The sequence below is a fragment of the Rahnella sp. Larv3_ips genome, assembly GCF_003697865.1.
Taxonomy (GTDB): domain Bacteria; phylum Pseudomonadota; class Gammaproteobacteria; order Enterobacterales; family Enterobacteriaceae; genus Rahnella; species Rahnella rivi.
In genome coordinates this window covers 1,085,028-1,142,698 of the sequence record NZ_MJIB01000004.1, presented here as the reverse complement: position 1 = coordinate 1,142,698, position 57,671 = coordinate 1,085,028, and the positions used below count along the sequence as shown (strand labels likewise).

Below are 57,671 nucleotides of genomic sequence, written 5' to 3'. Positions count from 1 at the left end.
CGACCGCCGGTGGCCCGCCAAACCAGTGCAGTTCGGCTTGTGCGCCCAGGGCAGCGGCGACGCCGGAAATCAGCTGGCGGATCCGCCCCGGAATTTGCTCCCTGATATCGTCGTTATGCGTGCGCACCGTGCCTTCCAGTTCGACATGCTGGGGCAGAACGTTCCAGGTGTTGCCGCCTTCGATGCGGGTCACGCTGACCACCGCCGATTCCTGCGCCGCCACATTGCGGCTGACCAGTGTTTGCAGCGCGGTGACGATATGGCTGGCGGTGACAATGCTGTCCACACCTTCTTCCGGATGCGCCGCGTGCGCGCCTTTGCCGGTAACCGTTATCTGGAAGCGATCGACGTTGGCGTAGAACGCGCCGCCCTTGGTGGAGAAGGTGCCCACCGGCAATTCAGGCGCATTGTGCAGGCCAAAAATCGCATCAACGTTTTCCAGCGCACCGGCCTTGATCAGCTGTGAGGCACCGCCAAACCGCTCTTCCGCAGGCTGGAAAAACAACCTCACGCGGCCAGGCAATTGGTCTTCCCGCGCTTTGAGCAAGTAGGCCGCACCGAGGATCACCGACGTGTGAAAATCATGGCCGCAGGCGTGCATGACGCCCGGTTGCTGCGAGCTGAACGGCACGCCGGAGGTTTCTTCAATCGGCAGGGCGTCGATATCCCCGCGCAGCGCCACCACCGGCCCGTGCTCAGGGCCAATTTCAGCGACAACGCCGGTTTTCAGACCGAGGGATAAAATACGGATCCCCGCCGCGTTCAGCCAGTCGGTAATTTTCCGGGTGGTGACAAATTCCTGATTGGATAATTCGGGATGTTGATGTAATTCGCGACGGTGGGCGATGAGCTGCTTTTCTAATTCAGTATTTTTTGTACCTGCATCGGTACGGATTTCATCGGCAAGTGAAAGGGTCATTATAAATAGCCTTATATGGGTAGAGATTGCAGTCATTTCATCCTAGCCACTCAGGGCGAAGGGACTAAATACCCTGTGGCTATAATTTATAAACGAAATCGCAAACCCGCCGCATAGCAAAATATTCACTATAGAAACGCGATTTAATTATTTCGTTTCAGGCTGACTTCGTGGAACTCTTTTTATCATTAATGATGTGGCTACCGGACACCGGCAGATAAAAAGGAATGCCCGACGTGAATTACCGACTGAGCTTATTAGATCAAAGCCCGATACCTGACGGGCAGAGCGCTGCGCAGGCACTGGAGGCGACGCTGACCTTTGCGCAGGCGGCGGAAAAACTGGGGTATCACCGCTTATGGGTTTCCGAGCACCATGACACCGATAAACTGGCCGGCAGTTCGCCGGAAGTGCTGATCGCCTGGCTGCTGGCGCGCACCTCGCGGCTGCGTATCGGCTCCGGCGGTGTGATGCTGCAACATTACAGCCCGTACAAAGTGGCCGAGAATTTCCATCTTTTGTCCTCGCTGGCGCCGGATCGCGTTGATATCGGCATCGGCAAGGCGCCCGGCGGTTTGCCGCTTTCGACCAAAGCCTTGCGTGCGCACAATCACGCTGATAATGCGCCGGGCTTTCCCGCGCAGTTGCAGCAACTCACGCATTATCTGACCCATCTTGATGACCATCTGGCCGGGACCGAAGCACGCGCCTTGCCGCGTCCGCCGGTGGCTCCGCAGCGCTTTCTGCTGGGTGCCAGTAAAGAGAGCGCGCGGCTGGCGGCATCCCTTGGCTGGAACTTTGTTTTCGCCGGTTTCATCAATACGTCAGCAGAAGTGATGACCGAATCGGTGCTGGCATTCCATGAATATTCTGCGGGTCAGGGCCAGGCACTGGTGAGCCTGGCGGTGCTGGCGGCGCAGACGCGTGAAGAGGCCGCCGCTCTGGTGGCGGAACAACACAATTTTCGCGTCACGATTGGCGACCGGCACGTCACCGTCGGCACGCGCGAGCAGGCGGAAGCCTTTGTCCGTCAGGCCGGTGAGAAACATTTCACCATCGAAAAGCAACAGATAAGCGTGCTGCACGGCACACCCGGCGATATCCATGAGCAGTTGCGTGATATTCAGCGCCGTCTGTGCGTCAACGAATTCGTCCTGCACACCCCACTGACAGATGCCGCCGTGCGTCTGAAGTCCATTGAATTGCTGGCTGGCCAGCTGTAAGGAGATTTCATGAGCCATTCAAAAAGTATCAAGCTCGGTCTGATGTTGCACGGTGCAGGCGGCCATATGAATTCGTGGCGTCATCAACAGGCGCCTGCCGATGCGAGCGTTAATTTCCCCTATTTTCGTGATCTGGCCCTGCGCGCCGAAGCCGCCGGGTTTGATTTCCTGTTTGTCGCCGACGGCCTGCACATCAACGAAAAATCGCTGCCGCATTTCCTCAACCGTTTTGAACCGATCGCGCTGCTGTCTGCGCTGGCCTCAGCCACGCACAGCATCGGGCTGGCGGGCACCATTTCAACCTCTTACAGCGATCCCTTTACCGTCGCACGTCAGCTGGCGACGGTAGACAACATCAGCCAGGGGCGCGCGGGCTGGAACGTGGTGACGTCGCCGCTGGCCGGTTCAGCTAAAAACTTTGGCAAGGATCACCCTGAACACGCGCTGCGTTACCAGATTGCCGAGGAGTACATCAGCGTGGTGCAGGGGTTGTGGGATTCGTGGGAAGACGATGCCTTTGTCCGTGACCGTGAAAGTGGCGTGTTTTTCGATGCCGCCAAACTGCACAAACTGAACCATCAGGGGCAGTTCTTCTCGGTGGAAGGGCCGCTGAACATTCAGCGTTCGCCACAGGGGCAGCCGGTGATTTTCCAGGCCGGTGCGTCGGATGCCGGGATCGCCCTGGCGGGAAAATCAGCCGATGCCGTTTTCACTAACGCCCGCACGCTGGAAGAAGCGCAGGAGTATTCGGCCAAATTACAGGCGCAGGTGGCGAAAAATGGCCGTCATCCGGTGGGTATTTTCCCCGGCATCAGCCCGATTGTCGGCCATACCGAAGAAGAGGCCGAAGCCAAATATCAGTATTTGCTGTCGCTGTTATCCCTCGACGATGCGCTGGCGTACCTCGGGCGCTTCTTCGATCACCACGATTTCAGCCAGTATCCGCCAGACGGCCCGTTCCCGGAGCTGGGCGATCTGGGGCAAAACACCTTTCGTTCGACCACAGACAGCATCAAAAAACAGGCGAAAGAGCAGCATCTGACGCTGCGTGAAGTGGCCTATCAGACCACGCTGCCGCGCGGTGAGTTTTTCGGCACGCCGGAGCAGGTCGCCGATACGCTGATCCGCTGGGTGGAAGAGGGCGGTGCGAGCGGATTTATCATCAGCGGACCGGTACTGGTGGAAGCGCTCGCCGACATTACGCGGCTGGTGTTGCCGGTGCTGGAAGCGCGCGGTTACTGGCATCCTTCGCAGGCGACCACGCTGCGCGAACGGCTGGATATTCCGTTCAAATCCAACCGGTACAGCGTGCAGGAAACCCGCCGCGAAACGGTGAACGAGAAATAGTTACAACATACTAGCCATTGACTCCCCGCCCGCTTCGGTAGCCCCGAGCGGGCTTTTTGCTTTGCAGGGCGGTACAGGGTGCCGGGGGGTATCCTGACAAAAAGCCTTCCGGGCTTGCCTCGTCAAAAGATTGGGCGTAGGTTTCGCAAAACCCTTCGAAATCCCGGAACGCTTAAGGAAAACATATGAAAGCATTGGTTCTCGAACAACAAGACAAGGCAACGCTTGCGCACGTGAAAGAGATTGCGCTGCCGGAAATGACCGAAGGCGATGTGCTGGTTGATGTCAGCTGGTCAGGGCTTAATTACAAAGACGCGCTGGCCATTACCGGCCAGGGCAAAATTATCCGTCAGTTTCCGATGGTGCCGGGCATCGATTTTTCCGGCCACGTCAGCCGCAGCAAAGATCCGCGTTTTTCCGTCGGGCAGTCAGTGATCCTCACCGGCTGGGGCGTCGGTGAAACCCACTGGGGCGGGCTGGCGGAACAGGCCTGCGTGAAAGGCGACTGGCTGGTGCACTTGCCGGAAGGCATGGCGGCGCGTAACGCCATGATCATCGGTACCGCCGGATTCACCGCCATGCTGTGCGTGATGGCGCTGGAAGACGCCGGTGTGACGCCGGAAAGTGGCACCGTGGTGGTGACCGGTGCCAGTGGCGGTGTCGGCAGCACAGCGGTGGCGTTACTGCATACCCTCGGTTACACCGTGGCGGCGGTCACGGGCCGGGAATCGACCCACGAATACCTGCGTAAACTGGGCGCCAGCGAGATCCTCTCCCGCGATGATTTCGCCGAAACCCGTCCGCTGGAAAAACAGATCTGGGCCGGTGCGGTGGATACGGTCGGTGACAAAGTGCTGGCAAAACTGCTGGCGCAGACCAATTACGGCGGCTGCGTGGCAGCCTGCGGCCTGGCCGGAGGGTTTAATCTGCCTACTACCGTGATGCCGTTTATCCTGCGCAATGTGCGCCTGCAGGGCGTCGATTCGGTGTCGGTGCCTGCCGAACGTCGTGCGGCGGTCTGGGAACGCCTGATGAATACCTTGCCGGAAAGCTTCTACCAGCAGGCTGCCACGGAGATCACGCTGGAAATGACGCCGGCGGTGGCGGCAGATTTCCTGAACAATAACATTCAGGGCAGAACCCTGGTGAAGATCGGCGGCTAAGCTGCCTGACCCGGTATCCTCTGCGATACCGGGTAACTTTCCGCTCAATTTTCTCTTCGCTCTAAAGAATTGCCCCTGACCAGCCGATAAAAAGAATGTCCCTCTGAGAAAAAAGAGAATGAAATTCCTTATTTTCCGAATGACGCACAGCGTAATCACAGACAAAAACAAATCACGACAGGCCTGGGGAAAGTATGGACAATTTTCAGAAAGACATCGATGAGAGAACGAACCTCACTTCATCTAACCGCTTTGAATTATTGCTGTTCCGTCTGGGCTCTGCGCCAGATGAAGAAAAGTCTGAACTCTTTGGTATCAACGTGTTTAAACTCCGTGAAATCGTACCGATGCCTGCGCTGACGAAAGCGGCGGGTATGGCCTCGCCGATGATGGGGATGGCTAATATTCGCGGTGAAATTATTCCTGTGATCGACCTGCCTGCCGTGGTGGGCTGTGTACCTAAAACCGGCCTGAACATTCTGCTGGTCACCGAATATGCGCGCAGTACACAGGCGTTTGCGGTGGAATCGGTGGACGATATCGTCCGTCTTGAATGGAGCCAGGTGCTGGCTGCGGAATCCGGTGTGAAGAGCCGCAACATCACCAGCATTGCGCGTCTGGATAACGATACCTCCAGCAACCGCCTGGCGCTGGTGCTCGACGTCGAACAAATCCTCTATGACATCGTGCCGTCCAGTGGCAACGTGTCCATCGATAAGCAAAAAACCAAAGCGTTTTCTCTCAAACCCGGCGCGGTGGCGATCGTGGCGGAAGATTCCAAAGTGGCGCGTTCGATGCTTGAGAAGGGCCTGAACATGATGGAAATTCCGGCGCAGATGCATATCACCGGTCTGGAAGCCTGGAATAAAATCCGCAAAATGGCCGAAGAGTGCAAAGCCGAAGGGCGCCCGATTTCCGATAAAATTTCCTTCGTATTAACCGATCTGGAAATGCCGGAAATGGATGGCTTTACGCTGACGCTCAATATCAAGCGCGATGAGTTCCTGAAAAATATTCCGGTGATCATCCACTCTTCTTTATCCGGCAGCGCCAACGAAGATCACGTGCGCAGAGTCGGGGCTGACGGTTACGTCGCCAAATTCGAAATCAACGAACTGGAAGCGGCAATTCACAAAGCGCTGGACGCCAAAGCGGTGGCGGTGGCGTAACGGCTGAAAAGGGCAGCGGCCTGCCCGGCGTGTTTCCGGTCAGGATTGGCTCAATTTTCGATATATTGCAGGGCGGTAAGGGAAATATTCCCGATACCGCCCTGTGCGTTATTTATCACTGCCGTTTCATGTCAATAAAATAATGCACATTTAACTTCATGGTATTAATGGTGTTAAGTCGCTGGTACGCGGCGGATAATTGTAATTAATGTTATTTCCGGGTGCTTTGTTTTGCTTTTCGGGAAATGTTAGTATTACGCACATTAAGTCCGCACAATATTGGAAAGATTGATGATGTTTTTCCTGGAAGAAACGTTAATAAATACGCTTGTCGGAATGTGTATTACCTATACCTGTATTTCAATTCCTTTTTTATATGTGAAGTTTACGCAGAAAAACAGCCTGCTGGTGAAGTGCGGCCTGGGCGTGCTGTTCGGGTTGGCAAGCGCTTATATTTTTCAGGAAGGGTCTGTCAATCATGCCAGTCTTTACAGCGTGATTATCGCTCCGGTTACCTTTGGCTTTATCTTCTACGGCTACCCGGTGCTGATTTTAGGCTTTATAACAAGCACGCTATTTATTTTCGGGAAAACCAGTTATTACGATGTGTTTTCCATTATCTATTTTATCTGTCTGACCGGATTCAGCCTGACACATCGTAAAGGCATGATGTTCGTCATTTTGTCCTACAGCATTGCTCAGTCGATTAATTTGCTGTCACATATTTCCGCACTCAACGACAACGGGTACTGGGAACTGGCGATCGTCAAAACGCTGATGAGTCTGGTATTCCTGATGGTGTTGTATTTTTCTTTTGGAAAACTGACCGACCTTTCCACCAGTAAAAATTATTTTAAAAAAGCCTCAGAAACCGATCCGCTGACCGGCGTCAGTAATCGCCGGAGTATTGATCTCTATTTAAAAGAAGCGGAAGAAAACAGCAGCAGCAATTTCTGCGTATTTATGCTGGATATCGATAACTTCAAATCAATTAATGATAATTTCGGTCACCCGTTTGGCGATGAAATTATCAGCACGGTGGCTAAAATTATTAAAAAGAATATTCGCGGCAATGATTTCGTCGGCAGGTATGGCGGCGAAGAATTTCTGATCGTCCTCAATTCCGGCCTCGTCAACGCGCTGCCGGTGGCAGAAAAAATGCGCCTGAAAATCCAGGAGCATGTCAGTGCCAGTCAGGGGCCGGACAATGTCCGCATTACCGTTTCCGTCGGCGTCGCCGAACATGCACCGGGTTCCCCGGTAAACGGCACCGTCGCCAACGCCGACAGCGCGCTGTATCAGGCCAAGACCCAGGGAAAGAACCGGGTCATCGCCTGGGAAACCCTGCAGGATGCCGATGATGGGAACGTCAGGGGGGAGCCCTGACTATCATTCACGTTAACGCCCGTTTTTTTCCCTCGTGCCGAAAGCCGGAAAGCGGAGCGGGCAAGGGGCTGGTTAACCGCAAATCTTACCCTAATCCGATCCTGCAACCTGACACAGCCCCGCCATTTACAGGTATAATCCCACAAATTTTTTAAACTGGTTTAGAAACGAAGATGACAAAACTCACCTTACAAGAGCAGTTGCTGAAAGCCGGATTAGTCTCCAGCAAGAAAATGGAAAAAGTCCAAAGAACGGCTAAAAAATCACGTGTTCAGAGCCGTGAGGCAAGGGCGGCTGTGGAAGAGAACAAAAAAGCCCAGCTTGAGCGTGACAAACAGCTCAGCGAACAACAAAAACAGGCGGCCTTATCTAAAGAGTATAAGGCTCAGGTTAAGCAGTTGATTGAGATGAACCGAATCACTGACGCCAAAGGCGACATTGGTTTTAACTTCACCGACAGCAACTTAATTAAAAAGATCTACGTGGATAAAACGACGCAAAGCCAGCTGATCAGCGGGCGTCTGGCGATTGCCCGTCTGCTGGTTGATAGCAACGGCGAGAGCGAATACGCGATCATCCCGGCAAGCGTCGCGGATAAAATTGCGCAGCGCGATGCGGGCAGTATCGTGCTCAACAGCGTGCTGAGTCAGGAAGAGCAAGACGAAGAAGATCCTTATGCTGATTTCAAAGTGCCTGATGATTTGATGTGGTAATAAACCCGTTTAGAAGGGACTTTCGTGACGGGCAACCATCGGCTCCTGGCTGACGGGGTGAACAAAATGCAGTTCACTGGCATGCAGCATCAGGCGCGGTGTCCGTTCGGTTCCCGGCAGCAAAAGTCCGCCATACAGGTCACAACCCAGAATAGGGTGGCCTGTGTGCTGACAGTGTATCCGCAACTGATGTGTGCGGCCGGTTTCCGGGGTGAGCAGTACCCGCGTTAACGGCAGTGGCGCCCCGTCATCCCGTTCCTGATAAAACCGCTCAATGACCTGATAGCCAGAACGCGCGGGTTTGCCGCTGAGTTCGCAAATTGACATCAGCGGGAAAAGCGCCGGATCTTTGGCAATCGGCGCGTCTATCACCCCTTCATCTTGGTCCAGATGTCCGCAAAGTAGCGCGCTGTACACTTTGGTGACGGTGCGCAGGCTGAACTGCTGGCAAAGGGCGGCATTAACCGCTTTGTTGCGGGCAATCACCATCAGACCGGATGTCCCAAAATCCAGGCGGTGGACCAGCGTGCAACCGGGGAATATCTGTACCAGCCGGTGATGCACTGAATCAAGATTTTGCGGATTTTTGCCCGAAAGGCTGAGCAGACCGGACGGCTTATTGATGAGCACCAGATGGTCATCCTGATACAGCGTCTCAATCTGGTCATGGCACGGCGGGGCAATAAACGTATCGATAATCGTAGACATCAGGCAACCCGGACGGAAAGTGGGAGCGGATGATAACGAATTTCAAACCGAGTTACGACGTCAGGGATGTGCTCATCCAACCACGCCTTTATTGACTGACCGTCAATAATACCGTTGCTCCTTGCCCTCGCTGCCATAACGTAATCAAAACTGACTCTGGATATGACGCCCAAAAACAAAAAGCCCGCTTAAGTTTCCTTAAGCGGGCTTCTCTAAATTTGGCTCCTCTGACTGGACTCGAACTTCATCTGTGACTCCTGTTATTAATGGCTGTATGTAAGAACTGTGATTTTTTACCAGCATTTTTACCATCATTATTTAATCTACAACCATAAAATGTCAATTAAAAACAATTGGTTGTTGTTATAACGTGTTGTCTGTTGCTATCTTCTAACATTATTATGTTCAACGTCATATTGTCAGTTTAATTTTGGTATTTATGTCTATAAAACAGATTGTTATGAAGTTTTAACTCAATTTTTAACCTTATCTATCAGATTGAAGCTGATGAGGTTGAAGCTGAATTCATTATGAGTGAAAACCTGCATCCACTTGTTCATTTCCAGCAAATCATGAGACACATACATACTATGCGACAGGTTGCTTTGAGCGACATTCCCCCTTACTTAGGCCATAAAAAGCTTGTCGAATGTATCAGGGCGTGAAGCGGAAATAACAATGCTCACTCTACAAGCTGCGTAGTGACATTGGTAATGGGAAGCAAGTCAGTAAAGGTATCTTTTGCTCTGATCTATAGTTGGCCTTGGTAGCTAAAATGACAGTCTGATCTTGGTTTTTTTAGTTGCATCAGTTGGTTCAGCTCGTTTAAATTGTGGTTAGATTTAAAAGTCCGTAACAAACGAGAAGACCTATCAAGGGGGTTCTCAAATGACCTCCACAAATAATTAATGAAGTCGTTGTTGGTTCTTTCAGAACTTTCGACTGAGGTATATAAACTAATGAAAAGGAATGAAAATGGCAAATAACTTGTTGGTTGTTGACACTCAAAGTGTAACAACTGTAGTTGACCAATTTAATACATCACTTGCTATCTACCTATCCAGTTTAGATTTGCCCACAAATAATGTTCTTGTAGAGAATTCAGAACGTCACAGAGTTATTTCAAATCTTCCCGATGTCATCAGTAACATGACGGTACAAACCCGCTCTGACTCATTATATTTATCAAAATTTGTCGCGGCATGCGGCGCAGGTCTCTTTGATGCTGCTTTGAATTTTCTCTGGAATGAAACTGTAACTAATTTGAGATGGAAGGTTTCATTAAATGATATTGACTATTTCTATGACAGTATAATAACCGATCCTAAAAGGCGTGATAAATTAAGATCCATTGATGATCTTGTAAAGGTTGAGGAGTGGGAGCTAATTAGGGGGTGTCACCTAACAGGTCTACTTTCAGATTTAGGTTTTAAACACTTAGATTACATAAGGGATATGAGAAATTGGGCAAGCGCAGCACACCCTAACCAGAATCAGCTAACTGGTTTCCAATTAGTTTCTTGGTTAGAAACCTGTATAAAAGAAGTAATATCAAAGCAACCAGAGCCTGCAGCCCTAAACGTAAATCGTTTTCTACTAAGCATCAAGCAAGAGTCTTTAGATTCGACCGCTATAGCCCATATTAGAACAGGCTTGCAAACTCTACCTTTAGATGCTCTAAATTCTCTCCTGCGAACTATATTTGGAATGTATACAAATGATTCCGCATCAGTGCAAGTTAAAAACAATATTAAAGGTATTGCAAATGACTGTTGGACCTTAGCATCTGATAGTGCGAAATATAATTGCGGCATAAAATACCAGTCATTTGCTACAAACGGTGAGAACTCTCGGCGTGATGCAGCAAACGAATTTTTGACTATTGTTAGTGGGTTACCGTATTTACCTGCTGATACATTATCAGTTGAAATGTCAATAAAGATAGATAATCTGTATCAAGCTCACAGCGGCTGGAATAATTTTCACAGTGAACCTCCTCATGCTTCAGCTTTGGCTGCATATATATCCAGTACTGGAATTATACCGGACGCAGTAAGGAAGGATTATGTCAAAACTATAATTATGTGTAAATTGGGTAATGGATACGGGATTTCAAATGGGGCTGTATATTATTACGATCAGATGATTGCTAAGTTTGGTGACAACGAATTAAAAGAGTTTGTAAGGCTTGTCTTAGATAGTGAGTTTACATCCAGAGTTTCTATAGCCAGATGTGCTGAGAGATATAAAAATTTGGCTGCAACATTTACTTCTACGAACCAAGTTGTAATTCAAGCTCTGGGTCACATCGCAGCAGCCACACAGGCTCAAGTCCCTAATCTTGGAAGAGTATCTGCTTATCAGCGTTTGGTTAATTCGTAAAGAAAAGCAGAACCGCAAGGTAACGTACTTACTTCAGCCGCCAACTCTAAGGTAGGGTTGGCGGCTGAATGCTTTAACGTCAAACGAGAAGCCGATAAAAACGCTAGACTATGAATCACCCGTAGAACGGTTCAATCAGTGTGCTGCATCCATCGGTTGAACTCACAACTTCACATTCAATTCTTTAATGCCCCTATCTTGGGATGCCTGACATCTTTTTTCACTTTCTCTATGCTGTTGAATGAGATAGCTTTATCACAACTCAAAGCCAACATTTATAGAGAAAACAATGACCAAAAAGATGCCTAAAGCGGAGATGGTAGAAGCACTCACTGAGTGGTTTGATGTAAGCCGCTATGAAGTGCTGAAAGATTTAACGCTAGAACAAATCTATGCCGAGCTAGAAAGGCGGATTTTTGCCTATAAAGCCAGACAGCAATGGGAAACAGCAGGTGAAGAGAACCAAATGCTGGCGATATACCATGATGCCCTGATCCGTTCTGGTAAAGTTATACATGAGGCTAAATGGGTTTCTGACAGCCATATGCTGGCCCATAGCTATGCAGTCCGACCAATGACAAGGAACTCACTGTTCAACTATGGGCGGGCAATGTATAGGCTGGAAAACTCTGATCAGAAAGATGATGTTTCAGTGAGTTCAGAATACATATCTGAATATCTGAAACAGGGAGGGCTGAACCCTTCCAACAAGATGCTGGTTGAAATTGATCTGAATGAAGCCAGCAGTGATGATTTGGCAGAACACCTAAAAGTGCTTATCACTCAATGGCAGAAGCACCTGAAAGCGCCTAAGCCACCGGAAAAGGATTTCCGTTTTGGTCATAAAACATTCCAAAAGATACTCGATTACAAGATCATCCCTTTGATGGATCTTATCGGATGGGAACAACTCAACAAGCAAAAAATCCCTTATCCTGTGTTGGCTGGCCTCCTACACCCCGATATACGTTATGCCAGAGGCAGCGAGCAAATCAAAGATACTGATTACCCGTTAGCCTATGATTTTTTGAATAATGATAATTATTTCAAGTCGTTAAATGATTTCTTCATAAAAAACATGTACGTGAAGAGTTCAGATATCCTTGCTGTCATCGGCATGAATGACAAACCTGAAGACAAGAAGAAAACAAGGGACAGTCGCTAAGCCTGAACGTCCCCGGTATTCACCCCTCATAAAAATCCCCTAAATTCACTGGTCCTGAACTTCCCCTCTGTTCAGGGCTGGTGAACCAACCTCGTTTTTTACAAGCATTATCCATACAATTATTTCCATCGCAAACACAGGAGATAAATATGGTTCAAATCGTAGCAAACAAAAAACAAAGCCTTATTCGTTTACCCGAAGTAAAAAGAAGAACTGGTTTTGGGAAAACGTGGATTTATGCGCTTATTAAATCTGGACGCTTTCCTTCACAGGTAAAAACAGGTGTAAGAGCAGTCGCCTTTATTGAAAGTGAGGTTGATGCTTGGATTGAGAAAATCATTTCTGATTCACGTCCTGTATCTGAATAACAAATATTTTAATAACAACAAGAGGAAATAAAATGAATAATCAAGAAATGGAAAGTATCAAAGAGTTATCCACAAAAACATTTTATGATATGACAAAGTATCTTTATGTAGCTGGAATGCTGATATATAAAGAGCAAGGAGATCATGAGTTAGTCGCATCTATTATGTTAGATAATAATAGAACGGAATCGTATCTTTCACATGTTAAAGATCATCTGGCTAAGCGTTTTGATGGATATATGGAAGAAGCTGGTAAAAGAGAAAGACTGATTTATGTTGATATGAATAAAGTTATATTGGAAATGAAAAGTGTCCATATAAAAGCATTGCTTTTTGGTATGAGCTAACAACAGCGTATTAGGCCCCGTAAGGGGCTAATAAAAAACACGATGAATTAAATAAGCATTTAACTATGAGGATATAAATATGTCTAAAGATAAGATAGGTATTAATAAATCAACTGAACTGTTCTATGACCTTGCTTGTAGGTCGTTTGCCGCAAGCTGGAATATGTTCATGGAAGTTAATGGTGATGGTGACGCCAATGATTATTTGGATGACCCAGATTTCATGAGTCCATTTATTATCCATGTGATTAATCATATTCAGAACAACTTTGAAAGGTTCACTGCCCAAGAAGGTAATAGTGGTGATATTAATCAGGTTAACTTTGAACTGGTCGCTTCCATGTTAGTCGAGTATTCAGAAAACTTTAAAAAGTAAAAAAATAATCTTGCCCCGTAAGGGGCTAACAAAAGGTATAAGAGGAAAATATAAATGATAAACAACAACGAACAAAGTTCTATGACAAATAAAATGTCTGTAGTTGTAAGCGTGTTGTGTGATGGACCTCCAGAAGTAATGAATACTATTCAAGAGCGTTTTGAAATATTTATTGCCATTACTGGGTATTCAGTAGAAGAAATCATGGATGATAAAAATATATTTGATGAGTTAAATCGATTTATTAATAACGAGCTAGTGGATGATTTGGGGTTGGAGTATGACTGTGTCGTAATAAATATCGGTTATAACAACTAATGTTTTACTAAATATTAACTGAAAAGTGAGGGTGAAAAAATGAAAGAGATTGTATTGAACAGCTATGATAAAACAAAAAATGAACTTGTTGCTGACATCTTACAAGGATTCTGTAATGAGATATATAATATTTATGAAAATGATCCTGAAACAGCAATCTATATTATGAGTTGGGGTAAACTTTCAGAAGTTATTTATGATGTGATTATAACTCGTGAGATAATGGAATACTCTATTAAAAATGATGTTTCTGGTATCAATAAAAATGATTTAAAGGATGACATCTTACATTGGCATCTTGAGCATATCATTGAACTTGTTTCAAGAAATATAAATCAGGATGAAAATCAAGATCCTGTTTACTGGAAGCTGAAAATGACAGTTGTTTGATTTTTAGATGGTATGAGTATTCCCTCGAAAGAGGGAAATAACATGAACGATAAAAATAAGGCGTTCAATATGATTGATGAATTCCACGTTATGTTTATGTATAGAAAAATCCAAGCTGAAGCGGCTAAAACTGATTTAAAAACCTTGAATCAACTGTTGAATAAGTTCCGTAAGGTAGTAGCGGAGCGCCGTGAAGAATACTATCTGGAGATTGGTGAGAAAAAGGCACAAGAGCTAAGGGGTGAGAGGCTACAAAAAATATGGGGGAAAATGAAACGTGACAGAGTTTTACCAGAAGATCTTATTGACAGGTAATAACCAGTCACAATAACGTATTTAACTGGCGGCTACGCCGCTATTCTTTATGGATAAATCCATCATCAACAGGGGTGAACCCTGTTCCAGCAATGTGATTGTCTTGAACAATCACTAAGTGCTGATTCTGTGAATATATTTCATATGTTGAAGAGTAAATAACCTATTTTATAAACTTAACACTAAACTCTATCATGGGATCGGTTTTACAATAGAAAGATGAAACGATCTAAATCCGATCCTTTTCGACTTTCCTAGCCAATATGAAAACTAGCTTATCAAGGTGAAAATATATTAATGTCAGTGTTAGGGCGTAGCCGTGCTTCAGCACATGAGCGTTAGCTCATAGAGGATGGTGATTTTCAAAAAGATGTTAATGCAATAGAAAGGAAACGGTGAAATAAAAAATAAATTACGCTCAGACATTACTGATCATTTTAATATCGAAACCCCATATGACGATCATGAAAATCGCCCGGTTTCTCTATATCCTCTTAAGTATTATCTCTTACTTCTTGCAAAATTAAATTAAGACAAAATCGGCTTGTAGCCCTTGCGGTATAAGGCTTATGAAGAAAATACGCGACTGACCGTACAGTGAGCTTTCCTGACTCTGTGGTCAGTATTCCTGACTGTACAGTGAGCTTTCCTGACTCTGTAGTCAGTTTCTATGTCATTTTATAGACTAAAAATGACTGTGCTTTAAATTATAGTCACTGGAATACTTGCGCTTTTAAAAATATTTTCGCAAAAAAACTTGATATCTGTTTTGTGCATGGTGTTTAATTTATTTTAAATAAAATAACAAGAGGTAAGAATAAAATGAATGAAATAGAAGTTGATTTAGATTTAGGCTTAAATCCTTTTTGCTTTGAGACCGAGCTAAAGATTGAAACAAGAAAAAGAAACCTGACTGTTTCAAGAGGAACAGAACTTATTGAAAGGAAGGATACCAGCAAAACTTATTTTGCCAATATCGTACATACCCAAGAGGTCGATAAAGAAGAGTTCATTAAACTCTACACCTCCCAGATAAAAGCGTACTTTGATTTAACGAAAACAGCTTACAAAGTGTTTTTTATCTTTTTACGTATATATCAGGATGCGATTGGAAAAGATCACTTTTATCTGAGTTGTAAAAAAGCAATGTCTCTCGCAGAAAAAATAGATCACTTTGCTTTGTCTGAGTCTATTTTTTACAGGGGGATAAAAGAACTTATAGAGAAACGTATTATTGCTAAAACTAATGAAAAAAACTGGTATTTCATAAACCCAGCCATTGTCTTCAATGGTGATCGTGCTCGCTTTGTGTCAGAGATTGTAAAAAAGAAAGAAGTGATGGAAGAACAACCCGAAAGTGTTACCAGCACTGACCGAAGAAATAAAAATATTAAAGAAGAAGATAGATCAATTGAGTCAGTCATAGAATACGTAAGTAGCCAAGAAGATATAGATTTGTTAATCGCAAGATTACAGGCTAAAAAGCACCAAGGAGCGATGATGAGTAAAAGCATGGGAGGAGGTATCGCTGTTGAGGCAGCAACTCTTTTACCACCAGAAAAACTGTTAGATTGGGATAATATTTAAAGGTATTAACACAGATGATGTGTAGTGATTGAGTAAATAAGATGATCGGGAATGCTTAATATACAAGCGTTGTATGAAATATTATTTATACAACCTAAGTTAAATTTGATTTTTCTAAAACAAATATGGTATTAAAAATAAAACAAAAAGGAAAATCAAACAATGAATAATATTAAAATCATTACGCTCTTTAACGCCAATGAAAACATACCATTTATGACCTGTATAGTTAAAGATGTTGAAGAGAATGAGTGCGGAATAAAACTTACTCTCGAAAATGACAATAACATCTTTATCAAAGATTACGGTTCATTCTTTCTGTCCGAATCAGCAGATGATTACGATAAGGCGCGAATGGTAAATGTGTATGGAAGATTGATTTCTGAACTCAGCCAAGTCAGTGAAGAGACAATAAAATCATTAATGTCAGAAAGCAAAACCTATAATATTCAGCATCCTAACACACTCTGTTAGTGTTCTGGATGATTACCATTACTGTGGCAGAGTAAAAGCTAGCGCACCAGACGAACCCGCATTAATGAATTTTCTTGGCCTGCAGGGTCTGCGTGAGGCCATAGCTGAAAATAACTTCTTATCTGAACTGGAAGCCTCCGGCGGTATCGTACTTCACACCGATATGGGCTATCCAGTTGCAGAATACAAAGGTACAGACATCAGAATAGCTATCGAGCCGATAAACCTTACCCATATGCGAGATCTGACCAATGGCTATGTGGTAATGTTCAGGAACGGTGAGTTAGGGCATGAGATTGAGGGCGATCTCTATGAGGCGTTATCTCAGGCTGTTGATAGGCTTAAGATCGCTGTTGTCGCTACAGATTAATTTAGGAAATATCAACTTTTAAAACATATCTTGGTACCGCTTTTTTATGACACATGGTACCTGAGAATTTGCTGACATTTATATAACCACCCATTTCAGTTCTACCTCGTAAAGTTAAAGTAGCCCCAGATGCAAATAAAACTTCTTTCTCGTGGCCTAAATTAGTTCCACTATGTCGGAAAACAAATACTTTTGTTTGAGGATTAATAACATTTAGAACTATCAGAGTTAGTGCATTCTCTTCATATGCTTTACCCCCCCAAAGTGCATTAGATTGAGCGACTACAGGGCATAAGGATGTAGATAGTGGCCTTTTCATTTTTAAAATTGTTCCGATAGGTTCATTGTTAAAAATATTTCCACCATGAACTAGTTGTTGTTTTTGAGTGAGTAACTTCCCGCAAGAAATTATCTCTTCATCAACATCATCAAAATTCATGTCTCGAGAATAAGATTTTTGATAAAATGCCAGCGTTTTTGGTGTTCTTGAAGGCATCAACTCTCGCCACTTTTTGTATTCATTAGAATTCGTTAAATTATTATCAATATGATTACCTAAATCATTAGAAGCGCTGCCTGCTATAATTAATCTTGCGGCATCATGCATGTTTTCGGCATATTGTATCAATTTTATATTTACTTTTGGCGATGAAAAATGTTTATTTTTATGATAGAAATCCATTAACTCATCATGTGTAGGGTCTCGTTGTTCCCATATTTCAAATCTGGGTGAGAATTGCTCAACAATTGGCAGGTAGATTGACATTTATTTTCTTAACCCATATGAGAAATAAATAGTAAAATAATGATATTTTATTTTCATGTCAAGCCATTCAAGTGTTAAGATATGTCGCCTATATCATTAACGAATGAATAACAATGTTTATTATTTTTTTGTGATGTTTTTGTATTATTTTGAAAATAAAAAAGAAAGTAACTTGACTTTTAGTGATTGATGTATTTTTTAAAAAAAACTGTAGTCTGATATGATATTTATTATGATTCGTTTATTTTATTTGGCTAATAAATAACAGCATTAAAAGGCTATAATTCAGCAATAATAAAGCCAGAGTAAATCCAGCTTCATTAGCACTATGATAATTAGATGACTCGTTTGGTTTTAATTAAATTAATCCAACAACCCACGAGAAACCTTACTCGCCGTCTGGCTGAAATTATATCGCTCAACAACATTACCTTTGAACCAGATCTCAAGCGAGTTCATGTGAGCCGTGTTGCTGTTCTTCAGCAGGGCCAATCCGGGAATGTAGTTCGAGATCTGGCTTTCGCCTGACATGCTGGAATAGGACCACATTTCCTGACCATCATTGGTGGCTAGCGTCTGAGGCTCACCGAATGCGTTAATAACATCTTGCTGGGTAGTTTTCCCTTTAACGATTTTTACTTTTACGGTTTGTTGGGATTCGTCTTTCAGGGATTTGTTGCCATAAGTAGTGCAAGCGGTAAGGGGCAGGATCATCAGTGCCGCGATAAACAATTTTTTCATGTTAACTCCATATGAACAGTAAAACGTAAAAATAGGCGTAAAGAGTTCTTAACCAGCGCTGTATTGTCGCTGGAGATCAAAAAAGTTTTGTCAATTGATAGTGAAAGAAGCCTATGACCTTTTTATCCAATCAGCTAATGGCATCTTTCATTGTGGCTTTCCCTGATGTTGCATTAATCAAAGCTATCTAAAGGCCATAAATCGACATTAGCCGCTTGTCTTATGGTTCAACGCTCTATCCCTTGAACTAGCTCGTAAACTGTCTGGTGGCCCTCTGGTTTACTTTACTCATTAACGATTCCTCTAGCAAGAAAATGATCGGTATTGCAGATCGATAATAACTTATTGATAGATTATAACGATTGAAGATGATTTATCGATCGGTATTTTAATTGGCTTTATCGATCGATGAAAATTTAACGATAGGTGATATCTATCGTTATTTTGTTTTTGATCGTTACAAACGATATGACGGACCACAAAAATAATTGAATCCTATCAATTGGTTAATCGGGTGGTTTTGCTTCGTTATGCCTGTCAAAGCAAGCTGTAACGGCTACTGGTGCGCAGCAGGCTACCTCTACATAACAGCATTTTTGATTATCGGGATGGATAGGAAGATGAAGAAGATTTTACTCGTTGCTGGCACAGCTCTTTTTCTGGCGGGATGTGGTGAGAAGGGCGACTTTGAAAAAGCGATCAACGCGAAAATATCACAATCAAAGCTGTGCTACTCCCTGCAGGGCAACGACATTGTATTCAACAAAGGTTTTCCGGTTAAGGTTAACCGTGGCTACCGTTCTGCCGGATACAGTGCCAGTGATGAAATCCTGAATGGTCTTGTTGAACAGGGGCTGCTCACTGTTTCACAACAGGCAAATGGCTTTAGCAATGTTGATGTTCTGGAAGTAACAGATAAAGGCCAAGAGGTTGAGTTTTGGGACCGTGAGAATGGTGCCTGTGTCGGTCATCGGGAAGTTTCTGAGATAAAGGAATGGACCGAACCGGGAAACAATAATCAGAAAATTGTTCGCGTGTCTTATACATGGAAGTTGGCGGATGTTCCTTCATGGGTGGACAAAAAAGCGTTCTCCAGCGTCAAGGGTATGAATGAACCTGAAGAGAGCATGATTAATCTTGTTAAAACCAGCAATGGCTGGAAAGCGATCTAAGGGGTCTATCATGGCAAACAATACAATCCAGTGCCCATTTTGCCTGAAAGAGAGCCAGCGCGGTGTTCATGTCTGCACCGGATGCATGGCGACTGTTTTATATGGTGCCTACCCCGGTTGGTATGCTTTCGTGGTTATATTATTGACCTTCGGCCTGTCTATATTGATCGGAATGTCTACAGGCATGGCGGGAGCTACTATCAGCCTACCAATCATTGCGGTTGTTGGGTTTGTGGCTGGCAAGGCTATCTTCTCTGAGAATGTTGTGTTTAAGCGAAGGATGTAAATAGCGCTCTTAATAGATACGCCACATTTCAATCAAAGATGTGGCTTTTATAAATAAGCGATTTACTTTACATGATTCAATAAATGTTAAAATGAAAACATTGCAATAGAATAACTAGAATATGCTTTATAGATTAAAACAAAGACATAAAGTGTCATTTAAAAAATTAAGATGATTTTATATGGGCTAATATTTTTTAGTATGTGTAAGTTTCCTTTTGTTATTGCTTTGGAGACAAAAAGGTAAGTGAGAAAGTTAATCTAGCTTAACTCCCCACCCTATTTACATATCTATATGCACGGCGGTATAAACTATCCGCTTACATATAATCGCTATTGCGAGTTTTATAGTGGATTAGTTATTTTCTTTAGGGTGGTTGTTTAAAAATATAATTTATTTTGTCTAAAGACTAGGTGGGGTAAAATCCAAATTTTAGTTTTATCAATATATTGTAAAACGTTATGCTATCTAATTTTCATTCTTTCGCCGCAGGAATAACATACTATTCTATATTGATTTTATTTGTGATATAATAGATAAGTTGTTATTTAAAAATATATAAATATTAAGCTGCGGAAATACATCATGAAACTATTCAGCAATACCGTTTGGGAGGGACTAAACCTGCCTGATTATAGGGCTCGTTTTTTTATAGAGGTTTGGAAGGAGATTTTGTACGTGAATACTCCTTCATTTTATCAATCTAAAATGATTAATACAATGTCAGGGGCCGAAGAGTTAGTAGAGGCCATTGATGATTATATACAAGATGATAAGAGTAAAAAAAGCTTATTATCAACGATAGAGGATTATAAAAGTAATTTAAAAAAAGACTCTATAGCAAAAGATGTTTTTAAAAATTTACATGCCACGCTGTTAAAAAAACTTGAGACTGTTCCTGACTCAATATCCAGTAATTATTTTTTAGAATTAAAAACAATTGTTAAATTGGTATCTTCAAAAGAAGATGACTATTATCATGAACTAAAAAAACAGCTAAAGTCATCTGTTTTGTCAAATGTTGACTTGAGCAAAAAAGCTCGTTTAATGGACTCCATTTATCAATTAACAAAAAGCTTTATTGGCTACCTCCTGTGGAAGGGATACTCACCAACTTATTTATATAATAGAATGGAATATCTTACAAGAATTAAGAATTATGGTAGTAGAGACTTTTCCGCTCAATTTAGTAGTTGTCTTGATAAGTTAACTGTTAGGGTTCATGATTATACAGTATATTTTCTTATTACACCCCTATCTAAATATCTGATTGAGTTGAATAATATCCTCGATGTGAGTTTTATCAATCGGGAAGGTATTATTGATGAAAAAGACTATAATAAAATTTCACAAGGAGCTGAATCTTCGGTATTAGCTAAAGTTGTTGTGAATACAACAGACTACGTTTCCGCAGCGTGGCAGGCGAATGAAAAACTGGATAAAGTTATTGATTATTTAGAAATAGAGAAACCAGAATATAATATTAGATATTCTCCTGTATGTCTTACAGGGTTTTCGAATGGTAAATTTACACATCATCAAACTATAAATATAGGCAGATTGAAGCAATTCATTACGAGTAAGAATTACAGCATTCTTGAAAATATACCTCTTCAGTCTAAGGTATTATTACGAGAGTCTATAAAACTAGACAGATATGATGTCCTGACTAGATCTTTAAGGTATTTAAGAGTTGCAAAAGAGTCAACTTCACTTGAGCAAAAATTGCTGGGCGTATGGATAGCTCTTGAATGTATTTTCGAGAGTACATCAGGTAATATCATTTCTGGAATCACTAACCACATCCCTACGTTCTATAGTGCTCAAAGTCTAGAAATTAGAATTAGATACTCTAAAGATTTATTAGAGGCTCGATTGAAACCTATTTCAGATAGCCTTTTAAAAATCACGGGAAATCAGAAATCTAAATTCCTAGATCTCTCTTTAAAAGAATATTTTGACATAGTGAAAATCGAAAAAAACAGGCATGAAATTTTCAATGAGTTAGTTTCCAAGGGGGACGACTTTGCCGTTTTTAGACTCATAAAAATATTTGAATCCTTCGAAAACTCAAAAAAAATAAATGATAGATTTAATGATACTAAAAAAGATGTTGAGTCTCAACTTTATAGGATTTATAAGGTAAGGAATAAAATAACCCATAGAGCATACTACGGAAATATCAGACCCCAATTAGTGGATCATCTTTATAGCTATTTGCTAAGTGCATACAGCACTCTGATTTACAGTTTAAGATATAATGGAATCAATAAATTTGAGCCACAAGATATGTTTAATGCATATATCATCTTCTGCGATAGCTTAATATTTAATAGTGACGAGGAAAAAACGCTTGAAAATATAACAATTGATGAGGTGATTTTCTCATAGTAAATATTTTCTTTTTTGAAGTATATTCAGTGACGGAAAAATCATGAGGCCATAGCAATTATGGTCTCATATTCAATCGATAAACAATGAATTACCCTATTTAATCTCACTATTACCATTGCATTTTTCTAAAGTATATTAAAACTGAAAAAATTATTAATCGTATCAGCAAAAACATCTTTTTTAAAATGATTAACATTTCTAACCAGATAAATAGCATTGCAAGGGCTAACCCCGTACGTACTCTCAATCTAATTGATATCTTGGCGGCTTCAATTTAGGTACTGAATTATTCCTATCTTCCGAAATTGTTAGTGTGCATTCGAAATCTTTTTTAGGTGCTATTGGTTTGAGCAGACGACTCGGAAAACGCTTGTTCTCATTAGGTATTGGTTCGTCCTTTTCACAATTGAAATTAGATCTTCTCCCAAATTCAGTTCGAGAAATATGACGGCCTAACACCTCATCAAAGACATAATTTTCAGCAATACGTTTATCATGCTCTTCACTGATAATATCAAGTTTAGCTTTGTCTGTTTTAGCCCATATGAATTTATCCCTGATAAAATCAACTAAAAGGGCAGTGAAATGTTTAAAGATATTATCCTGACGTGGAGTAGACGGTTTCCTCGAAGCACGTTCAGGGGCGCGTCTGGATGCCCTGTTTGGTTTTTGAGAGGAGAATGTTTTCAGAATAGTATTTGTCCCAGAATCAGAAATACTGACAGATGGTTTCTTACCAGCAACAACCTTACTGACTTTGGATTTATCACGATAGGATTTAACGCCACGCATACGAGTATGAGGAGTGGGTGCTACCAGTACCGGTTTCTGTGTTTCACTGTTAGAAGAGCCAGAGCACGTTTCTGGTAATACAATCTCTTCTGGTTCAGCAAGAACAGCCACGGTGAAGCTTCTGACATCAACGACGATTTCAAGATCAAGCTCGGTGAATGTTTTGTAGACTTCAACGGCTTCTTGCTTGGCAGCATCACGAACAGCCTGTTCTGCGGCTCTTTGCTCCTGAGCAGCCTTACTACGCCATTTGGCACTGTGAATACGTTTCATTGGAGGACGGTTTGTTTCGGCGGCTTTAGCAAGCCATAGCGCTTTTTCTTCATTATCCAGAGCAACAGCCGCATTGGATAATGCTTCCTCATGCTGGGCTTGGAGAGAACGATGGTCAATACGTTCTGATGAGCCAGCAGCAGCGAGGTAGCTGTTAGCAATAGAAGCCCATGACTCACGCCACAACACAGACATTTTTCTGTCGTTCCAGCTTCTTTCTTTTTTGCCAAAGCCTTCCGGGCCTATGGTTTTGAGCGTCAACATAATGTGAGCATGTGGGTTGTCGCTATCGAGATCATGAAAAGCGATATCGGCAATCATGCCTTTATCAACGAAATTTTTCTGGCAGTATTCAAGGACAAGCTTTTTCTTGTCGTCATTGTTTAACTCGGCAGGAATGGCGATATCGAAATAACGGGATGTTTGACCGTTATTCTGGCGCTCAACTCGTTCGACTTCATTCCACAATGCTGTGGAGTCTTTTACGATATGTTCAGGAGCATTAACTGGAGCTAATATGAAATGCCCGTACAGATCCTTACGGCGACTATAATCATACGTATCACCTGTTCTTTCATCTGTTATACGTGTACGAGCATGATAGGCAGCTTTCGCAACGGAAGATCTGCCCTCACTTCGTTTCACAATTTTAAAATCAAGATGAAAAATAGCCATACAATAAAGCAACCTCAATATAAATTTAAATATCAAACCAAAATATAAATCTCCAATGCGACTATGTTGGTTTTAGTTTTCCGTAAGAAAAACTCTGGTGTTGACGTTGACCTTTCTTTTAGCCTGCGGCAGGCAACCGTCGGTAGACCCCACACGCTCACGAAGTGAGTGTATAGGTGGGCATTGCTTTATTTTTATATCTCCTGACGGAGCTAAAAATAACGATAATGTAAAAAGTTTTCCTACCCTTAATTAATAACACTAGTTTTAGTGTCTGTGAAATTAACAGAGGTAGAATCGGATGAACGGCTGAGGTAGGGGGATAATATTGAATGTTTGGGCTTTAGTGAGCGCCCGGAAGGGCAAACGTAGTATTTTTCCCCTCCCGCCGTAAGGCGGGAAAGCGAGGTTTAGGTAAAATAGAGAGAATAACAGATGCTTTTATGCGTTGCACAATTCACAGGTTAAGGTCAGAAATCAAAGTTTAAAAACGGCAGGTGAAATTGTTTTCATTGATTTGATAAAATAAGTAACGGGGAGAGCATCAGACATTTAATGTTAGTGATTGCTCGCGTATGCGTTGCACAATTTTATTTTGAACATACTGTTGTGTTATTTATAAAACCAAAACACCATTTTTTCGGGATGAATCCCTTCATTAACAGGGCAAGCCTGTTCAGCAGGTGATTGTTTGAAACAATCATTTTGCGCTGCGTGGTTTAATTTGAAATAAAAACTATTCAGCTTGCTACCTATAGTTTGATCTTTTCCTTTTTTAATAGTATTTCATGTTTTTAATAACTAAAAGGAAAAGTAATTATGAGTGTGGAAGATAAAAACAAAAAGCCCAGAACAGAAAAAACAATCAAGCAAAAAATAGCATCAGCGCAGATGCGTCTGAATCGCCTTAAGACAAAAGAGAAATCTTTATCAAAGAGTGCTGAGACACGCCTGAAGATCATTCTTGGTGCTGAAGTAGCTAAAGCTGTGGGCTGTAAAGTAGAAGAGGTGGATAAAGAGTTAATATTAGGACTGATATTACAATCATCGAATATTAATTCGGAGGCTAAAGCAAGAATTAAATTACGAGGGAAAAGATTTCTTGAGGATATGGTGGGTAGGCAGGAATGATATATTCATAAAAGCGAAGTGAGATTAATTTTTGTTGTGGTGATTAAAATGAGTTAGTGACCCCATCATAATAACGAAAAGTCGTTATATACTTTGCCATGATATTCATAAATATAACATGAGATATAAGATAGATAAGGTGTCAGGAACTCGGTTTAATACTCCAGACTTTCATAGCGGATTAAAGTCATTCGTAATTAGCTGTTATGATAATGTTTTTTTCAAAAGTAGTTAAATATATTTGACAATCAGTATTTAATGTCGTATTTAATAAGAGTTCCTTGAGAATATTCACTTCATGAAGTGTCTGATTGCCCCATATATGGGGAGTGGTTTACAGCCCAATGGGCTGATTGCGTTGCCCCAAGTATGGGGATATATATTCTCTCCAATGGAGAGTTCCCTTAAGGGAAAAAATAAAGGGCCGGAAGGCCCTTTTCCATTTATAAAATGTTATCATCCAACTTGTTTAATCAGTTCAGCTATTCTGTCTGCAGAAAATTGTGTTCTAAAGTCGACTTTGACAGATTTACTTATTTGACTGAATAGTGCTTGTGCATGTTTTATCTTACGTTCTTCTTCAAGTCTTAAGCTATCCTTTCCATCTACATTTTTTGTTTCGATAATAAAGTTTAAATAATCACCTTTTACTGTTTTGACAACATATGCAAAGTCAGGGGAATAGGTGTATCCACCTGCTACCGGGATCTTAATGGAGTTCTTCGGTATCTTTGTAAAAACAGCTACAGACTGGATCTCCCCATCTGATATGTTGAGCCTTTCAAGCTCTGAGTCATAAAAGACTTCTTCAAAAAGATAAGAATCTAATGGTGGTTTTGTGTTGTCATTCAATATACCAAGATCACTTGATAATACTTCATTCACAGGCTCACCGTCTGCATTAGTGAACTTTGTAGGATGAATTGAACCTGAAATCACATTATATCCAAGACTAAATTTGTTAAATGAATTGTTCAACAAATACTTGCTAAAACCAGATTTAATCTTTCTGATTGTTTGAATGTTCAGATATTCAGTGATATTGATAGTGTCTTTTATATCACAAAAAACCTTATGCAAGGTATTGTGTTTAGCAAACATAGTTTGTGACAAGTTCTCAAGAAACTCTCGATAGCTCATTGTGTTTAGTTTAGCAAAATCATCATCGTCACTGACGATACTTTTCGACATTGCCGTATCATTATGAATATAAATTCTATCAATGCGAGTATGGACGCCTGATTTAGTAAATCTTTGTGTTTCTTCGAGCATGAATGACTTGAAAATGGATAAGAATTCATTTTCGCTGTTTATTTTATACTCAATCACCGCTTTCTGATTGATTAAATCCCACAGTTCTTTCAATTCACTAAACTTGCCAGCACGCATTTTAGTGCGTCTTTTTCCATCTGTGGCTTTTTTGATTTTGCTTGGTTTTACCCCGGTAGGGAATGCTGCCGGGTATTTACCTTTTAAGCGTGTATAGGAATCAGAATTTTTGAAGTTGTCATTCTCATCAATGATTTCAGCATCAAAGATTTCGTTCATGAGTATCCTTGATGAAAGATCAGGATACTGAGATAGGATTTTATCTTTAAGCTCTTGAGTAAACTTACTGGGAACAGTTTCTTTGAAAGAGCTTTCATTGACCTCTTTGACAAGAGAATCGACAAAATCTTTTTCCGTAAAATCAACATAATAGTTGAGAGTAAAATTTCGGTCTTTCACACGACACATGTATTCATTCACTGGAAGACGCAAACCACGTCCTACCTCTTGAAGTTTAGATGTGGTGCTACCGCTTGAACGTAGCTTACAAATCTGAAAGACGTTTGGGTTATCCCAGCCTTCTCTCAACGTCCACTTAGAAAAAATGAAACGGCGAGGATTATCTAAAGACAATAAAAGCTCTTTGTCATGAAGGATTTCATTGATTTCCTGCTCAATTTTATCATCTTTATCGCTGTTATCTTTTGAAAAATATCCTCCATGAACAGAAAATATATCTTTGACAGTTTTTTCAAGGTAGTTTCTATAAAACTCATCTTTTTCTGTTTTCAGTAGGTTATTAGCTTCTGCCAAAACGAACGCTTCAAATTTAGTTTTCAGGCTTCCAGCAATATCATTTCCATCTCGATAGCCTTCAATGTCATCAATGAAGAAAAGCGTCAGAGGCTTTATACGTGGTCTTTGTGTTAGATACTCTTTTTCTAACTTGAAGTGTTCTTTGACAGCTTTAAGCATCATGTTATCAGCAAGCGTCTGATCGTAAGAGTAGGGGTTTATCGAGCTACCAATTTTTAGCTCAATACCATTACTCAATACTGCAGTGCTCTTGTTTAAAGCTTCCAGTGTTAAATCATGGATCGCACTATGCATTTTAGATAGTGATTCATCTTTGGCTAACTTGAATGTTTTTTTATTACCATTTTCATTCAATTCAAACGTGGCTTCTTTTCCGTCAGATCTAATGAACTTGAGGTTGGCGCTACCATCACCAACAATATCTTCAATGTAAGCATCAATACCTTTAACAAGATCTTCATTGAATGCATCTACGGCTGTCAGGCGATAAACTAAGTTCTTATAGCCTTCACTAAAAGTTGCACCATAACGAATAATATATTGAGCATTAAATTTCTCAATGTTTTCCCATGTTTTTTTACCAGTAGGAAACTTATGAGGTTCATCAACAATGATGAATGGTTTTACCGCGCTAAGGGCAGCAAATGGTGTATCAAACTGATTATCAAGCAAACCAACATCATAAGTGTCAGTTAAAGACTTGGAGTTAATCATCCCGGAGTTGATTACAAGAACGTGTATATATTTCTTATTGAAATTACTTGCTTCAACAAAATCATGAATAGCTTGAGGCATATACGATTTTGTGTTTTTACTAGAGTTTTTCTGACTCTCAACAACATAAGTCTTTAGCTCTCGCTCGTAATCATCTCGAAAGTGTTCTTTTAAAGCATCACTTTTTAAAAAGTTAACTGTTCCGGCTTTGATCGATAGGGTAGGAACAATAATGATAAATTTATTAACGCCAAAAGATTTGTTCAGGTCAAAAATAGTTTTTGTGTAGGTATAGGTTTTACCTGTCCCTGTCTCCATAGAAACGTCAATGACGTTACTTTTAGCATCGTAATTATCTTTTGAGTGCTCAATACCAATGAACTCCTGAACATTTTTTATGTTGTTGTAGTATTGTTGTTCAGACAGATTCATTTCTGGATTAGCTAACAGGCGGATAGCAACATGATCCGTCTGATGAGGTATAGCGGAAACAAAAATATTCATTACCGCATCAACGCCAGCCTTTTGATGGGGTAAATTCTTTTCGAATGTGAACCCTTTAGACATGATTAGTTCCTCACTACCAAATCTAAATCAATAGATTTTTTATTAGCATAACTTTTTAGTGCTTCATTAAGTTCCATCTGTTTTGCGCTTTCGAAGTTGCTGCCATAAAACACGACTTTGTTAGGGGCAAAGTCTTTGTCTGAATCTAGTTTTTGAAGTAAAGCTTTCAGTGCTTCACTGGTGAAATTAGGCGCAATCAGATACAGACGACCATCGCACAAGTGTGCTTTGTAGCCATTGAGATCAACATCTTCGATTGGTGTTGTTAACAAACTACCATCATACACACACCATGTAGTCAATAGGGTGATATACTGTTCAGGAGTCAGTACAACATCATCAAAGAATGTATGGTTAGACAATGTTAGTTCAGTTTCATTTTTTTCACGGAAATTAGTCATTAATTGAAATATTTTAAACCCTTGATATCCATTTTTTTGAGAAGCTCTAATTAATCGCTCTTTTGTTAAATCATAAATTGTTTTATAACCATGCTTTAACGCATCTGTTTTTTCTTTTGTTGGTTCATCTAACTGAACAGTAATGAACTGATACGATGTTTTATTTTTATTATTTAAATTAAACACAGTGTGTGCAGTTGTTCCAGAACCAGCGAAGAAATCTAAAATAATCCCTTTTCCGTCGCATGCGAAAGAAATTAAATCCTCTAGTAACTTTACAGTTTTTGCATTGGCAAATGGCTGCGTCATCTCCGGAAAAATTTCTTTCAATTCATTTGACCCTGACCGACCATCGAGATTGATAACTGAACTTAATTTCTGTTTGTAATCCTTAGCATATACTTTGATCTCTACGAGCTTATTTTCGTCATCACCAAAAATAATTCTCCTCTCATCAATCATATTATTCATTGTGCTTTCAGGGAAACGATACCCCATTAAAGGTTGCTTACATGCTTTCTTCGTGATTGGATGAATAATATCATAGCGATACCCTTCTTTGCCGGGGTTATGTACCCCCCTTAATCCGGCATATACTCCTTTTTTATCAATAAATTTATAATCTTCTAAAGGCCATAATTCACTTTTGTTTTCTCTATACCATTTAGAGTATTCATTTTGTAGTTCATCAATGTCAGTTATTCTTTGATTTAATGAGTCGCCAATATTAACAAGCAGATCTTTAACATCAGAAATGCTTGATTTCCATTCTGCTTCAAGTTTCTCTTTATTCTTAGCGTAGACAACAATATATTCATGCTCAATGGCAATGTTTGAAGGGTTATTATCTGTGACGTTTTTCCAAACAATATCACCAACTCGATTTTGCTCACCGAAAATTTCATCGCAAACCAGTTTTAACTGACTGAATTCATTATTATCAATAGAAATGAATATAGTTCCATCTTCTCTCATTAGTTCACGTGCAATATAAAGACGAGGATAAATGAATGTCAGCCATGCGCTATGGCTACTTGAACCCTTGACAGTAAAATCGAGGACACGTGTAGCTTCATCACGATCGATACCTGCAAGTTCAGAAAGCTGTTCAGGCGTAAACTTGCGATCATCGTTATAGGCGAATCCATCCTTACCTGTATTGTATGGAGGATCAATGTAAATCATCTTAACCTGTTCAGCATACGCATTAACCATATGCTTCAATACTTCGAGGTTATCCCCTTTGATTAACAGATTTTTACTGCATTTGTTCTCATCGCGTTGGTTATGGTCTTTATCTTCCGTAAGTAACGTCTTCGGTGGTAGATTAGCCAATAGTCGGGCATAGGACTTACCCAGCCAATTTAAACTGTATGACTCTTTAGAGAGTTCAACATCGGATGATTTAACGATCTCAAGTAGCTTTTCTTGAAGGAACGCCCCATTTTTATCAAAACACTGTGGGAAGTTAGCTTTTAAAACAGAAAGTTGTTTACTATTTGCGGTTTCAACTTCTGAAAAAATCGTTTCTTTTTGCATATCCATTTTAAACCTGATTATTTAGCGTTAGATTTTGTGGTGTTTTTGATTGAAGCTTCACTTAGACCTATGCGTAGTAGTTCTGCCGCTGCACCATCAATGCTTTTGAAGACTCGTGCTTCGTATGGCAGTCTGGAGCTACATAAGACTAATGGCTTACCTTCCCACTCTGAACCATCAAAAATGACGGTATACTCGCCCTTAGAGCCTTCTATTGTCGCTCTATCGAGTAGACCTGATTTAACTCTTTCCTTAGCCATTGAGCTGAGGATTAAATTTCCACCATCAAGACCTGATCTCATGGTTATTCCCTCGGTATTTAATACTGCTACGATATCAAATATTGCTGAAAAATCATAATAGAATGGTTTAATAGCCATCACTGACTGATGGCTATTAAAATATTTTTAAAACAAATGGTTACATGCTGTTTCGTGATGAGTTATCAAACGATTAGCTGTGATTTGCTAACCCCAAAAGATCACCTGTGAGCAAACTCGAACGGCCTGACCATACTATTGCTGTTTGTATCAAGGAAATCAGCCCACCACTGGAGCATCAGGCGGCGCTGTTCGAGGTGTTTTGCCTTGTGGGTATAAGCAGCACGGACGCTATTGCTTTCCTTATGGCTCATTTGAAGCTCCACTGCGTCTTCTGACCACAAACCTGACTCAATTAAGGCACTACAGGCCAGCGTGCGAAAACCGTGTCCACAGATGTCCTGCTTCGTGTCATAGCCCATATTGCGAAGGGCTTTGTTGATGGTGTTTTCGCTCATTGGCTTAAACGAGTCATAACAGCCAGTAAAGATTAATCCGTCATCATGACCTTCTTTATAAGTCAGTTGCCGAATCTCTTTCAGTATCCTCATGGCTTGCTTACACAAGGGAACGAAATGCTTACGCTTCATTTTGGCCCCACGAGTGGAATGTTTGACATTTTCAATCGCTTCCCGCTGTTCGGGGATCACCCACAACTTACTTTTGAAATCAATTTCAGACCAACGGGCGAAACGAAGTTCACTGGAACGAATGAAAATCATCAGATTGAGCTGAATAGCCAGTATGGTTAACCTGCGACCTCTGTATTCGGCAATTTTTTTCAGTAGTTGAGGAATTTCTTCCAGCTCCAGTGCCGGGCGGTGTTCAGTCTGTGATTTCTGAACTGCACCTTCCATATCATAGGCGGGGTTATGGCGTATCAGTTTTTGCTGGACAGCATGGCGGAGGATCGCAGTGATGTATTGTTGAATACGCATGGCGACTTCAAGATAACCAAGAGCCTCAACCTTTTTCACCGGAACCAGCAGGTCACCCGTATCCAGTTCGGCAACATCTTTGTCACCGATTACCGGGAAGACATAAGTTTCAAGGCGCTTCCATACGGAATCACCATAATCATCAGACCATTTTGTTTTCGTGGAGAACCACGCTTTGGTCACTGCTTTGAATGTTCGGGTGTTATCACGCTTGGCCTTTAGTTCTTTAACTTCGGCCTGTTTCTTTGCATTAGGGTCAATACCCTGAGCAAGAAGTCTTCTGGCCTCATCACGGCGTTGTCTTGCATCAGCAAGTGAAACAGCAGGGTAGACACCGATGGAGAAGATTTTTTGCTTCCCTTCGAAGCGGTAAGCCATCTGCCAGTATTTGGAACCCTTGGGGGTAATGCGAAGGAACATACCGAAGCCATCGGTCAGCTTGTATTCCTTAACGAGGGGTTTGGCGTTTTTTACTTTAGTATCAGTAAGTGGCATAACGGCATCCCCCGCTTGTTGGTAAAAACGCAATCGAACTACCATTACCAACATTTTTACCAGCAAATGGGTATGGCTTCGAGTGGTTTTTAGTGAACGAGGGTGAACTTGTAGAAGGGAATAACCAACTGATAGAAATGCAAAAAGCAGACGTCAGTGAACGTCTGCTTCCCTTAAATTGGCTCCTCTGACTGGACTCGAACCAGTGACATACGGATTAACAGTCCGCCGTTCTACCGACTGAACTACAGAGGAATCGTGTGAACGGGGCGCATAATAACGAGTGACGGGGGCGGGATCAAAGGTTTTTTTGCTGCGACGTTCTGATGGGAGACAATTTGTGCAGATGGGTCAAAAAACAGTAAATCTTTCCCGCAGTTCATCAAATAAACTGAACCCTTATGTTAAATAAATGACATTTATTCTCATCCTGAGTCGCGTAAAGTAATCCCATCAGTGTGCTGTTATCCGCCAGTCGGGTCCGGCGCAGCGTTTTTCGCACTATGAGGATGAATACGCGATGAAAAAGATTGGATTTTTATCATTTGGTCACTGGACGCCATCTCCGCAGTCGGGCACCCGTTCGGCAGCAGATGCATTATTACAATCTATCGATCTGGCGGTGGCGGCTGAAGAACTGGGAGCCGATGGCGCTTATTTCCGCGTGCATCACTTTGCCCGTCAGTTGGCCTCGCCATTCCCGTTGCTGGCGGCCATTGGCGCCAAAACCCGCAAGATCGAGATTGGTACCGGTGTTATCGATATGCGTTACGAGAATCCGCTGTATATGGCCGAAAGCGCCAGCGCCGCGGATTTGATTTCCGGGGGGCGTTTGCAGCTCGGTATCAGCCGGGGTTCGCCGGAGCAGGTGATCGACGGCTGGCGCTATTTTGGTTATCAGCCGGAAGAGGGCGAAACAGAAGCCGATATGGCGCGCCGTCATACTGAAAAGCTGCTGGATGCGCTGCGCGGTGAAGGTTTTGCGAAACCCAATCCGCAACCGATGTTTCCAAATCCGCCAGGTTTGCTGCGCACTGAGCCTTATTCTGAAGGGCTGCGCGAGCGCATCTGGTGGGGCGCTGGCTCGAATGCGACAGCCGTCTGGGCCGCGAAGCTGGGCATGAATTTGCAAAGCTCAACGCTGAAAGATGATGAAACCGGCGAGCCGTTCCATATTCAGCAGGCGCAGCAAATCCGCGCCTATCGTGCGGCCTGGAAGGAAGCCGGGCATGAGCGGGCACCGCGTGTCTCGGTCAGCCGCAGCATTTTTGCCCTGATGGATGACCGCGATCGCGTGTACTTTGGCGGCAGCAGTAACGATGGCGATAAAGTGGGTTTCCTCGATGAGAAAACCCGTGCGATTTTCGGTCGCAGCTATGCAGCCAGCCCGGAACTGTTGATCAAACAGCTGAAACAGGATGAAGCCATCGCCGAAGCCGACACCTTGTTACTGACCGTGCCGAATCAGTTGGGTGTTGAGTATAACGTGCATGTGATTGAGTCGATCCTTAAACATGTTGCTCCCGAAATGGGATGGCGTGAGTAGTCGCTAAGCAACATGACGAAACGAAAGCCCGTCGGGGGAAACCCTGACGGGCTTTTTTCTTTTTGCGACGCGGGCAGATAAGCCGCTGTCATTAAGGGGTTATTCTATAATCAGTGATGGCATTATTTTGATGAAAAAACCCGCAGGCATTGCACAAAATTCTGAAGGCAAGATCTATCAAATACATAGGGTGATTCAGATGTGACTGGTTTCAATCCGCGTATAGAGTAGCAATGAGACTACAAAAACAGGAGTGTGAGCATGAGCAATTCCATTGATGAAGAAGCAAAAGACGCAAAGCCCATTGTTGAAGCAGAAAGAGAAGCATCCGCCAGTAAATGCCCCTTTCATGAAGGTAATACCAATAAATCGTCCGGCGGTGGCACATCCAACCGTGACTGGTGGCCCAATCAGCTCAGGGTTGATCTGCTAAATCAGCACTCGACTCGTTCCAACCCGCTGGGCGAGACGTTTGATTATCGTAAAGAATTCGCTAAGTTAGATTACTCTGCACTCAAGTCCGATATCAAAGGGCTGCTCACCGAATCACAGGCCTGGTGGCCCGCCGACTGGGGCAGCTACATTGGCCTGTTCATCCGTATGGCGTGGCACAGCGCCGGAACGTATCGCTCCGTCGATGGACGCGGCGGATCAGGACGCGGTCAGCAACGCTTTTCTCCTCTCAACTCCTGGCCGGATAACGTCAGCCTCGATAAGGCGCGCCGTCTGTTGTGGCCGGTGAAGCAAAAATACGGTCAGAAAATTTCCTGGGCAGATCTCTACATTCTGGCGGGTAACGTCGCGCTGGAAAATTCCGGTTTCCGCACCTTTGGTTTTGGTGCCGGTCGCGAAGACGTCTGGGAACCGGATCTGGACGTGAACTGGGGTGACGAAACCACCTGGCTTGAACACCGCCATCCTGAAGAACTGGCAAAATCTCCGCTGGGCGCAACGGAAATGGGGCTGATTTACGTGAACCCGGAAGGTCCGAATCACAGCGGTGATCCGGCTTCTGCCGCTCCTGCCATCCGTGCCACCTTCGGCAATATGGGGATGAACGACGAGGAAATCGTCGCGCTCATCGCCGGTGGTCATACGCTCGGTAAAACGCATGGCGCTGCATCTGCTACCCACGTGGGTGTTGATCCCGAAACCGCACCAATTGAATCTCAGGGCCTCGGCTGGGCAAGCAGCCACGGAACCGGCGCGGGCGCAGATGCCATCACCTCCGGTCTGGAAGTGATCTGGTCGCAAACCCCGACGCAGTGGAGCAATTACTTCTTCGAAAACCTCTTCAAATATGAGTGGGTGCAGACCCGCAGCCCGGCGGGGGCCATTCAGTTTGAAGCCGCCGATGCACCGGACATCATTCCTGATCCGTTCGACACGTCAAAAAAACGCAAACCGACCATGCTGGTCACCGATCTGACGCTGCGCTTTGATCCTGAGTTTGAAAAAATTTCACGTCGTTTCCACGGCGACCCGCAAGCCTTTAACGAAGCTTTTGCCAGGGCGTGGTACAAACTGACTCACCGCGATATGGGGCCAAAAGCGCGCTATATCGGGCCGGAAGTGCCAAAAGAAGATCTCATTTGGCAGGATCCGTTGCCGGTCCCTGTGTATCACCCGACCGTTGCTGAGATTGCGCAACTGAAGGAAAAAATTGCGGCTTCCGGTCTTACCGTCAGTGAACTTACGTCGGTCGCCTGGGCTTCGGCTTCGACTTTCCGTGGCGGCGACAAACGCGGGGGCGCGAACGGTGCCCGCCTGGCGCTTCAGCCACAAAGAGGGTGGGAGGTGAATGCCACGGCGGCGCGCGTACTGCCCACTCTGGAATCCATCCAGCAATCCTCCCGCGCGGCCTCACTGGCGGATGTGATCGTACTGGCGGGTGTGGTCGGTGTTGAGCAGGCAGCGAAAGCGGCTGGCGTTGATATCGAGGTGCCATTCACTGCCGGTCGTGTGGATGCCCGTCAGGAACAGACGGACATTGAGTCCTTCGAATTGCTGAAACCTAAAGCCGATGGTTTCCGTAACTACCGTGGCAGTTCGGCCAATGCCTCGACCGAAAATCTGTTGATTGACAAGGCCCAGCAACTGACGCTGACCGTGCCTGAATTAACGGTGCTCGTCGGCGGATTACGCGCGCTGGGGGCAAACTATGACGGCAGTCAGCTGGGTGTTTTCTCGCAAAAAACCGGCGAACTAAACACGGATTTCTTCGTCAATTTGCTCGACATGCGCACTGAATGGAAAGCCACCGACGGAACGGGTGAGCGTTTCGAAGGCCGCGATCGCGTCAGCGGAGAGGGTAAATTCACTGCCTCCCGTGCCGATCTGGTGTTTGGTTCGAATGCCGTATTACGTGCAAATGCCGAGGTTTATGCCAGCGCTGATGCTAAAGAGAAGTTTGTGAAAGATTTTGTCGCTGCCTGGACAAAAGTGATGAACCTGGACCGGTTCGAACTGTAAACGTAAAGGCAGGATCGTAAAGGGTCGTTATTACCCTCAAAGCCCGCTCAGGGATGACTGAGCGGGCTTTTTAACAGGGAGATTACGCTGTCAGAGAGGGGATCCGCCGTTTCCGCCAGCGCCGACAGAAGCAGTATTGGATTTTTCCAGGAATAGTGTTGCGGTGGTGAAGTGAGCCTGAATGGGGATCGCACCACCCTACAGGCTCTCTTAAAAAATCAGACGGGTAGCGAAATTATTTCGCCAGAAGCTCTTTGCGGACGATTTCAGCGCCTGCACTTAAGGCATCCAGCTTGCCTCTTGCCACGCTGCGAGGCAGGGGGATCATGCCGCAGTTAGTGCAAGGATAGAGCTTGTCGGCGTCTACAAATTGCAACGCTTTGCGAAGGGTAGCGGCGACTTCTTCCGGTGTTTCGATATTATTGGTTGCCACATCAATGGCTCCCACCATTACCTTTTTACCGCGAATAAGTTCCAGCAGCTCAATGGGTACATGAGAGTTCTGACATTCCAGTGAAATAATATCGATATTAGATTTTTGCAGCTTTGGAAAAATCTCTTCATATTGTCGCCATTCGGTGCCCAGCGTTTTTTTCCAGTCTGTGTTGGCTTTAATGCCATAACCGTAGCAAATGTGGACAGCCGTTTCACATTTAAGCCCTTCGATAGCTCTTTCTAAAGTGGCAATGCCCCAGTCATTCACTTCATCAAAGAAGACATTAAACGCGGGCTCATCAAACTGAATAATATCGACGCCCACAGCTTCTAATTCTTTGGCTTCTTCATTGAGAATTTTAGCGAATTCCCAGGCAAGTTTTTCGCGACTTTTATAGTGGTTATCATACAGCGTATCGATCATGGTCATCGGCCCTGGCAGAGCCCATTTAATTGGTCGTGTGGTTTGCTGACGTAAAAACTTAGCATCTTCGACAAAAACCGACCGCTGGCGGCTTACCGGCCCAACAACCGTCGGCACGCTTGCTTCATAGCGATTACGAATTTTAACCGTTTCGCGTTTTTCAAAATCAACGCCGCTGAGGTTCTCAATAAACGTCGTGACAAAATGCTGACGGGTTTGTTCGCCGTCGCTGACAATATCAATACCCGCCTGTTGCTGATCTTCCAGACACAAACGCAGGGCATCCTGTTTGCCGTCAATTAATTCCTGATCCTGCAATTTCCACGGGGACCAAAGCACCTCAGGTTGTGCCAGCCAGGAAGGCTTAGGTAAACTGCCAGCAGTCGATGTCGGTAATAATTTTTTCATAACAGGTGACCTTATATTTTTTTATAATCAAAGAACGGTTTGCGCAGACCATTGTTCAAGAACGGATTGATAGGGTTTAATGAAGTTCTCTTCAGTAAACTTCCCTTGCTCAACAGCCAGCTGGCTACGTTCTTCCCGATCGTAAACAATGCGGGTTAAAGAATAATCCTGATAATTCAGGCTTGGCTGATACTGTATTCCGGCCGCAGAATTAGCATTGTAAATCTCAGGGCGGTAAATCTTTTGGAAAGTCTCCATCGTGCTGATGGTGCTGATCAGCTCAAGATTTGTGTAATCACTGAGTAAGTCGCCGGTAAAATAGAAGGCTAAAGGTGCCACGCTGTTTTCAGGCATGAAATATCGTGCCCGCAATCCCATTTTTGCGAAATATTCATCCGTCAGAGAAAGTTCATCCTGCTGATATTCGATACCCAATACAGGATGTTTCACGCCGGTGCGATAATAGGTGTTTTTGCTGGAGACACTCAGGCATATCACCGGTTTCTTATTGAAGTTATCTTTATAGGTGTCTGAGTTGATGAAGCATTTAAATATATCCCCATGCAGTTCTCCAAATTTCTCAGGAAGACTGAATGCAGATTGGGTTTTATTGTGCGCTGGCAATAAAACGCTAAAATCATAATCTCTCACGTAGGAGGAGAAATTATTCCCTAAAATACCTTCAATACGCTGACTGGTGTGTTTATCCACGATATTTGTTTTCAGTATTTCAATCACCGGGAAGGAGTCTGAGCTGTCTTCGCCGGAAATAGTTAACTGAACAGTAATGATATCCAGTTCAACAGAATAGCGATCGCTCTTCGGGTTATCCCAGTGGGCCAGAGAGTTGAAGCGGTTATCGATCATCACTAAGGTGTTACGCAGGTTATCCTGGCGTTTCTCACCCCTTGCCAGATTAGCAAAGTTGGTGGTAATACGCGTATTTTTCGAGGGGTTATAATCTTCGTCGAAACGAATGCTCTTAATAGCAAAGGTAATATTTTTATTCATTGTTATCTGATATCCCGACATCTGATATGAAACCTGTTTTGATTGTTTGCTTTTCAGGGCTTCTCAATTTATTTTCAGATTTACCTTCAGCAGCCTCAAAATTTTCTATAGTTAATAACCGTGTATAATTTATGCCTGACTCGCTGACTAAGGAAAAGTGATTTAATTTCACTGAACATGAACGATTTTCATGATCAGGGGACAGATGTTCAGCTTCTCATGACGGTTCTTCACGCCTCCCGGACATAAGAAAGCCCGCTCAGATTTCTCCTCGCGGGCTTTTCAGCCGTCATTTCGGCGCAGCCACGTGCACAAAGCAGGGGCGGAAAGCTTACTCCTCGCTGACGGCCTTATTGAGAAGGCGCGCGCGGCATACCTCGAGGATCTCATCAGCCAGTGCTGAATCATCGGGGCAGGCGCGGGAGAGCACCAGAGCGCCAACAAGATGGGCCATGCTGTCGATAAGGTCAGCGCGCGTTGCGCTTTGCGGGCCACGCTCACTGGCTAACAGGGCCAGCTGCGTTTCAATGCCTTGCGCAAATGCAGCTTTGATTGACGCGGGCTGACGGGCGGTATCTGCCCCCAGCGCCGACATGACGCAACCCTTGCCCATGGAATCACGGTGCTCCCGGGAGAGGTAATTCTCCACAAATTGCTCACGGCTGACCCCCTGGGTACTTTCTGCCGATCGCGCAAAACCGCAGCTCATCGCCTCCGACATCAAATCCGCCTTGGAGGCAAAGTGTTTATAGAACCCGCCGTGAGTGAAACCTGCCGCTGACATCAGTTCCGCGACGCCTACACCGTCATAGCCCCGTTCGCGAAACAACACCGAAGCCGTTTCAACAATGTGTTTCCGGTTTTCACGAACCTGCTCTTTTGACACTTTCATTTTTGCCCATCTCCCGAAAATTCATGCCTCAAGTATACATTGATGATAACCGTAATCAAACCGATTGACTTTTTAGATTACGATCACCATCATTAAGTCCGTACTTTGACCGCGCACTGGCGGATTTTGTTTACTCACCAATAAAGAAGATCAACTTATGACCAAATCATCAGTCCTCATTACTGGCGCTTCGACGGGCATAGGCGCTGTTTACGCAGAGCGTTTCGCCCGCCGGGGGCACAACCTTGTTCTGGTCGCCCGCGACAAGGCAAAACTCGACACCCTGGCGGGACGTCTGCGGCAGGAACACGGTGTGGCTGTCGATATTCTGCCCGCGGATCTGACCCAACCGGATGCACTGGCGGCTATCGAAACCCGTCTGCGCGACGACGCGCAAATTGGCATTCTGATCAATAACGCGGGCATTGCGCAGTCCGGCGGTTTTGCGGAGCAGACGTCAGAGTCCATTGAACGGCTGATTGCGCTGAACATCACTGCCCTGACGCGGCTGGCCAATGCCGCGACGCCGCGTTTTGTGCAGGCGGGAGAGGGTGCAATCGTCAATATCAGTTCCGTCGTCGGGCTGGCTCCGGAATTTATGATGTCGGTGTATGGCGCCACTAAAGCCTACGTGCTGTTCTTATCGCAAGGATTGGATCTGGAACTGTCATCCCGTGGCGTGTATGTCCAGGCGGTGCTGCCAGCCGGAACTTATACGGAAATTTGGGAACGCGCAGGCATTGACGTGACAACGTCACCTAAGATGATGCAGGTGGATGATTTAGTGGATGCCGCGCTGGTCGGTTTCGACCGTCGCGAAAAGGTGACCATACCGCCACTGCAAAATGCCGCACACTGGGACACCCTCGACGGTGCGCGTCAGGCGCTGATTTCAGACATCAAACAAGATGAACCCGCAGCGCGATATAAATCCCTTTGATTAGGAAAGGTGTGTTGTGCAGGAGAACAAGTGGTTGGCACAAGGGATGAGTCGCTGTGGGGGCGGAGACGTTTTACCCACCGATATTGGCTGATCTCGGGATGTTCAACCACAGAAATACCAAAGCAAAAAGCCCGCTTAAGTTTCCTTAAGCGGGCTTTTCTAATATGGCTCCTCTGACTGGACTCGAACCAGTGACATACGGATTAACAGTCCGCCGTTCTACCGACTGAACTACAGAGGAATCGTTTGAACGGGGCGGATAATATCCAGAGGGCGCCGGGGTGTCAACGCAAAATTCAATAATAACCGCTGACTGCTCAGCATCTAATCAATACGGCTGAAAATCATCATCAGCGCCATCAAAATAAGTGTTCAGCCGTCAGATTAACAATCACAGCGTTGTCCGCGACGTTGCCGTGCCAGCGGGTCTTGCTGATAAAAACGGGTGAAATGGCCGTAAACCAGCGGAAACCGGTCAGACAGCAATTCTGGCGCACTAAAGAAATATTCAGAAAGTACGGCGAAACACTCGGCGGCGTCGGTCGCCGCGTAGGCGTCCATGCTGGCAGCCTCTTCGCCTACGGTGTCGATTTCATCCTGCAGATTTTGCATGGCGGCCTGCAAATCATGCTCCCAGGCAACCACGTCGCGCAGTGGAATGGGCGGAATGCCGCTGACTTCGCCGCCGTTACGCATATCCAGTTTGTGCGCGGCTTCGTGGATGATCAGATTAAAGCCAGAATTGTCGAAGGAGTCTTCAATGTCCTGCCAGTTAAGGACGATCGGCCCCTGATCCCAGCTTTGTCCGGCGTGGATTTGCGTTCCGGCGTGGATCAGGCCGTTCTCGTCCTGCCATGGGGTATCGACCACAAAAGGAGAGGGATAGAGCAGAATTTCATGAAACCCGTCGAGCCAGGATGCGCCCAGCTCCATGACCGGCAGTGCAAACAGCAGGGCGATGCGCGCCTGCATTTGTTCGGTGAGCACAATGCCCTGCAAGGGCACCAGCCGTTTTTGTTGCAGCAACTGGCTGGCGATGCGTATCAGACGTTGTTGCTCTTCGTCATTGAGAGAGGACAACAGCGGAATGTTCAGGGCGTCGTTCCACGCGTCCGATCTCTCAATTTTCAGCTCATTTGCTTTCCACGGCCACTTAATCATCATTTTGCTCGCAAAGTGATCACTTGATTTATCAGTGCCAGCTAAGCCGAAGTCACTCCAAAACAAGTAACTTCAACAAGTTAGCGTCGGACTGCACAGATTCTGAGAGGATGTTACACATCCGCTCATTTTAAGCAAAATGCGGGATCCTCTTATAAGACATAGCTCACGTTATTCTTTAAGCCATTTTTCGATGAAAGTATTTGGCGCAAGCGGCTTGCTGAAAAAATAGCCTTGCAGGAATTCGAGCTGATACGGCGTCAGGTAATCGACCTGTGCCTGTGTTTCGACACCTTCGGCCACGATAATCAGGCGCAGACGTTTTGCCAGATCGATGACGTTATCGACGATGTGCCCGGCCAGTGCGTCGGTGCCGATTCGGCCAATGAAACTCTGGTCGATTTTTAGGATATCGATGTGGAAATTTTGCAGATACGCCAGGCTGGAGTGACCGGTGCCAAAGTCATCCATGGCAATCAGGACGCCCATCCGGCGCAGCGAGCTGAACAAACTGTGGGTGATGTCCGTTTGTTCGATCAGTTCGCGCTCGGTAAGTTCCAGCACCAGATGCACCGGGTTTTCTTTAAAGGCGTCGATGAACGCTTTGCAGTCTTCCACCAGCGTCAGATCTTTAAAGTGACTGGCGCAGATGTTAAACCCGAAATGGAAGCCTTTCGGCAACTGCGCGGCAATCGGACCAAACTGATCGCGCACCTGCGCCATCATTGAACGGGTCATCGGCACAATTAATCCGCTTTCTTCGGCAAGCGGAATGAACTGGTAGGGCGGGATCAGCCCGGAATGCGGATGCTGCCAGCGCATAAGCACTTCGCAGCCGGTGATTTTATGATCCGTGCCATCCACCACCGGTTGCAGCCAGGGAATAAACTGTTTTTTCTCCAGCGCCGTTTTCAGTGCAGTGACCGGCGTGCCAAAACGGCCAAGCAGCCCGTAGGTCATGAACGCCACAAATAAGCCGACCAGCGGAAAGAGCACCAGACTGGCGGTGGCATAATCAAAGATGTAACGCCAGTGATCGCTGCCGCTGATCACCAGACGCATCTCATAAGGGTAACGCTGAGACGCCAGCGCCATTCTTTCGCCTTTCGGCCAGCCCAGGTCACGATGAATTTTGCCCTGATTATCCATCCACTGGTCGCCAACCTTCAGAACGAGAAATTTTTGCTGGCTGAGTAAACGAAGAATGTTGTGCAGGAAATAGCCGTCAACGCCGACCAGAACGCCCTGGCCGTTCACGTCGTGGCGATAGGCGATCAGCGGATGATTTGGCGTTACGGCATTGCCGCTCATCAGCATCAGTTGTCCGCCAGCGTAGTGGCCTTGGGAAACGAAATCGATCTTCTCACCAAACAGGGAGGTGCAATAAATGGTGTCGCCGGTATAGAGATTGACGGTGCGCACATTGGGCACTTTCGCCACCTGCCAGCGCAGAGCCTGAATCGTCTCCTCGGTACAAGGGGCGCCGATCAGATAGTTGACGGTATCGGCGGCGACGGCGGCATTGTCGAGGGTCATATCCACCATGTAGACCGATTGCGCCAGACTGGCGGCGTGATCTTTGCGCAATCCCTGTGAGGTCTGCCATGAAATCGCCAGCGTGCCCAGCGCGGCGACCAGCAGAAATGCCAGCACCGACAGACAGAGTCGGAATCGCGGCCGGTATAGCCAATGTACGGATAAGGCCAAAGGAGTGTCCACCTTAGGAATTTGTGAAGGCTTACTGTTCTTAATATAACGCATAATCAGCGAAATCTGCTGCAAACCTCGGGTAATAATGAGGGAAATCAATCTCCCATGTGCCCGATGCTCACGCTGAAAAGTCAGTTCGTGCGGTTTCAGTTTTATTGAGAGCCTAAAATTTGTAGCATAAGCGTTTACGCCGCCTGTCAGAAAACGACATCAGGACGAATACATGCCTTCCCGCTTTTCCATACTTCTCTGCGCTGCTGTTATCTCTCTTTCCGTCAGCGGTGCTGCGCTGGCCGCCGATGCTCCAAGCTACGGGCCACAATTACAGGGGTTCGATTACCCGTTTCCGCTCAAACAGTTCTCACTGAATTCGCAGGGCGCGCCGCTGCAGATGGGCTATCTGGATGTGTCGCCGGCAGGCCACAAAAACGGACAGACCGTGGTGCTGATGCATGGAAAAAATTTCTGCGCCGCCACCTGGGGCGGGACGATTTCAGCGCTGGCGGCCAAAGGCTATCGCGTGATTGCGCCTGATCAGGTGGGGTTCTGCTCCTCCACCAAACCCGGACATTATCAGTACAGTTTTCAGCAACTGGCGATCAACACGCATGAGTTACTCAAAAGCCTGAAGATCAGCAAAGCGGTGATCGTCGGGCACTCTACCGGCGGAATGTTAGCCACGCGTTACAGCCTGATGTTCGCGCCGGAAGTGTCGAAACTGGTGCTGGTCAATCCCATCGGGCTTGAGGACTGGAAAGCGAAAGGGGTGCCATACCGCACCGTGGATCAATGGTATGACCGCGAGCTGAAAACGTCGGCAGAGAGCATCAAACAATACGAGCTGAAAACGTATTACGTAAACAAATGGAAACCGGAATATGACCGCTGGGTGGATATGCTTGCCGGTCTGAACAACGGGCCGGGGCATAAGCTGGTGGCATGGAATTCGGCCCTGATTTACGACATGATTTTCACGCAGCCGGTGTTCTACGAATTTAAGAATTTACGTGTTCCTACCACGCTGATGATCGGCACGTCTGATACCACGGCCATTGGCAGCGACATCGCCCCGGCGGCAGTGAAAGCCAAAATTGGCAACTATAAAGTGCTCGGTAAACAGGCCGCGAAGCTCATCCCCCATGCCAGGCTTATCGAATTCAAAGGATTGGGGCATGCGCCTCAGATGGAAGAACCGGAAAAATTTAATGCCGCTCTGCTGAAGACCCTGGCGAACTGAGGCCGCAAGCATCATAAAAAAACCGCAGCCTGCGTCAGGGCTGCGGTTTTTTATGGTTTTGCGTTACGACATTCTGCTTCGTCGATTAACGCAGATTGTCCGGGAAGTTAGCCGGTAACTCGCTGGCTGCGCAGTCGATCACGGTGTCGTTGTTCGCGCCGCAGTCACGGACAAAAGTGATGGTCGCGAATTCATCAATCACTTCGGTCGGATAGGCCGGACCGGCATCGCGGTAAGCATTCATCAGCGGAATATGATCGTTCTGGAAGCAGACGGTTTTTTCCGGATTGTTCATGACCCAGCGCGGGAAGAAGATGGTGCCATGGAACACGTTATCGCCAAGATTCACAATCAGGCTGACGTCTGTACCGGTAGGCTCGGTCCACGAAATTTTGTAAACCTCTGACGCCACACGCACGATGTAAGCTTTCTGGTCTTTCACCCAACGGTTACCCACCAGGCCACTGTGAATACGGTAATCCAGTGTTTGTGCGTTTTTCACATAGATTTCATAGTTCCAGCCGTTATCGTAGGTGTAAACCACATGTTTACCAACGAAGCCGCTCAGGTCATTTTTATCAAAGTTACTCATGGTGAATCTCCTTAGGTTTTCTGGATGAAACGTGTGTTTCGTTTCGATGAAAGAATCATACCCCTGGTAAATCTGATAAAAAAACGCTGATTTTCGATAAAAACAATCGGTTTATTAGATATATTATGCAGTGACGGATTTCACTGCACAGGAGAAAAATATGGCGCTGCCGAGAACCACACTTGAACAATGGGTTGTGTTGCAAACGGTGATTGAGCAGGGAAGTTTTGCGCAGGCGGCCACGGTGCTGAACCGCAGTCAGTCATCGGTCAGTTATGCGTTGAGCGGGTTGCAGGAGCGGCTCGGGCTGCCGCTGCTGGAAATTACCGGGCGCAAAGCCGCGCTGACCGAACAAGGGCGAGCCTTGCTGGCGCAGGCGGCGCCGCTGATCTCCTCTTTCCTGCAACTGGAGCATCGCGCGGCAGGCTTGCGCGGCGGGGTGCGCACGGAGCTGAGTCTGGTGGTGGACAGCGTGTTTCCTAAAAACCTTTTGTTCCGTGCGTTGAAACGCTTTCAGCAACAGTTTCCCGATACCCAGGTGCATCTGACGGAAATCCTGCGGGGTGAAAGTCCCGCCCAATTAAATGAACGATCAGCGGATTTGTACCTCACCACGCTGGCGCCGGAAAATGCGATACACGGCCGGTTCCTTCTCGATGTGGATTTCGTGCCGGTGGCGAAAAGCGATCATCCGCTGTTACAACTGCCGGTGCCGCTTTCCGCTGAAGATCTGGCGCGCTTTCCGTTAATTACGGTGGCTGACCGTCGCTCGCCGCGAAGCGACAGCCGCGCAGCCGGTCAGGCGGCGAACTGGACGTTCACCACGGTGGAAGCGGCGATGGAGGCGATATCAGTGGGCGTGGGTTACGGCTGGCTGCCGCTGGGAAGTGTTGGTCCGGCGCTGGAAAGCGGTGTGCTGAGCAGGCTGACGCTGTCGGCCCGCACGGTGCGGCAAACGGCGTTGTATATGGTGATGGATAAAGAATCACAAAACTTTGACCAGACGGTGCATGCCCTGTCGCAAAGTATTCTGGACGCGTGTGGCCTGCTGCCCTGAGACGCCGGGCAGCAGGTGTTCAGATTAGGTTTTTTTGCAGGCCGCGAGGAGATCAAGCTGCGGATCCCGTGCGCTGGTCTGAACGTTCATGGCACTGAGCACGGTGTGGAACAGATTATCCTGCGACACATCGTCCTTCGCGGCATGAGCTTGCAGGCATGACACATCAATACCCTGCGCTCTGGAATAGCCGTCAGATAACCAGAACAGCATAGGCACATGCGTCTGCTCGGCGGGCGCGACGCTGTACGGCGTGCCGTGCAGGTACAAACCATTTTCCCCCAGGGATTCGCCGTGGTCGGACAGATAAATCACCGCCACATTGTACTTATCCTGATATTGCTTCGCCTTTTCAATGACCTGTGACACCACATAGTCGGTGTAGTGCAGGGTATTGTCGTAGGTATTGACCAACTGCTCCTGCGTGCAGTTTTCAATGTCACTGCGCGGGCAGTCTGGCATAAATTTACGGAATTCCGGCGGATAGCGTCTGGAGTAGGTCGGGCCGTGGCTGCCGATCAGATGCAGGCCGATCAGCGTATTCCTGCCATCCGGTTTGATGTCCTCATCGATATTTTGCAGTAACGCCATGTCGTAACAGGTGTCGCCATCGCAATATTTACCGTCTTTTTGAGTATTGAGGGTGACGTTAGGCACGCGGTCACAAACGCCTTTACAGCCTTCGTCATTGTCTTTCCAGAACACGGAGACGCCCGCTTTATGCAGAATATCCAGCAACCCTTCGCTGTTGCGCGCCCGGTTGGCGTCATAGCGGGTACGTTTCATGTCCGAGAACATGCAGGGCACCGAAATCGCCGTGGCCGTACCGCAGGAGGTCATGTGCGCAAAGAAGATCACATCGGGCATGGCCTGAGTGTATTCGTTGGTCGGTTTCGCATACCCGTTGAAAGACTGATTCTGCGCACGGGCGGTTTCGCCGATCACCAGAAACACCAGGTTGGGTTTCTCGCCGGGTGTCTGCACCAGTCTGGCGTCGTTTCCGAGGGTTTGAAACGGCATTTTTGGCGTGAAGTAACGGTGATTCATGTACTGGAAGGCGCTGTAGAGGTAATTGGTCGGCACGATTTCCAAATTCAGGGTGCGGTTGTTACGGCCAACGGAGGCGTAATCTTTATAGAACACCCCGGCGATGGAGGCAACGATCGCCAGTGACACCAACATCGACACCAGACGCACGCCCAGACGACGTAAACGCGTCTGATCATAGCTGACGGGCGTGAAGAACAGCACAATCGCCGGTAATACGCCGGTAAAGACAAACCACAGCACCACTTGCAGATTTAGATACGAAGACGCTTCGGCAGACTGCGTCTCCAGAATGTTTTCGATCATCCCCCGGTCAAACACCACCTGATAGGTCATCATGGCAAAACTGGCGAGGGCGCTCACCGGCAGTATGATGATGAAGAAAGGTTTAAGTAACGGGCGGAAGCTGAACGGCGTGAACACAAAGTTCAGCGCAAAGAAAAGTGCCACGGGGATGGTCAGTGCGAACGCCAGACTGTAGGCAGGCAGCGCATGAAGAATGCGGTAAAAGTGTAACAAGATTGGCAGGTTAACGATAAACGTAAAATATAAGCTGAGCAGCAAAGTCAGCCAGAAGTAGCTGATCTTCGGAAATAAATGGCGCAATGAAAACTCCCAAAAAACTGAAGGATGCAGGCGTTAACGGACTGAAACCATAACGCACATAAATGAATTGTCGTGAATCATAATATTGCTAGCTTAAGAAAGCCTTAATAGAAGTGTCACAAAGGGTTCACAGCTCACATTTTTCAGAAAGGTTCAGAAAATAAATAAAATATAGTTGGCAGGGTTTAGCCCCCGGAACCCTTATGCTGGGCGGCATAGCAGGGGAGTTGCGCAAAAAGCCATCAGCCTGTTTATACCTTTCTGAGTGCGACTTCCGACTCATTTTGATCTTCCCGCTGATTAATCCTCCCAGGTTTAATTTAACACTGACGATTTTGCGTCCGGCCTCTGCATGCGGAGCGATTGTCAGAAGGATTTATGCGTTGATTTCATCTTCGGCCACAATTGCGGCCAGCAGTATCATCGAACCGGGTGTTGTTATCGGCCCGCACGTTGTTGTCGGCCCTTTCTGTTTTATCTCCACGGGTGTGCGGATAGGCGAAGGGTCAGTCATTGCCTCACATGTCGTCATTAACGGCGATACGTCTATCGGTCGTGAGAACCGAATCGGGATGGGATCGTCCATCGGCGAAGTCAGCCAGGATTTGAAATACAACGGCGAAGCGGCGAGCCTCGATATCGGCGACGGCAACGAGATTGGCCGTCACTCGACGCTGCACCGGGGCACAGAGCAGGGCGGCGGTGTCACGCGTATTGGCGATCAAAATATTTTTCAGGCGGGTGTGCACATCGGGCACGACTGTCAGGTGGGCAATCACACGTCAATGGGCGATCACAGCGGGCTGGCCGGTCACGTCACGCTGGGGGATTATTCGCAACTCGGCGCATTGTGTGCGGTGCATCAGTTTTGCATCGTCGGCACCGGCTCGCTGCTGCTGGACAACACCTGCGTGGTGCAGGACGTTCCGCCGTTTGTTGTGGCGAGTGGTAACCGCGCTGTCCCGCGCGGCATCAACGAACGCGCGCTGGCGTTTACCCGCGCGAATGCCGTTGAGCGGAAGGTGATCCGCCATCTGTACGATCTTTTATATCATCAGCAGGTGGCGGCAGACGTGGTGAAGCTTGAGATTGAACGGCTCAGCGCGGAGCATCCGATACTGTGCCAGTTCAATGATTTCTTTACCCGCTCGACGCGCGGAATTATCCGCTAACCGGCGGGAATTAAGGGCCGGTCAGGCTTCCAGCGCCAGCAGGGCAAAGGTTGCCAGCCAGTGTTCGCCCATGTAATCGCTGTCGAGATTATCCAGTGCGCTGTGCAAATGCTCTTCCGCCGTGTGGCGTAAAAGGGCTGTGCGCGCGTCGCCTGCCGGTAACGCCGACGCCAGAGATCGCTGGCACCAGGCGCGGCTGAGGTTCAGACCGTCCAGATGCCCGATCTTGCCGTCACTGCGGTCAGTGACCGTGGCGGGCGTGAACAGCGTGGCGGGTTGACGTTGCGCCAGTTCCGGCAGAAAACGGTCGAACCAGAGAATAAATTCCTCCCCCGGCAGTACGCGGCGCATCAGCTCCGCTTCCATCAGCGATGGCGACAAAAATTCATCACCCCCCGGTTCCCATGCCTGACAATGCACATCATCCTGATGCCAGCGCCGCGCCGTTTCTTCAATTAACGCGCACAGCGGGCCATGCTTAACGCTTCGGGCATAGTTCAGCGTCAGAGCCAGCGCGAAGGCCGTATTGAAATGGCTGCCGACGCGCAGCGGATAGGTCGCTTTCGGCAGAAACGCCGTAAAACTCTCTTCGAAAAAGCGGGCCATCGGCGCCAGATTTTTTGCCCATTCAGCGGCCTGCGGCAACGCCATTTCCTGCAACTGCTGCGTCAGCGCCAGAAACCATGCCCAGCCATAAGGACGTTCAAAACCGGCATGTTGTGGCTGTTGCAGATAGGCCATTTCGCCCGCGACGTTTTCCGCGGTGAAATGCTGCCCGACCACGGTTATGATTTTTTCCGCTTCCGGCAGCTCAGGGTAAGTGTTCAGCAAGCGCAGCAACAGCCAGTAGCCGTGAACGCAGGAGTGCCAGTCGTAGCTGCCATAAAAAATCGGGTGAAGCTGGCGCGGGGTGCGGGCGTCCTGCGCGCTGCTCATCGCGTGCATCAGTTTATTGGGAAACTCACGCGTTAAATGATTGAGCGCAAGTGAGGCAAAACGGGACGCCATCGCTGGCGTCATCTGCGTTGTGGTCATCGTCTTTCCTTATCAGAAGCGGAACACAAAGAAATACATAAAGGCGGTGTTGACCAGCAACAGCAGCACGCCGGTTTTCCACTGTGCCTTGATCACGCCATTTTTATCCTGTAATTCAAGCAAGGCGGCGGGAACGATGTTGAAGTTTGCCGCCATCGGCGTCATCAGTGTTCCGCAGAAACCACACAGCATACCGATGGCGCCCATGATTGCCGGGTTGCCGCCAAGCTGATTGACGATAAGCGGCAGGCCGATGCCCGCCGTCATCACCGGGAACGCGGCAAAACCGTTGCCCATGATCATGGTAAACAGTGCCATCCCGAAGGTGTAGGCCACCACAATCGCCAGCGGTGAACCCAGAGGGATAATATTTTTCACCAGGTCCGCCACCACGCCGCCGACGCCTGCCATCGCAAACAACGCGCCCAGCGCCGCCAGCATCTGCGGCAAAATAGCCGCCCAGCCCACGGTGTCCATCGTCTGCCCGCCGGCTTTTATGGCTTTGAGTGGCGAATCACGCAACATCACCAGCGCGGCGACAAAAGCCACCAGCGTGCCGATCACCAGAGAAATCAGCGTGACGTTTTTGGCTTCCACCAGCGGGGTGTATTTCAGCGTCAGGGTGCCGATCAGCGTCACAATCGGGATCAGCAGGGCAGGAATAAACAGTTTGCTGCCAAAACGTCGGGCACCGGCTTCGCGCTGTTCCACGCGTTCGGGCTGGTCGTTATCCGTTTTGCCTTTACCCAGTTTGCCGCTGCCGGCAATCACCGCCAGCAGAATTGCCAGACAGCCGGTGACAAAATGCGGCAACTCGCCGCCAAACAGAAATGTGACACCGTAAACGCCCCAGAACAGCGCATTCACATAGCGACGTGAATTACTTTTGTCGCGCAGATTGAAGAGCGCGAAGGCGCAGAACATCAGGCCCGCGAGAATATAAACTGACTGTAGGTTGATCATTTCGCGGTGCTCCCGTGGTGGCCGTCAAAACGTTTAGCCAGCGAGCGGTCAAGCAGCCACAAACGGATAAAGTGAATAATCAGTGCGGCAATCGCGGTCGGGATCGCCCAGACAGACAGGTGCAGGGGCTCGACGTCGATTCCGTACTGATCCAGAAAACCTTTGATCAGCAGAATTGATTGCACGGCGATAAAAATGTCCTCGCCGAAAAAGACCGCCACGTTATCTGCCGCAGCAGAATGGGCACGGATTTTCTGACGCACGTCGTTAGGTAAATCACCGTATTTGGTGGTGGCGGCGGCTTCGGCCATCGGTGCGATCAGCGGACGAACCATCTGCGCGTGCCCGCCCAGCGAGTTCAGCCCCAGCGCTGCCGTCATCTGGCGCAGGAAGAAATAGAGCATCAGGATGCGGCCGGTGGTCGCCACATGAATTTTAGAAATCAGGTGTTTCGCCTGCTCTTTCAGCCCGTTACGCTCAAGCAGGGCAATCACCGGCAAGGTCAGCCAGATAAGGCCCATATAGCGGTTATCGGTAAACGCCTTTCCGAAAGCGCTGATGATTTCCACGGTTTGCATGCCGCCGGCCAGTCCGGTAGAGATCCCGGCGATGGTCACGACCAGTAACGGATTAAACCGCAGTGCAAAACCCAGCACGACGATCGGAATACCTATTAGCACCCACATATAACTTCCCCTGTAATGATAAATACGATGTTGTGTTTTTTGTTTTACGTGCCAGTCTGCCTGCGCAATACACGCGAAATAACCGTGGGTTATTTCTTATAGCGATTACGCATAAATAAAACTGAGAGGCGGAAAGTAACAAGCGATTTAACGGAACGCAAGATGCAAACCGGCGGCCATCATAGGAAATGAGTCTGGCTGTTTGAAACTTTGTTATCGAACAAAATAGTGAACGGGCAGAGGCTTTATACGCAGGGGATCAGAAGGTTATCAGCGGGAATTATCAGCATAATTAACCCGACACAGGGCCGGGATTAATGATAAAGGCGTATCAATACGCGGTGTGGCAGATTATTCGTCGTCCTCATCCCCGTAATATTTCACCCCAAGTTTGATCAGATCACGGCCCTGGGATTTACGGTGCAAATTACTGTCGCGCAGCGAATAGACGCAACCGCAATATTCCTGCTGATAAAAGCGTTCACGTTTGCTGATCTCCACCATGCGCGCTGCACCGCCTTTCTTGCGCCAGTTGTAGTCCCAGTAGACCATTCCGGGATAAGGCGCGGCAGCGCGATCGCCGCAGCCATTAATTTGCTGCATATCTTTCCAGCGCGAAATGCCCAGTGAACTGGAAATAGCACTGAAACCATGTTCCCAGGCATAGAGTGCCGTACGTTCAAAACGCATATCGAAACACATGGTGCAGCGGATCCCACGCTCAGGTTCATTTTCCATTCCTCTGGCGCGTTCAAACCAATTATCGGTGTCGTAATCGGCATCAATTAACGGGATGCCGTGTTGTTCGGCAAAACGTATATTTTCTTCTTTGCGCAGCAAATATTCTTTCTGCGGATGAATATTCGGATTGTAGAAGAATATCGTGTAGTCAATGCCGGACGCCTGAATAGCCTCCATCACTTCTCCCGAACAGGGCGCACAGCAGGAGTGCAATAAAAGACGGTCATGCCCTTCAGGCAGGGAAAGTTTCTCACGAATTAATTCAGACATCCTGTTCACCTATATTTCAGAATAACTTTAACGATTGTTCTGAGGGGGATGATAGAAGACCTCGCTGTCGTGTCAAAATTTTCTTAACTGTTTCTGAACACACATCATGGCGTTACAGGGTTAGATGCTATGATAGAGGCAACATTGAGGGCCAGGCCCGGGACACGTATTTTAAGGATGCAGGCAATGCAAATTATGAGATCGAATCACATTCGCTGGCTCAGTTTGTTGATTGTGATGGGCGGGTTGTTGTTGATTCTTCCTCTTCATTTACTGGCGTGCTTTATCGCCGGTTTTGTAGTGTACGAACTGGTCAATGCGCTGACGCCGCATTTTCAGAAAATCCTCAGCGGCGAACGTGCGCGCTGGGTGGTGGTGGCTTTTATCAGCACCGTGGTGGTGAGTTGCCTGATTCTGTTTGTCGCGGCTATCGCAGACTTCCTGATGGAGGACATGAAAAACCCGGTGGCGTTTAACGCCATGGTGTCGCGATTGCTGACTGACGCGCAAAGCCGTTTGTCGCCGGTGCTGTTGCACTATCTTCCGGCCAATATCGAAGAGTTACAGCGTACTTTCCTGCAATGGCTGCGTGAGCACATTGTCATGATCCAGACGTTCGGTAAAAACGCCGCGCACGTTTTTGTCACCATGCTGATTGGTATGATCCTCGGGGCGATTATCTCTCTCCAGCGCCATACCCATGGCGAGCACCATGCTCCGCTGAAACAGGAATTGCTGGATCGCGTGAGCCTGCTCAGTGCTGCTTTTCGTAATGTGGTGTTTGCGCAGTTCCAGATTTCACTGATCAACACGGTGCTCTCGGGCATTTTCCTGTTTGGTATTTTGCCGCTGTTTGGCATTCACCTGCCGCTGGCAAAAACGCTGGTTGCGCTGACTTTCGTGTGCGGCCTGCTGCCGGTGGTGGGGAATCTGATTTCAAACACCCTGATTTTCATCGTGGGTTTGTCGCTGTCCTTGTGGGTGGGGGCGCTGGTGCTGGGGTATCTGATCATCATTCACAAGGTGGAATACTTCCTGAATGCGCGCATTGTGGGTAACCGCATCAAGGCCAAATCCTGGGAAGTTTTGCTGGCGATGGTGGTGTTTGAAGCCGCATTTGGTATACCGGGCGTGGTCGCCGCACCTATCTATTACGCCTACCTGAAAAGCGAACTCAAAGACGCCGGTCTTATCTAAACCTTTCTGTATTCCTTCTCAAATGTGACGCTGCGTTGTGCGGCGTCACTGTCTGGCTATCGGATTACCCTGATTTAAAACTCCTGAAAAAAACAGATTCAGGCAAGTAATGGCGAGGATCGTTATATTTGTTTGTCTCCTTAACGCGTCATACTTTCCTGGTGCACTGCCTTTTGCCGTGCGCATGTATTCCGTTAGCCCTTCAGGAGAAATAAATGACTCTTAACGTTCGTGGTTTCGCTGCCCTTTCAGCGGATGCGCCTCTTGCGCCTCATAATTTTGTTCGCCGTGACCCGCGTGATACCGACGTTGTGATCGACATTCTGTATTGCGGCGTGTGCCACTCCGATATCCACCAGGCGCGCAATGAATGGCACCAGAGCATCTATCCGATGGTTCCGGGACACGAAATTATTGGCCGTGTGAAACAAGTCGGCGCGAAAGTCAGCGGCTTCAAAGTCGGTGATACTGTCGGTGTGGGTTGTATGGTCGATTCTTGTCAGCACTGTGAGTCCTGCGCGGAGAGCCTGGAACAGTACTGTGAAGAAGGCGCGACCATGACCTATAACAGCTACGATCGTCATGACAACATGATGACCTACGGCGGTTATTCCGAACAAATCGTGGTGGCAGAGAAATTCGTGCTGCGCGTTTCTGAAAAACTGGACATCAAATCCGCTGCGCCGCTGCTGTGCGCCGGTATCACCACCTTCTCTCCGCTGAAACACTGGAAAGTCGGTAAAGGCCATAAAGTCGCGGTTGTTGGCCTGGGCGGTTTGGGCCACATGGGCCTGAAATTTGCCAAAGCATTGGGCGCAGACGTCACGCTGTTCACCCGTTCTAAAGGCAAAGAGCAGGAAGCTTACCGTTTAGGCGCCGATCACGTGGTGCTGTCGACGGATGAAGAGCAAATGGCGGCGGTGAAAAGCCACTTCGACTTCATTCTCGATACTGTGCCAAACCAGCACGATCTGAACCCGTACCTGGATACCCTGAAACGCGATGGTACTCACATCCTGGTCGGCCTGATCGAACCTATCGACCCGGCGCTGCACAGCGGCAAACTGGTGATGGGGCGTAAAACCGTTGCAGGTTCCCTGATCGGCGGGATTGCAGAAACTCAGGAAATGCTGGATTTCTGTGCTGAACACGACATTACCTGTGACGTCGAGATGATCGACATGCAGGACATCAACGGCGCTTACGATCGTATGCTGAAAAGCGACGTGAAATACCGCTTTGTTGTCGATATGGCTTCACTGAAAAACGCGTAACCCGCTGATTTCGGTTAAATAGCGACCTGATGCGTCTGCCGGAGAGTGAAGAAATTCACACCGGCAGGCGCATTGTGACGAAATTTACGCTTTCCTTCTTACGGTGGCTTCTCGGCTTGTGACGGCAGTGGTATCCTGCTGCCTTTCGCCGGGCGAAGGAAAAACAGTGGCTAAGAGTTTTGATGAACTCATCAGAGATATGGACCTGATGATTGAACATGTGGACAGACTGAAAAGCCTGCCTCCACGGGCTGCAGAGCCAAGTTCAGCGGCGGCTGAGAAACCGGCATACGATTCTTTCGGCGAGATCTTTGCGCTTAAAGCCGTGATGCGTGCCTTTATCTCTTCCGTAGATACGATTGTAAAAGTGCAGATTGCGAAGAAAGTTGAACAGGATATTGGCCATCTGGAAAACACGGTGCGCTCTATTGGCGGCGGCAGTGCGAACGCTGAAGACGTCGCGCAAATCACCGCTTACGTCCGTAATGCCGTTTCTGAACTGATGGAATAGCGGTACGCTGCTTCCTGGCAATACACGAAAACTGTCTGCTAATAAACGCCGGTCACCTCAGTGAGCGGCGTTTTTTTTGGTCGCAAGGGTGAGCCAGACGGTAGGCGTACAGGCGATAAGGCGATATTCTTCGCGTATGTTTGATGGCTGGCGCTTGTTATGACTCAGGATTATCGCTTTTTCGCGGCAACGCGACGCAGATGTTTTGCGCTTTTGTTTGAGCACCGCACCCGCAGCGGTCACCGGATGGAAATCTTTTGGATCACCGCGTCCTTACTGAGCGTGGTGGTGCTGTTTTTCGAATCCAGCGCGACCGATCTGTTTCCCAATACGCCGAATGTTCTCTGGCGCTTCGGTTTAATCGAACTCGGATTCACGGCGCTGTTCAGCGTGGAGTACGTGCTGCGCATACTGTGCTCGCCGCGCAAAATGCATTATCCGGTCAGTTTCTTCGGCATTATCGATCTGTGTACCGTGTTGCCGATGTATATCGTCTGGATGATGCCGTCGCTGGCCGGATCTGCCGATCTGGTGGTGGTGGTGCGTTTGCTGCGCGTATTGCGCGTTCTGCGCGTGCTGAAACTCCTGCGCTATATGAATGATGCCGGGATGTTGTGGCGCAGCCTGATGCGCGCGCGCCGCAAGCTGAGCATCTTCTTTGGCTTCGTGGCCATCATACTGTGTCTTTTCGGCGGACTGATGTTTGCGGTGGAAGAGGGCAAGGATGGATTTACGTCGCTTGGCGCATCGGTGTATTGGGCCGTGGTGACGCTGACAACCGTCGGGTACGGCGATATCACCCCGCATACCGCGCTCGGCAGAATGCTGGCATCGGTGCTGATTCTTTTAGGCTATTCAATCATTGCGGTGCCGACCGGAATTCTGACTGCTTATATGTCACAAGAGCTGGAAAAGGGGCGGGCGGCACGTTCTTGTCAGAATTGTCTGCATTCTGGACATGAATCTGATGCAAAATTTTGTGCACATTGCGGTGCGGTTCTGGAAGCGCAGAGATCACAAGCTGTTGATAAATAGACCTATAATTGTTCAATGATTGTACTGACTGGTTCATAAAAAGACTATTTTTGGGGTTTCCCCTGACATTGCGTTAAAAAGAGTTGCTATTAAATGGCAGTCATGAGTAAATACGTCTCGGCCTGTGGTACAGACCTATTTATGCACGACATCCTGAGTAAAGTTGTTCCAATTTAAAGCGTTATCCATGATAACCCTGCTCTGACGAATTTCCTTCTTAGTGCCTCCATAAGTAACGACTGAAATCCGGCTATAACATGCCCATGGTGGCGAAATTTATTTTTAAAAGGTAATTCTTATGTCAATGATGAAAGGTCAGGTTAAGTGGTTTAACGAGTCTAAAGGCTTTGGCTTCATCACTCCTGCTGACGGCAGCAAAGATGTGTTCGTACACTTCTCCGCTATCCAGGATCAAGGTTTCAAGACCCTGGCTGAAGGCCAGAACGTACAGTTCACTATCGAGAACGGTGCTAAAGGTCCGTCTGCGGCTAACGTTACCGCTATCTAATCTTACTTTACCGCTGTTACAGCGATAAACGTACAGATGACAAAAACCCGCATGCGCGGGTTTTTTTACGTCTGTCGTTTGTGAAATACCCCTTTGTCATTTTGCGAGCGCCTGTTGTTTACCGGCGAGCTCTGGCAAAAAGACAAAAAAAAGCCCGCATAGTGGCGGGCAAAAATATTTCTTATGACATTCATTACGTACTCCCTCGGGGGTGAGCACGCAGGCAGTATAAAAGAAATATCTGTCAGGATTCTGGCGCTGAAATGTTAAGAAATTGAAAATTACTCCCCCCGCGTTATCTCAGGGTTTTTGCCCTGCATTCACCTTGTCCCGTGCCTTTCTCTGCCAGTCTGTACTACAATGAATACAATTGAACACTATGGGGTAACCTGATGAAAGTTAATGATCTTGTCACAGTAAAAACCGATGGCGGGCCGCGTCGTGAAGGGAAAGTGCTTGCTGTAGAAGAGTTTTACGAAGGCGTTATGTATCTGGTTGCGCTGGAAGATTATCCGGCGGGGATCTGGTTCTTCAATGAAGGCGATACCAAAGACGGAACCTTCGTCGTGCCACGGGACAGCGAAGAGTAAAATATCGCAGGTAACATGAATCAATAAAAAAACACCGGAGCCATCGCTGCCGGTGTTTTTGTTTTATACGCGGGTGCGGTCAGAATTTAGAACGTTTCCCAGTTCGGTTCTGTGCTGGTGGTTTTGCTTGAACGCGGTG

Annotated in this window: 53 protein-coding genes and 2 tRNA genes (1 of these 55 only partly in view); 33 read left to right on the top strand and 22 right to left on the bottom strand. The window is 46.5% G+C overall.

Annotation, left to right across the window (positions count from 1 at the left end; all coding sequences use genetic code 11):
• Nucleotides 1-919: the 5' portion of a M20 peptidase aminoacylase family protein gene (locus tag ED901_RS07480; RefSeq protein ID WP_122095490.1), read on the bottom strand. It extends 266 nt beyond the left edge of the window; only the first 919 of its 1,185 coding nucleotides appear in the window; the start codon lies at nt 917-919; its stop codon lies beyond the left edge, outside the window.
• A 236-nt stretch (nt 920-1,155) separates the two neighbouring features.
• Between ED901_RS07480 and ED901_RS07475 the strand changes: the two genes are divergently transcribed.
• The 6 genes from ED901_RS07475 to ED901_RS07450 all read left to right on the top strand — a co-directional run bounded on the left by ED901_RS07475 (nt 1,156) and on the right by ED901_RS07450 (nt 7,920).
• Nucleotides 1,156-2,142 carry an MsnO8 family LLM class oxidoreductase gene (locus tag ED901_RS07475; RefSeq protein ID WP_122095489.1) on the top strand — a complete coding sequence of 329 codons (987 nt, stop codon included), beginning with the start codon at nt 1,156-1,158 and terminating at the stop codon, nt 2,140-2,142.
• 9 nt (nt 2,143-2,151) lie between these two features.
• On the top strand, nt 2,152-3,489 hold the full coding sequence (locus tag ED901_RS07470; RefSeq protein ID WP_056780575.1) for an LLM class flavin-dependent oxidoreductase: 1,338 nt from the start codon (nt 2,152-2,154) through the stop codon (nt 3,487-3,489).
• A 185-nt stretch (nt 3,490-3,674) separates the two neighbouring features.
• Entirely contained in the window at nt 3,675-4,652 is a 978-nt protein-coding gene (locus ED901_RS07465; protein ID WP_122095488.1) for an oxidoreductase, read from the top strand.
• Nucleotides 4,653-4,846: 194 nt separating this feature from the next.
• A complete protein-coding gene (locus ED901_RS07460) occupies nt 4,847-5,821 on the top strand; it encodes a chemotaxis protein (RefSeq protein WP_122095487.1) in 975 nt (324 codons plus the stop codon).
• 291 nt (nt 5,822-6,112) lie between these two features.
• Nucleotides 6,113-7,207: a GGDEF domain-containing protein gene (locus ED901_RS07455; RefSeq protein ID WP_122095486.1), complete on the top strand. Its 1,095-nt coding sequence runs from the start codon at nt 6,113-6,115 to the stop codon at nt 7,205-7,207.
• Nucleotides 7,208-7,380: 173 nt separating this feature from the next.
• Nucleotides 7,381-7,920: a DUF2058 domain-containing protein gene (locus ED901_RS07450; protein ID WP_122095485.1), complete on the top strand. Its 540-nt coding sequence runs from the start codon at nt 7,381-7,383 to the stop codon at nt 7,918-7,920.
• Nucleotides 7,921-7,929: 9 nt separating this feature from the next.
• On the opposite strand, the gene ED901_RS07445 is transcribed toward ED901_RS07450, so the two are convergent.
• Nucleotides 7,930-8,628 (bottom strand): RluA family pseudouridine synthase, encoded by a 699-nt coding sequence (locus ED901_RS07445; RefSeq protein ID WP_122095484.1) that lies wholly within the window; start codon nt 8,626-8,628, stop codon nt 7,930-7,932.
• 975 nt (nt 8,629-9,603) lie between these two features.
• On the opposite strand from ED901_RS07445, the gene ED901_RS07440 reads away from it, so the two are divergent.
• The 11 genes from ED901_RS07440 to ED901_RS07390 all read left to right on the top strand — a co-directional run bounded on the left by ED901_RS07440 (nt 9,604) and on the right by ED901_RS07390 (nt 16,720).
• Nucleotides 9,604-11,010 carry a hypothetical protein gene (locus ED901_RS07440; protein WP_015730176.1) on the top strand — a complete coding sequence of 469 codons (1,407 nt, stop codon included), beginning with the start codon at nt 9,604-9,606 and terminating at the stop codon, nt 11,008-11,010.
• Nucleotides 11,011-11,299: 289 nt separating this feature from the next.
• Nucleotides 11,300-12,175: a DUF6387 family protein gene (locus tag ED901_RS07435; RefSeq protein WP_122095483.1), complete on the top strand. Its 876-nt coding sequence runs from the start codon at nt 11,300-11,302 to the stop codon at nt 12,173-12,175.
• A gap of 149 nt (nt 12,176-12,324) precedes the next feature.
• Entirely contained in the window at nt 12,325-12,543 is a 219-nt protein-coding gene (locus ED901_RS07430) for an AlpA family transcriptional regulator (RefSeq protein ID WP_011094449.1), read from the top strand.
• Nucleotides 12,544-12,575: 32 nt separating this feature from the next.
• Nucleotides 12,576-12,890, top strand: a complete 315-nt coding sequence (locus tag ED901_RS07425; protein WP_122095482.1) for a hypothetical protein — start codon at nt 12,576-12,578, stop codon at nt 12,888-12,890.
• A gap of 79 nt (nt 12,891-12,969) precedes the next feature.
• The gene (locus ED901_RS07420; RefSeq protein ID WP_122095481.1) at nt 12,970-13,266 is read left to right on the top strand and encodes a hypothetical protein; all 297 of its coding nucleotides are present in this window, start codon (nt 12,970-12,972) and stop codon (nt 13,264-13,266) included.
• 81 nt (nt 13,267-13,347) lie between these two features.
• A complete protein-coding gene (locus tag ED901_RS07415) occupies nt 13,348-13,584 on the top strand; it encodes a hypothetical protein (protein ID WP_122095638.1) in 237 nt (78 codons plus the stop codon).
• 39 nt (nt 13,585-13,623) lie between these two features.
• Nucleotides 13,624-13,974 carry a hypothetical protein gene (locus tag ED901_RS07410; RefSeq protein WP_122095480.1) on the top strand — a complete coding sequence of 117 codons (351 nt, stop codon included), beginning with the start codon at nt 13,624-13,626 and terminating at the stop codon, nt 13,972-13,974.
• A gap of 69 nt (nt 13,975-14,043) precedes the next feature.
• Nucleotides 14,044-14,289 (top strand): DNA-binding protein, encoded by a 246-nt coding sequence (locus tag ED901_RS07405; protein WP_191931183.1) that lies wholly within the window; start codon nt 14,044-14,046, stop codon nt 14,287-14,289.
• An 822-nt stretch (nt 14,290-15,111) separates the two neighbouring features.
• Nucleotides 15,112-15,876 (top strand): hypothetical protein, encoded by a 765-nt coding sequence (locus ED901_RS07400; RefSeq protein WP_122095478.1) that lies wholly within the window; start codon nt 15,112-15,114, stop codon nt 15,874-15,876.
• Nucleotides 15,877-16,038: 162 nt separating this feature from the next.
• Entirely contained in the window at nt 16,039-16,350 is a 312-nt protein-coding gene (locus ED901_RS07395) for a hypothetical protein (protein ID WP_122095477.1), read from the top strand.
• A 64-nt stretch (nt 16,351-16,414) separates the two neighbouring features.
• Nucleotides 16,415-16,720 carry a hypothetical protein gene (locus ED901_RS07390; RefSeq protein WP_122095476.1) on the top strand — a complete coding sequence of 102 codons (306 nt, stop codon included), beginning with the start codon at nt 16,415-16,417 and terminating at the stop codon, nt 16,718-16,720.
• Nucleotide 16,721: 1 nt separating this feature from the next.
• On the opposite strand, the gene ED901_RS07385 is transcribed toward ED901_RS07390, so the two are convergent.
• The gene (locus tag ED901_RS07385) at nt 16,722-17,486 is read right to left on the bottom strand and encodes a hypothetical protein (RefSeq protein WP_122095475.1); all 765 of its coding nucleotides are present in this window, start codon (nt 17,484-17,486) and stop codon (nt 16,722-16,724) included.
• A 363-nt stretch (nt 17,487-17,849) separates the two neighbouring features.
• The gene (locus ED901_RS07380; protein WP_122095474.1) at nt 17,850-18,227 is read right to left on the bottom strand and encodes a hypothetical protein; all 378 of its coding nucleotides are present in this window, start codon (nt 18,225-18,227) and stop codon (nt 17,850-17,852) included.
• Nucleotides 18,228-18,847: 620 nt separating this feature from the next.
• On the opposite strand from ED901_RS07380, the gene ED901_RS07370 reads away from it, so the two are divergent.
• The 3 genes from ED901_RS07370 to ED901_RS07360 all read left to right on the top strand — a co-directional run bounded on the left by ED901_RS07370 (nt 18,848) and on the right by ED901_RS07360 (nt 22,076).
• On the top strand, nt 18,848-19,399 hold the full coding sequence (locus ED901_RS07370; protein ID WP_122095473.1) for a membrane lipoprotein lipid attachment site-containing protein: 552 nt from the start codon (nt 18,848-18,850) through the stop codon (nt 19,397-19,399).
• 10 nt (nt 19,400-19,409) lie between these two features.
• Nucleotides 19,410-19,685, top strand: coding sequence for a hypothetical protein (locus ED901_RS07365; RefSeq protein ID WP_122095472.1), 276 nt, complete (start codon nt 19,410-19,412; stop codon nt 19,683-19,685).
• 585 nt (nt 19,686-20,270) lie between these two features.
• Nucleotides 20,271-22,076, top strand: a complete 1,806-nt coding sequence (locus ED901_RS07360) for a hypothetical protein (protein ID WP_122095471.1) — start codon at nt 20,271-20,273, stop codon at nt 22,074-22,076.
• A gap of 246 nt (nt 22,077-22,322) precedes the next feature.
• On the opposite strand, the gene mobQ is transcribed toward ED901_RS07360, so the two are convergent.
• Nucleotides 22,323-23,819, bottom strand: a complete 1,497-nt coding sequence (mobQ, locus tag ED901_RS07355; protein WP_122095470.1) for a MobQ family relaxase — start codon at nt 23,817-23,819, stop codon at nt 22,323-22,325.
• A gap of 819 nt (nt 23,820-24,638) precedes the next feature.
• Here mobQ and ED901_RS07350 point away from each other — a divergent pair.
• A complete protein-coding gene (locus ED901_RS07350) occupies nt 24,639-24,950 on the top strand; it encodes a conjugal transfer protein TraD (protein ID WP_122095469.1) in 312 nt (103 codons plus the stop codon).
• Nucleotides 24,951-25,406: 456 nt separating this feature from the next.
• Here the strand turns inward: ED901_RS07350 and ED901_RS07345 are convergent, their stop codons facing one another.
• The 5 genes from ED901_RS07345 to ED901_RS07325 form a co-directional block, all read right to left on the bottom strand.
• On the bottom strand, nt 25,407-28,316 hold the full coding sequence (locus tag ED901_RS07345; protein ID WP_122095468.1) for a type III restriction-modification system endonuclease: 2,910 nt from the start codon (nt 28,314-28,316) through the stop codon (nt 25,407-25,409).
• A gap of 2 nt (nt 28,317-28,318) precedes the next feature.
• Complete coding sequence (locus ED901_RS07340) at nt 28,319-30,256, bottom strand: site-specific DNA-methyltransferase (RefSeq protein WP_205965086.1); 1,938 nt, start codon at nt 30,254-30,256, stop codon at nt 28,319-28,321.
• Nucleotides 30,257-30,273: 17 nt separating this feature from the next.
• The gene (locus ED901_RS07335) at nt 30,274-30,636 is read right to left on the bottom strand and encodes a hypothetical protein (RefSeq protein ID WP_240993884.1); all 363 of its coding nucleotides are present in this window, start codon (nt 30,634-30,636) and stop codon (nt 30,274-30,276) included.
• Nucleotides 30,637-30,737: 101 nt separating this feature from the next.
• Nucleotides 30,738-32,009: an integrase arm-type DNA-binding domain-containing protein gene (locus tag ED901_RS07330; RefSeq protein WP_122095637.1), complete on the bottom strand. Its 1,272-nt coding sequence runs from the start codon at nt 32,007-32,009 to the stop codon at nt 30,738-30,740.
• Between the two features lie 179 nt (nt 32,010-32,188).
• Nucleotides 32,189-32,264: transfer RNA gene (locus ED901_RS07325), tRNA-Asn, on the bottom strand.
• Nucleotides 32,265-32,529: 265 nt separating this feature from the next.
• Here ED901_RS07325 and ED901_RS07320 point away from each other — a divergent pair.
• On the top strand, nt 32,530-33,555 hold the full coding sequence (locus ED901_RS07320; protein ID WP_122095465.1) for an LLM class flavin-dependent oxidoreductase: 1,026 nt from the start codon (nt 32,530-32,532) through the stop codon (nt 33,553-33,555).
• 261 nt (nt 33,556-33,816) lie between these two features.
• Nucleotides 33,817-36,027, top strand: coding sequence for a catalase/peroxidase HPI (katG, locus tag ED901_RS07315; protein ID WP_122095464.1), 2,211 nt, complete (start codon nt 33,817-33,819; stop codon nt 36,025-36,027).
• A 235-nt stretch (nt 36,028-36,262) separates the two neighbouring features.
• Here the strand turns inward: katG and ED901_RS07310 are convergent, their stop codons facing one another.
• From ED901_RS07310 to ED901_RS07300, 3 genes are all read right to left on the bottom strand, one after another.
• Nucleotides 36,263-37,294: a methionine synthase gene (locus ED901_RS07310; protein ID WP_122095463.1), complete on the bottom strand. Its 1,032-nt coding sequence runs from the start codon at nt 37,292-37,294 to the stop codon at nt 36,263-36,265.
• Between the two features lie 27 nt (nt 37,295-37,321).
• On the bottom strand, nt 37,322-38,305 hold the full coding sequence (locus ED901_RS07305; protein ID WP_122095462.1) for a DUF1852 domain-containing protein: 984 nt from the start codon (nt 38,303-38,305) through the stop codon (nt 37,322-37,324).
• Nucleotides 38,306-38,636: 331 nt separating this feature from the next.
• Nucleotides 38,637-39,197, bottom strand: a complete 561-nt coding sequence (locus ED901_RS07300; RefSeq protein WP_122095461.1) for a TetR/AcrR family transcriptional regulator — start codon at nt 39,195-39,197, stop codon at nt 38,637-38,639.
• 157 nt (nt 39,198-39,354) lie between these two features.
• On the opposite strand from ED901_RS07300, the gene ED901_RS07295 reads away from it, so the two are divergent.
• Complete coding sequence (locus ED901_RS07295; protein WP_122095460.1) at nt 39,355-40,137, top strand: SDR family oxidoreductase; 783 nt, start codon at nt 39,355-39,357, stop codon at nt 40,135-40,137.
• Nucleotides 40,138-40,305: 168 nt separating this feature from the next.
• Here the strand turns inward: ED901_RS07295 and ED901_RS07290 are convergent.
• The 3 genes from ED901_RS07290 to ED901_RS07280 form a co-directional block, all read right to left on the bottom strand.
• Nucleotides 40,306-40,381 (bottom strand) — tRNA-Asn (locus ED901_RS07290).
• 143 nt (nt 40,382-40,524) lie between these two features.
• Nucleotides 40,525-41,301 (bottom strand): DgsA anti-repressor MtfA, encoded by a 777-nt coding sequence (gene mtfA / locus ED901_RS07285; RefSeq protein WP_056780536.1) that lies wholly within the window; start codon nt 41,299-41,301, stop codon nt 40,525-40,527.
• Nucleotides 41,302-41,472: 171 nt separating this feature from the next.
• Nucleotides 41,473-43,008, bottom strand: coding sequence for an EAL domain-containing protein (locus ED901_RS07280; protein WP_240993883.1), 1,536 nt, complete (start codon nt 43,006-43,008; stop codon nt 41,473-41,475).
• Nucleotides 43,009-43,234: 226 nt separating this feature from the next.
• On the opposite strand from ED901_RS07280, the gene ED901_RS07275 reads away from it, so the two are divergent.
• Nucleotides 43,235-44,248 carry an alpha/beta fold hydrolase gene (locus tag ED901_RS07275; protein WP_056780532.1) on the top strand — a complete coding sequence of 338 codons (1,014 nt, stop codon included), beginning with the start codon at nt 43,235-43,237 and terminating at the stop codon, nt 44,246-44,248.
• An 85-nt stretch (nt 44,249-44,333) separates the two neighbouring features.
• Here the strand turns inward: ED901_RS07275 and ED901_RS07270 are convergent, their stop codons facing one another.
• Nucleotides 44,334-44,840 carry a phenolic acid decarboxylase gene (locus tag ED901_RS07270; RefSeq protein ID WP_122095459.1) on the bottom strand — a complete coding sequence of 169 codons (507 nt, stop codon included), beginning with the start codon at nt 44,838-44,840 and terminating at the stop codon, nt 44,334-44,336.
• Nucleotides 44,841-45,000: 160 nt separating this feature from the next.
• On the opposite strand from ED901_RS07270, the gene ED901_RS07265 reads away from it, so the two are divergent.
• Nucleotides 45,001-45,897, top strand: coding sequence for a LysR family transcriptional regulator (locus ED901_RS07265; protein WP_122095458.1), 897 nt, complete (start codon nt 45,001-45,003; stop codon nt 45,895-45,897).
• A gap of 24 nt (nt 45,898-45,921) precedes the next feature.
• On the opposite strand, the gene ED901_RS07260 is transcribed toward ED901_RS07265, so the two are convergent.
• Nucleotides 45,922-47,550 (bottom strand): phosphoethanolamine transferase, encoded by a 1,629-nt coding sequence (locus tag ED901_RS07260; RefSeq protein WP_122095457.1) that lies wholly within the window; start codon nt 47,548-47,550, stop codon nt 45,922-45,924.
• A gap of 383 nt (nt 47,551-47,933) precedes the next feature.
• On the opposite strand from ED901_RS07260, the gene lpxA reads away from it, so the two are divergent.
• Complete coding sequence (gene lpxA / locus ED901_RS07255) at nt 47,934-48,722, top strand: acyl-ACP--UDP-N-acetylglucosamine O-acyltransferase (RefSeq protein ID WP_056780517.1); 789 nt, start codon at nt 47,934-47,936, stop codon at nt 48,720-48,722.
• A gap of 21 nt (nt 48,723-48,743) precedes the next feature.
• Here the strand turns inward: lpxA and ED901_RS07250 are convergent, their stop codons facing one another.
• The 4 genes from ED901_RS07250 to ED901_RS07235 all read right to left on the bottom strand — a co-directional run bounded on the left by ED901_RS07250 (nt 48,744) and on the right by ED901_RS07235 (nt 52,417).
• Nucleotides 48,744-49,757, bottom strand: a complete 1,014-nt coding sequence (locus ED901_RS07250) for a DUF2891 domain-containing protein (RefSeq protein WP_122095456.1) — start codon at nt 49,755-49,757, stop codon at nt 48,744-48,746.
• Between the two features lie 12 nt (nt 49,758-49,769).
• The gene (locus ED901_RS07245) at nt 49,770-50,717 is read right to left on the bottom strand and encodes a DUF979 domain-containing protein (protein WP_371414299.1); all 948 of its coding nucleotides are present in this window, start codon (nt 50,715-50,717) and stop codon (nt 49,770-49,772) included.
• On the bottom strand, nt 50,717-51,406 hold the full coding sequence (locus tag ED901_RS07240; protein WP_056780508.1) for a DUF969 domain-containing protein: 690 nt from the start codon (nt 51,404-51,406) through the stop codon (nt 50,717-50,719). The genes ED901_RS07245 and ED901_RS07240 overlap by 1 nt, the downstream gene beginning before the upstream one ends.
• A 351-nt stretch (nt 51,407-51,757) precedes the next feature.
• A complete protein-coding gene (locus ED901_RS07235) occupies nt 51,758-52,417 on the bottom strand; it encodes an epoxyqueuosine reductase QueH (protein ID WP_056780504.1) in 660 nt (219 codons plus the stop codon).
• Nucleotides 52,418-52,603: 186 nt separating this feature from the next.
• Between ED901_RS07235 and ED901_RS07230 the strand changes: the two genes are divergently transcribed.
• The 6 genes from ED901_RS07230 to dsrB all read left to right on the top strand — a co-directional run bounded on the left by ED901_RS07230 (nt 52,604) and on the right by dsrB (nt 57,532).
• A complete protein-coding gene (locus ED901_RS07230; RefSeq protein WP_122095454.1) occupies nt 52,604-53,614 on the top strand; it encodes an AI-2E family transporter in 1,011 nt (336 codons plus the stop codon).
• A gap of 215 nt (nt 53,615-53,829) precedes the next feature.
• On the top strand, nt 53,830-54,888 hold the full coding sequence (locus ED901_RS07225; protein WP_056780496.1) for an NAD(P)-dependent alcohol dehydrogenase: 1,059 nt from the start codon (nt 53,830-53,832) through the stop codon (nt 54,886-54,888).
• Nucleotides 54,889-55,054: 166 nt separating this feature from the next.
• Nucleotides 55,055-55,399 carry a hypothetical protein gene (locus ED901_RS07220; RefSeq protein ID WP_056780492.1) on the top strand — a complete coding sequence of 115 codons (345 nt, stop codon included), beginning with the start codon at nt 55,055-55,057 and terminating at the stop codon, nt 55,397-55,399.
• A 246-nt stretch (nt 55,400-55,645) separates the two neighbouring features.
• The gene (locus ED901_RS07215) at nt 55,646-56,434 is read left to right on the top strand and encodes an ion transporter (protein WP_238485170.1); all 789 of its coding nucleotides are present in this window, start codon (nt 55,646-55,648) and stop codon (nt 56,432-56,434) included.
• Between the two features lie 298 nt (nt 56,435-56,732).
• Nucleotides 56,733-56,942, top strand: a complete 210-nt coding sequence (gene cspE, locus ED901_RS07210) for a transcription antiterminator/RNA stability regulator CspE (protein ID WP_013575246.1) — start codon at nt 56,733-56,735, stop codon at nt 56,940-56,942.
• Nucleotides 56,943-57,334: 392 nt separating this feature from the next.
• Nucleotides 57,335-57,532 carry a protein DsrB gene (gene dsrB / locus ED901_RS07205; protein WP_056780486.1) on the top strand — a complete coding sequence of 66 codons (198 nt, stop codon included), beginning with the start codon at nt 57,335-57,337 and terminating at the stop codon, nt 57,530-57,532.
• Nucleotides 57,533-57,671 lie beyond the last annotated feature (139 nt).

Excerpts from the sequence above, each read along its gene's own strand:
- ED901_RS07410 (WP_122095480.1), top strand. The coding sequence starts at position 13,624 with ATGAAAGAGATTGTATTGAACAGCTATGATAAAACAAAAAATGAACTT.
- ED901_RS07295 (WP_122095460.1), top strand. The coding sequence starts at position 39,355 with ATGACCAAATCATCAGTCCTCATTACTGGCGCTTCGACGGGCATAGGC.
- ED901_RS07230 (WP_122095454.1), top strand. The coding sequence starts at position 52,604 with ATGCAAATTATGAGATCGAATCACATTCGCTGGCTCAGTTTGTTGATT.
- ED901_RS07450 (WP_122095485.1), top strand. The coding sequence starts at position 7,381 with ATGACAAAACTCACCTTACAAGAGCAGTTGCTGAAAGCCGGATTAGTC.
- ED901_RS07270 (WP_122095459.1), bottom strand. The coding sequence starts at position 44,840 with ATGAGTAACTTTGATAAAAATGACCTGAGCGGCTTCGTTGGTAAACAT.
- ED901_RS07470 (WP_056780575.1), top strand. The coding sequence starts at position 2,152 with ATGAGCCATTCAAAAAGTATCAAGCTCGGTCTGATGTTGCACGGTGCA.
- ED901_RS07465 (WP_122095488.1), top strand. The coding sequence starts at position 3,675 with ATGAAAGCATTGGTTCTCGAACAACAAGACAAGGCAACGCTTGCGCAC.
- ED901_RS07425 (WP_122095482.1), top strand. The coding sequence starts at position 12,576 with ATGAATAATCAAGAAATGGAAAGTATCAAAGAGTTATCCACAAAAACA.
- ED901_RS07215 (WP_238485170.1), top strand. The coding sequence starts at position 55,646 with ATGGAAATCTTTTGGATCACCGCGTCCTTACTGAGCGTGGTGGTGCTG.
- ED901_RS07320 (WP_122095465.1), top strand. The coding sequence starts at position 32,530 with ATGAAAAAGATTGGATTTTTATCATTTGGTCACTGGACGCCATCTCCG.
- ED901_RS07275 (WP_056780532.1), top strand. The coding sequence starts at position 43,235 with ATGCCTTCCCGCTTTTCCATACTTCTCTGCGCTGCTGTTATCTCTCTT.
- ED901_RS07360 (WP_122095471.1), top strand. The coding sequence starts at position 20,271 with ATGAAACTATTCAGCAATACCGTTTGGGAGGGACTAAACCTGCCTGAT.
- ED901_RS07390 (WP_122095476.1), top strand. The coding sequence starts at position 16,415 with ATGAATTTTCTTGGCCTGCAGGGTCTGCGTGAGGCCATAGCTGAAAAT.
- ED901_RS07370 (WP_122095473.1), top strand. The coding sequence starts at position 18,848 with ATGAAGAAGATTTTACTCGTTGCTGGCACAGCTCTTTTTCTGGCGGGA.
- ED901_RS07420 (WP_122095481.1), top strand. The coding sequence starts at position 12,970 with ATGTCTAAAGATAAGATAGGTATTAATAAATCAACTGAACTGTTCTAT.
- ED901_RS07240 (WP_056780508.1), bottom strand. The coding sequence starts at position 51,406 with ATGTGGGTGCTAATAGGTATTCCGATCGTCGTGCTGGGTTTTGCACTG.
- ED901_RS07365 (WP_122095472.1), top strand. The coding sequence starts at position 19,410 with ATGGCAAACAATACAATCCAGTGCCCATTTTGCCTGAAAGAGAGCCAG.
- ED901_RS07415 (WP_122095638.1), top strand. The coding sequence starts at position 13,348 with ATGACAAATAAAATGTCTGTAGTTGTAAGCGTGTTGTGTGATGGACCT.
- ED901_RS07395 (WP_122095477.1), top strand. The coding sequence starts at position 16,039 with ATGAATAATATTAAAATCATTACGCTCTTTAACGCCAATGAAAACATA.
- ED901_RS07380 (WP_122095474.1), bottom strand. The coding sequence starts at position 18,227 with ATGAAAAAATTGTTTATCGCGGCACTGATGATCCTGCCCCTTACCGCT.
- ED901_RS07405 (WP_191931183.1), top strand. The coding sequence starts at position 14,044 with ATGATTGATGAATTCCACGTTATGTTTATGTATAGAAAAATCCAAGCT.
- mtfA (WP_056780536.1), bottom strand. The coding sequence starts at position 41,301 with ATGATTAAGTGGCCGTGGAAAGCAAATGAGCTGAAAATTGAGAGATCG.
- ED901_RS07350 (WP_122095469.1), top strand. The coding sequence starts at position 24,639 with ATGAGTGTGGAAGATAAAAACAAAAAGCCCAGAACAGAAAAAACAATC.
- katG (WP_122095464.1), top strand. The coding sequence starts at position 33,817 with ATGAGCAATTCCATTGATGAAGAAGCAAAAGACGCAAAGCCCATTGTT.
- mobQ (WP_122095470.1), bottom strand. The coding sequence starts at position 23,819 with ATGGCTATTTTTCATCTTGATTTTAAAATTGTGAAACGAAGTGAGGGC.
- ED901_RS07430 (WP_011094449.1), top strand. The coding sequence starts at position 12,325 with ATGGTTCAAATCGTAGCAAACAAAAAACAAAGCCTTATTCGTTTACCC.
- ED901_RS07300 (WP_122095461.1), bottom strand. The coding sequence starts at position 39,197 with ATGAAAGTGTCAAAAGAGCAGGTTCGTGAAAACCGGAAACACATTGTT.
- ED901_RS07440 (WP_015730176.1), top strand. The coding sequence starts at position 9,604 with ATGGCAAATAACTTGTTGGTTGTTGACACTCAAAGTGTAACAACTGTA.
- ED901_RS07445 (WP_122095484.1), bottom strand. The coding sequence starts at position 8,628 with ATGTCTACGATTATCGATACGTTTATTGCCCCGCCGTGCCATGACCAG.
- ED901_RS07330 (WP_122095637.1), bottom strand. The coding sequence starts at position 32,009 with ATGCCACTTACTGATACTAAAGTAAAAAACGCCAAACCCCTCGTTAAG.
- ED901_RS07460 (WP_122095487.1), top strand. The coding sequence starts at position 4,847 with ATGGACAATTTTCAGAAAGACATCGATGAGAGAACGAACCTCACTTCA.
- ED901_RS07250 (WP_122095456.1), bottom strand. The coding sequence starts at position 49,757 with ATGACCACAACGCAGATGACGCCAGCGATGGCGTCCCGTTTTGCCTCA.
- cspE (WP_013575246.1), top strand. The coding sequence starts at position 56,733 with ATGTCAATGATGAAAGGTCAGGTTAAGTGGTTTAACGAGTCTAAAGGC.
- ED901_RS07225 (WP_056780496.1), top strand. The coding sequence starts at position 53,830 with ATGACTCTTAACGTTCGTGGTTTCGCTGCCCTTTCAGCGGATGCGCCT.
- ED901_RS07265 (WP_122095458.1), top strand. The coding sequence starts at position 45,001 with ATGGCGCTGCCGAGAACCACACTTGAACAATGGGTTGTGTTGCAAACG.
- ED901_RS07400 (WP_122095478.1), top strand. The coding sequence starts at position 15,112 with ATGAATGAAATAGAAGTTGATTTAGATTTAGGCTTAAATCCTTTTTGC.
- ED901_RS07335 (WP_240993884.1), bottom strand. The coding sequence starts at position 30,636 with ATGGCTATTAAACCATTCTATTATGATTTTTCAGCAATATTTGATATC.
- ED901_RS07455 (WP_122095486.1), top strand. The coding sequence starts at position 6,113 with ATGATGTTTTTCCTGGAAGAAACGTTAATAAATACGCTTGTCGGAATG.
- ED901_RS07310 (WP_122095463.1), bottom strand. The coding sequence starts at position 37,294 with ATGAAAAAATTATTACCGACATCGACTGCTGGCAGTTTACCTAAGCCT.
- ED901_RS07305 (WP_122095462.1), bottom strand. The coding sequence starts at position 38,305 with ATGAATAAAAATATTACCTTTGCTATTAAGAGCATTCGTTTCGACGAA.
- ED901_RS07235 (WP_056780504.1), bottom strand. The coding sequence starts at position 52,417 with ATGTCTGAATTAATTCGTGAGAAACTTTCCCTGCCTGAAGGGCATGAC.
- dsrB (WP_056780486.1), top strand. The coding sequence starts at position 57,335 with ATGAAAGTTAATGATCTTGTCACAGTAAAAACCGATGGCGGGCCGCGT.
- ED901_RS07435 (WP_122095483.1), top strand. The coding sequence starts at position 11,300 with ATGACCAAAAAGATGCCTAAAGCGGAGATGGTAGAAGCACTCACTGAG.
- ED901_RS07345 (WP_122095468.1), bottom strand. The coding sequence starts at position 28,316 with ATGTCTAAAGGGTTCACATTCGAAAAGAATTTACCCCATCAAAAGGCT.
- ED901_RS07340 (WP_205965086.1), bottom strand. The coding sequence starts at position 30,256 with ATGCAAAAAGAAACGATTTTTTCAGAAGTTGAAACCGCAAATAGTAAA.
- ED901_RS07385 (WP_122095475.1), bottom strand. The coding sequence starts at position 17,486 with ATGTCAATCTACCTGCCAATTGTTGAGCAATTCTCACCCAGATTTGAA.